The organism is Shouchella tritolerans (assembly GCF_025770735.1).
In the GTDB taxonomy this organism is placed as follows: Bacteria; Bacillota; Bacilli; order Bacillales; family Bacillaceae_D; genus Shouchella; species Shouchella tritolerans.
In genome coordinates, this window is the sequence record NZ_JAODPB010000002.1 from 402268 (window position 1) to 457282 (window position 55015).

The 55015-nt window shown below is 44.4% G+C and carries 66 protein-coding genes, 1 other RNA gene, 1 pseudogene and 1 riboswitch (2 of these 69 running past the window's edge); of the genes and pseudogenes, 46 read left to right on the forward strand and 22 right to left on the reverse strand.

Going from position 1 to position 55015, the window contains the following annotated elements; all coding sequences use genetic code 11:
* The 3 genes from N6H06_RS08325 to N6H06_RS08335 form a co-directional block, all read left to right on the forward strand.
* Positions 1-664, forward strand: the 3' portion of a protein-coding gene (locus N6H06_RS08325) for an MFS transporter (RefSeq protein ID WP_062747254.1). Its footprint begins 629 nt before the window's first position; the window shows 664 of its 1293 coding nt (coding positions 630-1293); its start codon lies beyond the left edge, outside the window; its stop codon occupies positions 662-664.
* Between the two features lie 50 nt (positions 665-714).
* Positions 715-896: non-coding RNA, 6S RNA (gene ssrS / locus N6H06_RS08330), on the forward strand.
* 90 nt (positions 897-986) lie between these two features.
* Complete coding sequence (locus N6H06_RS08335; RefSeq protein WP_212953390.1) at positions 987-3089, forward strand: peptidoglycan D,D-transpeptidase FtsI family protein; 2103 nt, start codon at positions 987-989, stop codon at positions 3087-3089.
* Between the two features lie 180 nt (positions 3090-3269).
* On the opposite strand, the gene N6H06_RS08340 is transcribed toward N6H06_RS08335, so the two are convergent.
* Positions 3270-3746, reverse strand: a complete 477-nt coding sequence (locus tag N6H06_RS08340; RefSeq protein ID WP_062747249.1) for a hypothetical protein — start codon at positions 3744-3746, stop codon at positions 3270-3272.
* Positions 3736-4119, reverse strand: a complete 384-nt coding sequence (locus tag N6H06_RS08345; protein WP_062747248.1) for a hypothetical protein — start codon at positions 4117-4119, stop codon at positions 3736-3738. Before N6H06_RS08345 ends, N6H06_RS08340 begins: the two co-directional genes overlap by 11 nt.
* Positions 4120-4732: 613 nt before the next feature.
* On the opposite strand from N6H06_RS08345, the gene N6H06_RS08350 reads away from it, so the two are divergent.
* From N6H06_RS08350 to N6H06_RS08390, 9 genes are all read left to right on the forward strand, one after another.
* The gene (locus N6H06_RS08350; RefSeq protein ID WP_062747246.1) at positions 4733-5425 is read left to right on the forward strand and encodes a hypothetical protein; all 693 of its coding nucleotides are present in this window, start codon (positions 4733-4735) and stop codon (positions 5423-5425) included.
* 74 nt (positions 5426-5499) lie between these two features.
* Positions 5500-5649: a 50S ribosomal protein L33 gene (gene rpmG / locus N6H06_RS08355; protein WP_003323811.1), complete on the forward strand. Its 150-nt coding sequence runs from the start codon at positions 5500-5502 to the stop codon at positions 5647-5649.
* A gap of 61 nt (positions 5650-5710) precedes the next feature.
* A complete protein-coding gene (locus tag N6H06_RS08360) occupies positions 5711-6274 on the forward strand; it encodes a 5-formyltetrahydrofolate cyclo-ligase (protein WP_263706036.1) in 564 nt (187 codons plus the stop codon).
* Positions 6271-7071, forward strand: coding sequence for a DUF92 domain-containing protein (locus N6H06_RS08365; RefSeq protein WP_062747242.1), 801 nt, complete (start codon positions 6271-6273; stop codon positions 7069-7071). The genes N6H06_RS08360 and N6H06_RS08365 overlap by 4 nt, the downstream gene beginning before the upstream one ends.
* A gap of 51 nt (positions 7072-7122) precedes the next feature.
* A complete protein-coding gene (locus N6H06_RS08370) occupies positions 7123-8136 on the forward strand; it encodes a ThiF family adenylyltransferase (RefSeq protein WP_062747240.1) in 1014 nt (337 codons plus the stop codon).
* Between the two features lie 314 nt (positions 8137-8450).
* Positions 8451-9836, forward strand: a complete 1386-nt coding sequence (nhaC, locus tag N6H06_RS08375; RefSeq protein WP_263706350.1) for a Na+/H+ antiporter NhaC — start codon at positions 8451-8453, stop codon at positions 9834-9836.
* 19 nt (positions 9837-9855) lie between these two features.
* A complete protein-coding gene (locus tag N6H06_RS08380; protein WP_062747238.1) occupies positions 9856-10071 on the forward strand; it encodes a hypothetical protein in 216 nt (71 codons plus the stop codon).
* 85 nt (positions 10072-10156) lie between these two features.
* Positions 10157-11728 carry a rhomboid family protein gene (locus tag N6H06_RS08385; RefSeq protein ID WP_062747236.1) on the forward strand — a complete coding sequence of 524 codons (1572 nt, stop codon included), beginning with the start codon at positions 10157-10159 and terminating at the stop codon, positions 11726-11728.
* A 153-nt stretch (positions 11729-11881) separates the two neighbouring features.
* On the forward strand, positions 11882-13336 hold the full coding sequence (locus tag N6H06_RS08390) for a spore germination protein (protein ID WP_153020519.1): 1455 nt from the start codon (positions 11882-11884) through the stop codon (positions 13334-13336).
* A 13-nt stretch (positions 13337-13349) separates the two neighbouring features.
* Here N6H06_RS08390 and N6H06_RS08395 read toward each other — a convergent pair whose 3' ends face one another.
* The gene (locus N6H06_RS08395) at positions 13350-13748 is read right to left on the reverse strand and encodes a YueI family protein (protein WP_062747232.1); all 399 of its coding nucleotides are present in this window, start codon (positions 13746-13748) and stop codon (positions 13350-13352) included.
* Between the two features lie 113 nt (positions 13749-13861).
* Between N6H06_RS08395 and N6H06_RS08400 the strand changes: the two genes are divergently transcribed.
* From N6H06_RS08400 to N6H06_RS08455, 12 genes and pseudogenes are all read left to right on the forward strand, one after another.
* On the forward strand, positions 13862-14371 hold the full coding sequence (locus N6H06_RS08400) for a hypothetical protein (RefSeq protein ID WP_062747230.1): 510 nt from the start codon (positions 13862-13864) through the stop codon (positions 14369-14371).
* A gap of 18 nt (positions 14372-14389) precedes the next feature.
* Positions 14390-14602 (forward strand): YqgQ family protein, encoded by a 213-nt coding sequence (locus tag N6H06_RS08405; protein WP_062747228.1) that lies wholly within the window; start codon positions 14390-14392, stop codon positions 14600-14602.
* On the forward strand, positions 14595-15572 hold the full coding sequence (locus N6H06_RS08410) for an ROK family glucokinase (protein ID WP_263706037.1): 978 nt from the start codon (positions 14595-14597) through the stop codon (positions 15570-15572). The genes N6H06_RS08405 and N6H06_RS08410 overlap by 8 nt, the downstream gene beginning before the upstream one ends.
* A gap of 23 nt (positions 15573-15595) precedes the next feature.
* Positions 15596-17008 carry an aspartate ammonia-lyase gene (gene aspA, locus N6H06_RS08415; protein ID WP_062747225.1) on the forward strand — a complete coding sequence of 471 codons (1413 nt, stop codon included), beginning with the start codon at positions 15596-15598 and terminating at the stop codon, positions 17006-17008.
* A gap of 55 nt (positions 17009-17063) precedes the next feature.
* Positions 17064-17175: riboswitch (TPP riboswitch) on the forward strand.
* A gap of 71 nt (positions 17176-17246) precedes the next feature.
* The gene (gene thiE, locus N6H06_RS08420; protein ID WP_263706038.1) at positions 17247-17876 is read left to right on the forward strand and encodes a thiamine phosphate synthase; all 630 of its coding nucleotides are present in this window, start codon (positions 17247-17249) and stop codon (positions 17874-17876) included.
* Positions 17873-18070, forward strand: a complete 198-nt coding sequence (gene thiS / locus N6H06_RS08425) for a sulfur carrier protein ThiS (protein WP_263706039.1) — start codon at positions 17873-17875, stop codon at positions 18068-18070. Before thiE ends, thiS begins: the two co-directional genes overlap by 4 nt.
* Before the next feature lie 2 nt (positions 18071-18072).
* Positions 18073-18864, forward strand: coding sequence for a thiazole synthase (locus tag N6H06_RS08430; protein ID WP_263706040.1), 792 nt, complete (start codon positions 18073-18075; stop codon positions 18862-18864).
* A gap of 5 nt (positions 18865-18869) precedes the next feature.
* Positions 18870-19976: a glycine oxidase ThiO gene (thiO, locus tag N6H06_RS08435; RefSeq protein ID WP_263706041.1), complete on the forward strand. Its 1107-nt coding sequence runs from the start codon at positions 18870-18872 to the stop codon at positions 19974-19976.
* A gap of 20 nt (positions 19977-19996) precedes the next feature.
* Positions 19997-20815, forward strand: a complete 819-nt coding sequence (gene thiD / locus N6H06_RS08440) for a bifunctional hydroxymethylpyrimidine kinase/phosphomethylpyrimidine kinase (RefSeq protein ID WP_062747216.1) — start codon at positions 19997-19999, stop codon at positions 20813-20815.
* Positions 20812-21369: a hypothetical protein gene (locus N6H06_RS08445; protein WP_062747214.1), complete on the forward strand. Its 558-nt coding sequence runs from the start codon at positions 20812-20814 to the stop codon at positions 21367-21369. Before thiD ends, N6H06_RS08445 begins: the two co-directional genes overlap by 4 nt.
* A gap of 148 nt (positions 21370-21517) precedes the next feature.
* A pseudogene (locus N6H06_RS08450) lies at positions 21518-22024 on the forward strand (DUF1385 domain-containing protein); the annotation flags it as partial.
* 78 nt (positions 22025-22102) lie between these two features.
* Positions 22103-22420: an MTH1187 family thiamine-binding protein gene (locus N6H06_RS08455; protein ID WP_062747915.1), complete on the forward strand. Its 318-nt coding sequence runs from the start codon at positions 22103-22105 to the stop codon at positions 22418-22420.
* 81 nt (positions 22421-22501) lie between these two features.
* Here N6H06_RS08455 and N6H06_RS08460 read toward each other — a convergent pair whose 3' ends face one another.
* The 3 genes from N6H06_RS08460 to N6H06_RS08470 all read right to left on the reverse strand — a co-directional run bounded on the left by N6H06_RS08460 (position 22502) and on the right by N6H06_RS08470 (position 24300).
* Positions 22502-22939 carry a GNAT family N-acetyltransferase gene (locus N6H06_RS08460; RefSeq protein ID WP_263706042.1) on the reverse strand — a complete coding sequence of 146 codons (438 nt, stop codon included), beginning with the start codon at positions 22937-22939 and terminating at the stop codon, positions 22502-22504.
* 6 nt (positions 22940-22945) lie between these two features.
* Entirely contained in the window at positions 22946-23461 is a 516-nt protein-coding gene (locus tag N6H06_RS08465; protein ID WP_212953400.1) for a YjcG family protein, read from the reverse strand.
* 107 nt (positions 23462-23568) lie between these two features.
* Entirely contained in the window at positions 23569-24300 is a 732-nt protein-coding gene (locus N6H06_RS08470; protein ID WP_212953402.1) for an alpha/beta hydrolase, read from the reverse strand.
* A gap of 153 nt (positions 24301-24453) precedes the next feature.
* Between N6H06_RS08470 and N6H06_RS08475 the strand changes: the two genes are divergently transcribed.
* A complete protein-coding gene (locus N6H06_RS08475) occupies positions 24454-24645 on the forward strand; it encodes a hypothetical protein (protein ID WP_011246586.1) in 192 nt (63 codons plus the stop codon).
* 6 nt (positions 24646-24651) lie between these two features.
* Here the strand turns inward: N6H06_RS08475 and N6H06_RS08480 are convergent, their stop codons facing one another.
* Positions 24652-24957 carry a helix-turn-helix domain-containing protein gene (locus N6H06_RS08480; RefSeq protein ID WP_062747207.1) on the reverse strand — a complete coding sequence of 102 codons (306 nt, stop codon included), beginning with the start codon at positions 24955-24957 and terminating at the stop codon, positions 24652-24654.
* Positions 24958-25109: 152 nt separating this feature from the next.
* Here N6H06_RS08480 and N6H06_RS08485 point away from each other — a divergent pair, with 152 nt between their 5' ends.
* Entirely contained in the window at positions 25110-25334 is a 225-nt protein-coding gene (locus N6H06_RS08485; protein WP_011246588.1) for a helix-turn-helix domain-containing protein, read from the forward strand.
* A gap of 99 nt (positions 25335-25433) precedes the next feature.
* On the opposite strand, the gene fumC is transcribed toward N6H06_RS08485, so the two are convergent.
* The 3 genes from fumC to msrA form a co-directional block, all read right to left on the reverse strand.
* On the reverse strand, positions 25434-26822 hold the full coding sequence (fumC, locus tag N6H06_RS08490; protein ID WP_062747206.1) for a class II fumarate hydratase: 1389 nt from the start codon (positions 26820-26822) through the stop codon (positions 25434-25436).
* Between the two features lie 113 nt (positions 26823-26935).
* Positions 26936-27370, reverse strand: coding sequence for a peptide-methionine (R)-S-oxide reductase MsrB (gene msrB, locus N6H06_RS08495; RefSeq protein ID WP_062747204.1), 435 nt, complete (start codon positions 27368-27370; stop codon positions 26936-26938).
* A complete protein-coding gene (gene msrA, locus N6H06_RS08500; RefSeq protein ID WP_238583315.1) occupies positions 27367-27903 on the reverse strand; it encodes a peptide-methionine (S)-S-oxide reductase MsrA in 537 nt (178 codons plus the stop codon). The genes msrB and msrA overlap by 4 nt, the downstream gene beginning before the upstream one ends.
* Before the next feature lie 164 nt (positions 27904-28067).
* Between msrA and N6H06_RS08505 the strand changes: the two genes are divergently transcribed.
* The 4 genes from N6H06_RS08505 to N6H06_RS08520 all read left to right on the forward strand — a co-directional run bounded on the left by N6H06_RS08505 (position 28068) and on the right by N6H06_RS08520 (position 32484).
* Positions 28068-29354 carry an NCS2 family permease gene (locus N6H06_RS08505; RefSeq protein WP_212953403.1) on the forward strand — a complete coding sequence of 429 codons (1287 nt, stop codon included), beginning with the start codon at positions 28068-28070 and terminating at the stop codon, positions 29352-29354.
* A 362-nt stretch (positions 29355-29716) separates the two neighbouring features.
* Complete coding sequence (locus tag N6H06_RS08510; protein WP_062747201.1) at positions 29717-30772, forward strand: sensor histidine kinase; 1056 nt, start codon at positions 29717-29719, stop codon at positions 30770-30772.
* A 171-nt stretch (positions 30773-30943) separates the two neighbouring features.
* Entirely contained in the window at positions 30944-31927 is a 984-nt protein-coding gene (locus N6H06_RS08515) for an aromatic acid exporter family protein (RefSeq protein WP_062747199.1), read from the forward strand.
* 32 nt (positions 31928-31959) lie between these two features.
* A complete protein-coding gene (locus N6H06_RS08520) occupies positions 31960-32484 on the forward strand; it encodes a L,D-transpeptidase (protein ID WP_062747197.1) in 525 nt (174 codons plus the stop codon).
* Positions 32485-32571: 87 nt separating this feature from the next.
* Here the strand turns inward: N6H06_RS08520 and prli42 are convergent, their stop codons facing one another.
* Complete coding sequence (gene prli42 / locus N6H06_RS08525) at positions 32572-32670, reverse strand: stressosome-associated protein Prli42 (protein ID WP_152024044.1); 99 nt, start codon at positions 32668-32670, stop codon at positions 32572-32574.
* A 71-nt stretch (positions 32671-32741) separates the two neighbouring features.
* On the opposite strand from prli42, the gene N6H06_RS08530 reads away from it, so the two are divergent.
* Positions 32742-33155 carry a VOC family protein gene (locus tag N6H06_RS08530; protein WP_062747195.1) on the forward strand — a complete coding sequence of 138 codons (414 nt, stop codon included), beginning with the start codon at positions 32742-32744 and terminating at the stop codon, positions 33153-33155.
* Positions 33156-33215: 60 nt separating this feature from the next.
* Entirely contained in the window at positions 33216-34328 is a 1113-nt protein-coding gene (locus N6H06_RS08535) for a M20/M25/M40 family metallo-hydrolase (RefSeq protein ID WP_062747193.1), read from the forward strand.
* A gap of 161 nt (positions 34329-34489) precedes the next feature.
* On the opposite strand, the gene N6H06_RS08540 is transcribed toward N6H06_RS08535, so the two are convergent.
* Entirely contained in the window at positions 34490-35272 is a 783-nt protein-coding gene (locus N6H06_RS08540; RefSeq protein ID WP_062747192.1) for an HAD-IIB family hydrolase, read from the reverse strand.
* An 86-nt stretch (positions 35273-35358) separates the two neighbouring features.
* On the opposite strand from N6H06_RS08540, the gene N6H06_RS08545 reads away from it, so the two are divergent.
* Together N6H06_RS08545 and N6H06_RS08550 are read left to right on the forward strand one after the other, a co-directional pair.
* A complete protein-coding gene (locus tag N6H06_RS08545; protein WP_062747190.1) occupies positions 35359-36057 on the forward strand; it encodes a Crp/Fnr family transcriptional regulator in 699 nt (232 codons plus the stop codon).
* A gap of 230 nt (positions 36058-36287) precedes the next feature.
* Complete coding sequence (locus N6H06_RS08550; RefSeq protein ID WP_062747188.1) at positions 36288-37064, forward strand: polysaccharide deacetylase family protein; 777 nt, start codon at positions 36288-36290, stop codon at positions 37062-37064.
* A 230-nt stretch (positions 37065-37294) separates the two neighbouring features.
* Here N6H06_RS08550 and N6H06_RS08555 read toward each other — a convergent pair whose 3' ends face one another.
* Positions 37295-37471 carry a hypothetical protein gene (locus tag N6H06_RS08555; protein WP_193754475.1) on the reverse strand — a complete coding sequence of 59 codons (177 nt, stop codon included), beginning with the start codon at positions 37469-37471 and terminating at the stop codon, positions 37295-37297.
* 149 nt (positions 37472-37620) lie between these two features.
* On the opposite strand from N6H06_RS08555, the gene N6H06_RS08560 reads away from it, so the two are divergent.
* Both N6H06_RS08560 and N6H06_RS08565 read left to right on the forward strand, forming a co-directional pair.
* Entirely contained in the window at positions 37621-38055 is a 435-nt protein-coding gene (locus N6H06_RS08560) for a YaaR family protein (protein ID WP_062747187.1), read from the forward strand.
* A gap of 11 nt (positions 38056-38066) precedes the next feature.
* Positions 38067-38525 (forward strand): SRPBCC family protein, encoded by a 459-nt coding sequence (locus N6H06_RS08565; RefSeq protein ID WP_263706043.1) that lies wholly within the window; start codon positions 38067-38069, stop codon positions 38523-38525.
* Between the two features lie 41 nt (positions 38526-38566).
* Here the strand turns inward: N6H06_RS08565 and cbpB are convergent, their stop codons facing one another.
* Positions 38567-39007, reverse strand: a complete 441-nt coding sequence (gene cbpB, locus N6H06_RS08570) for a cyclic-di-AMP-binding protein CbpB (RefSeq protein WP_011246599.1) — start codon at positions 39005-39007, stop codon at positions 38567-38569.
* A gap of 147 nt (positions 39008-39154) precedes the next feature.
* On the opposite strand from cbpB, the gene N6H06_RS08575 reads away from it, so the two are divergent.
* Positions 39155-39403, forward strand: a complete 249-nt coding sequence (locus N6H06_RS08575) for a hypothetical protein (RefSeq protein WP_062747184.1) — start codon at positions 39155-39157, stop codon at positions 39401-39403.
* A 49-nt stretch (positions 39404-39452) separates the two neighbouring features.
* On the opposite strand, the gene N6H06_RS08580 is transcribed toward N6H06_RS08575, so the two are convergent.
* Both N6H06_RS08580 and N6H06_RS08585 read right to left on the reverse strand, forming a co-directional pair.
* Positions 39453-41246 carry a S8 family peptidase gene (locus tag N6H06_RS08580; protein ID WP_062747182.1) on the reverse strand — a complete coding sequence of 598 codons (1794 nt, stop codon included), beginning with the start codon at positions 41244-41246 and terminating at the stop codon, positions 39453-39455.
* A gap of 203 nt (positions 41247-41449) precedes the next feature.
* Positions 41450-41752 (reverse strand): MerR family transcriptional regulator, encoded by a 303-nt coding sequence (locus N6H06_RS08585; protein ID WP_011246603.1) that lies wholly within the window; start codon positions 41750-41752, stop codon positions 41450-41452.
* Positions 41753-41955: 203 nt separating this feature from the next.
* Here N6H06_RS08585 and N6H06_RS08590 point away from each other — a divergent pair, with 203 nt between their 5' ends.
* From N6H06_RS08590 to N6H06_RS08600, 3 genes are all read left to right on the forward strand, one after another.
* Positions 41956-42249, forward strand: coding sequence for a hypothetical protein (locus N6H06_RS08590; protein WP_062747180.1), 294 nt, complete (start codon positions 41956-41958; stop codon positions 42247-42249).
* 53 nt (positions 42250-42302) lie between these two features.
* Positions 42303-42479 carry a hypothetical protein gene (locus N6H06_RS08595; RefSeq protein ID WP_193754474.1) on the forward strand — a complete coding sequence of 59 codons (177 nt, stop codon included), beginning with the start codon at positions 42303-42305 and terminating at the stop codon, positions 42477-42479.
* 374 nt (positions 42480-42853) lie between these two features.
* The gene (locus N6H06_RS08600) at positions 42854-44212 is read left to right on the forward strand and encodes an aspartate kinase (RefSeq protein ID WP_062747179.1); all 1359 of its coding nucleotides are present in this window, start codon (positions 42854-42856) and stop codon (positions 44210-44212) included.
* 56 nt (positions 44213-44268) lie between these two features.
* On the opposite strand, the gene N6H06_RS08605 is transcribed toward N6H06_RS08600, so the two are convergent.
* The 4 genes from N6H06_RS08605 to proB form a co-directional block, all read right to left on the reverse strand.
* Complete coding sequence (locus N6H06_RS08605; RefSeq protein WP_062747177.1) at positions 44269-45048, reverse strand: ion transporter; 780 nt, start codon at positions 45046-45048, stop codon at positions 44269-44271.
* A gap of 109 nt (positions 45049-45157) precedes the next feature.
* The gene (gene proC / locus N6H06_RS08610; RefSeq protein WP_263706044.1) at positions 45158-46009 is read right to left on the reverse strand and encodes a pyrroline-5-carboxylate reductase; all 852 of its coding nucleotides are present in this window, start codon (positions 46007-46009) and stop codon (positions 45158-45160) included.
* A gap of 12 nt (positions 46010-46021) precedes the next feature.
* Complete coding sequence (locus N6H06_RS08615; RefSeq protein ID WP_263706045.1) at positions 46022-47269, reverse strand: glutamate-5-semialdehyde dehydrogenase; 1248 nt, start codon at positions 47267-47269, stop codon at positions 46022-46024.
* Complete coding sequence (gene proB, locus N6H06_RS08620; protein ID WP_062747171.1) at positions 47269-48387, reverse strand: glutamate 5-kinase; 1119 nt, start codon at positions 48385-48387, stop codon at positions 47269-47271. Before proB ends, N6H06_RS08615 begins: the two co-directional genes overlap by 1 nt.
* Positions 48388-49053: 666 nt before the next feature.
* On the opposite strand from proB, the gene asnB reads away from it, so the two are divergent.
* From asnB to N6H06_RS08640, 4 genes are all read left to right on the forward strand, one after another.
* Positions 49054-50904, forward strand: coding sequence for an asparagine synthase (glutamine-hydrolyzing) (gene asnB / locus N6H06_RS08625; protein ID WP_263706355.1), 1851 nt, complete (start codon positions 49054-49056; stop codon positions 50902-50904).
* Positions 50905-51116: 212 nt separating this feature from the next.
* A complete protein-coding gene (locus N6H06_RS08630) occupies positions 51117-52070 on the forward strand; it encodes an alpha/beta fold hydrolase (RefSeq protein WP_062747169.1) in 954 nt (317 codons plus the stop codon).
* 75 nt (positions 52071-52145) lie between these two features.
* Complete coding sequence (locus N6H06_RS08635) at positions 52146-52625, forward strand: VanZ family protein (protein ID WP_263706046.1); 480 nt, start codon at positions 52146-52148, stop codon at positions 52623-52625.
* Positions 52622-52981, forward strand: coding sequence for an MGMT family protein (locus N6H06_RS08640; RefSeq protein ID WP_263706047.1), 360 nt, complete (start codon positions 52622-52624; stop codon positions 52979-52981). Before N6H06_RS08635 ends, N6H06_RS08640 begins: the two co-directional genes overlap by 4 nt.
* A gap of 28 nt (positions 52982-53009) precedes the next feature.
* Here N6H06_RS08640 and N6H06_RS08645 read toward each other — a convergent pair whose 3' ends face one another.
* Both N6H06_RS08645 and N6H06_RS23170 read right to left on the reverse strand, forming a co-directional pair.
* Entirely contained in the window at positions 53010-53555 is a 546-nt protein-coding gene (locus N6H06_RS08645) for a GbsR/MarR family transcriptional regulator (RefSeq protein WP_062747166.1), read from the reverse strand.
* A gap of 196 nt (positions 53556-53751) precedes the next feature.
* The gene (locus N6H06_RS23170) at positions 53752-53847 is read right to left on the reverse strand and encodes a YjcZ family sporulation protein (protein ID WP_193754473.1); all 96 of its coding nucleotides are present in this window, start codon (positions 53845-53847) and stop codon (positions 53752-53754) included.
* A 224-nt stretch (positions 53848-54071) separates the two neighbouring features.
* Here N6H06_RS23170 and N6H06_RS08650 point away from each other — a divergent pair, with 224 nt between their 5' ends.
* Positions 54072-54569, forward strand: coding sequence for a PTS sugar transporter subunit IIA (locus N6H06_RS08650; RefSeq protein ID WP_062747164.1), 498 nt, complete (start codon positions 54072-54074; stop codon positions 54567-54569).
* A gap of 150 nt (positions 54570-54719) precedes the next feature.
* A protein-coding gene (locus N6H06_RS08655; RefSeq protein WP_062747162.1) for a DUF2179 domain-containing protein crosses the window boundary here: on the forward strand, positions 54720-55015 show its 5' portion. Its footprint extends 265 nt past the window's final position; the window shows 296 of its 561 coding nt (coding positions 1-296); its start codon is at positions 54720-54722; its stop codon lies off the right edge, out of view.

Consider the following 55015-nt stretch of genomic DNA (forward strand, 5'->3'; position numbering starts at 1 on the left):
AGTATTGAAAGAACGACGCCGAAACAAAGATTGGGCGAGGATTCTTTGTGCCCATTTGTTCCAAGGTCTCCGAGAAGGGACGTTTGCGTTTGTCATCGTCGTATGGGTATATGTGACCACTGGCAACGAGCTTGCTCTTGGCACATATGGGCTGGTCACTTCCAGCGTGCAGTTGGTGGTTTATTATTTAGCAGCTCGGCTATTAAAGCGTGCTTTCCGAAAGCGAGCCATATTAGCGGGCGGTTGCATTTTATATGGAGCGATCTTCATCCTTCTGTTCAACTTAAGTTTTGCTAAACTCATCACGTATGGCGTGTTTATTTCCATCGCTTATCCATTGCTGTTGATCCCTTACATTTCGCTTACTTACGATGTGATTGGCCGTTCATACAATGCAGCGGAGTTGCGGGTTGAGTATATCATCGTCCGTGAATGTGTGTTAAATACAGGGAGGATGTTATCCATTCTTTTATTTATTGCTGCAATTAGCTTGTTTCCAGAGAAACAAGCGATTCCAGCAGTATTGCTTCTTGTCGGTTCAGGGCATTTATGGATCTATTTTTTTGTGCGTAACATTCAGTTAAGCCCGCAAGATCCTAAACCTAGCCATGTTCAGTATGCAGGGGACCCAGACGGGGAAAATAGCGCTGGAGGCTCAGTGTAACTTTTTCTCGGCCTTTGACAGATTGTGTCGTCCATATTATAATAGACAAGAATTGCCTGCTATGTTCGTGTGCTTTTTTATGTTTCGAACCTTGAATGTAAAAAAGGGAGTTCTATATGATTGACTCTACGTCATGCCGACTGGTTCGGACTTCGGAACGTGAACTGCGAACACCCACCTGCGAGAGTAGGTTCATGAAACATTTACTGCTAACGGCACCCGCGGGTAAAGAGAAGAATAGACATCCGCTTGCCGGGTGTCTTTTTATGTTGAGAATTTATAAGCTGTTAGGCGATACATAAATGATGATGGAGGGGAAATAATGGCTGAGAAAAAAAACAAAGCGCGCAGCCAAGTATCTGCCAGGCTAAATATTTTGTTTCTTGGCGTGTTTTTGTTGTTTTCTGCATTGATTTTGCGTCTCGGCATGGTGCAAATTGTCCAAGGTGAATCTTACGAAGAAGAGTTAACACATGTATCGAACCAAACGGCCCGTATCGACGCGCCCCGTGGACTGATGTATGATAGCTACGGCAATGTGGTTGTCGACAACTCCATGGAGTTGTCTGTCACTTACACCAATCCAGGAAACCAAAAAGCGGAAGAGATTCTCGAACTGGCGAAAAAGCTGTCTGATTACATCGAAGTCGACACGGAAAATCTCCGTTTTCGTGACAAACAAGAATATTGGTATGTCACTCATAGCGAAAAAGAACGGAAAGCGTTAATCGAAGGAAAAGAAGTCGAAGATAAAGACGAGTACAAAGTGATCATAGACGAAATTACTGAAGAGATGGTCGATGGCTATTCGGAAGAGGAAGAACAAGTCATTGCGATTTTTACGCATATGCTCCGAGGTACTAGCGGCACGCCGCAACGAATCAAACAATCGATTACGGAAGAGGAAGCCCACGTGTTAAGTGAGCACTTGGATAAGCTGCCTAACATCGACTTGCAGCGGGATGCGACGAGGGAGTACGTATATGGGGACACGTTGCGGCAATTGTATGGCAGCGTCGGGTCAATCCAATCGGAAAAAGTCGATGATTATTTGGCAAACGGCTATGCCCGCTCTGATCTTGTTGGTAACAGCTACTTGGAGCTTCAATATGAAAATGTGCTCCGTGGCACAAAAGCGGAAATTTCGCGGACATCGACACGGACTGGCGGCGATGAAGCGGAAAGCGTCGTCGAAGAAACACTTGGCAGCCGTGGCAATGACTTAGTATTAAGCATTGATATGGAATACCAACAACTGCTTGATGAAGCGGTAGAAAAACATGTCATGAAAAACCGCGGCTACTACTTGCAGCAGCAAGAAGGCAGCGCCTACGCGATTGTGATGAATCCAAAAACAGGCGAAATATTAGCGATTAGCGGTTTTGTCGACCCTGCCGGAGAAGATGAAAGCTATTTGCACCCAACAGGAGCTGTGAACAATGCGTTTGAGTTTGGCTCTGTCGTCAAAGGGGCATCCGTGTTAACCGGCATGCAAGAGGGAGTTGTCTCTCCCGATACGGTTGTCAATGACCGACCGTTGCATTTTAATGGCACACCTGAGAAAAAATCGGTGTCCACTATGGGGCCTGTTAATATGGGTACTGCGCTGGAACGGTCATCGAACGTCTATATGTTTGAAATAGCGATGCGAATGGGTAACTATACGTACAACAGCAACATTCCCCAAAGCCAACGTAGCTTGTTTGGCTTGTCCGTCGCCAATGATGTGTTAGAGCGTTCACGTTATTATTTCAGCCAATTTGGCTTAGGGACTCAAACGGGAATTGACCTTCCTCATGAAGTAACAGGCATTACCGGTGTTCCACAAGAGCCGGGGGCTTCGCTTGACTTTATGATCGGCCAATTTGACACTTATACGACGTTGCAGGTTGGCCAATATGCGAGCACGATTGCGAATGATGGCGTGCGTATGCGCCCTCGTCTTGTCAAAGAAATATTGGAGCCTTCTATTAACGGAGAAGAAGCGACCGTTGTGAAAGAATTTGCCCCTGAAGTGCTTAATGAAATTGACATGTCTAAAGACAAACTTGACGTGGTGCAAAACGGCTTCCGCCGTGTTGTTACAGGTAGCCGTGGCACAGGGAGAACGATAAAAACGGATGTGCCGATTGCTGCCAAAACTGGAACAGCAGAGATTTCCGTGGCGATTGGCGAAGGCGATAACCGCCAAGTTTTAAACGGAAACAACCAAAGCTTTATTGGCTATGCTCCTTATGATGATCCAGAAATTGCCTTTGCTGTCATCGCTCCGAAAGTGCAAATTCCAAGGGGGACATCGTATAAAATTGCCCAAGACATTGCCCAAGACTTAGTCAATGACTACTTTGATTTACAGGAGAACCGAGATGGCCCTAAATCAGTCGATTCAGTCATGGACGAAGTTGATTTATTTGAAAATGAATAAATGCTAAAGCCAGCGAGCAGATAGAGCTCGCTGGCTTTTTTACGTTTTCATATACAAGAAAAACAAAACCTATTGGTTTCCCTTCACGTTTGATAAGTGTTTTCGATCAGACTAGAAGAGGTTGTATAAGAAATTTGCTAAATAAAAAGGAATGAATGTAGTATGCGTCGAATGCTGTATTTAGAACAATTCATCTAAGATTTCGTCCATGCTCATTTCACTCGTTAATTCCCCGGTGACTTGCGGTTTTAGCTCACCTGATAAGCCACGTTCGTCTACGGCATCAAAAAAGTCATGGGCGTTGTCTACAATGCCTGCCTCTTCAAGCATTTGGCCGACGTCAATGCTTGTCATTCCCGATTGAACATGAAGAATGGTTCTGTAAACGATTCGCTCTTCGCCATCCCCATCTCCGTTTTGAGTTGCTTCTTCTACGGCAGCTTGTGCTTCTTGTAAATCGCTTTCCATCTGATTCCATGTGTCTTGTTGTTCGACGACATAGCCTGCCTCTGCGAGTGATTGCTTCATCTCATCTTCACTGAGTTCTGGTGCAGCAGCGGAAGAGGCCCCATCTCCCTGGATAAAGTATACTGCGCCAAGAGCCACAGCAGCTACAAGCAAGCCACAAGCAAAACTGCGTAATGATTTAGGACTCATTGGCAGCCTTCTTTCTTTCTTTTGTGCCATTGTAAACGTATGGGGCCAACAGGCGCTCTACTTCATGGATTTCGAGCTCTGTTTCGATTGCAATGCCTTCAACTGAATAGCCGCGTTTATGCAGGTCAAGAATTTCTCTAAGCAATTTTTGATGCGATGATGATCGCGCTTGTGCTCCTGGCTCATGTGCAGCGATTTCAGCATCGAGTTCCATATCGCGAATTTGGTTCTTTAGCTGATGCAGCTCTTGCATAAAGGAAATGGAAAGCTGCTCGATTTGCTCGTCCACTTTCGATGTTTTTTCGGTTTTAAAAAACGAAAGCACAAGCAAGACAATCGCAACTACGAGTAAAATGGCCAATGTCCATTCCATTGAAAACGTACCCTCCTACTTTATCAACTGTGTTACATCCTATTATTATACATGAAATCGCTGATTTTTCATTTCAAAATCTTAAATTTATGGCACAATGCGGTGATTTTTGACAAAACCAGACATGATTCCAGGTAATGGCTATGACAACAGGCTAAAGGGAAGGGGAAATACTTGGGGCATCTAGGGAATTGGTTCTACAAAATTATACAATTTGCACTTCTTGTAGGATGCTAAAAGAAGGGGTATGCTGTTAGTAGAGTTTTTATTAGGCGAAACGATTACTGCTAGTGCCGTCGGGGATTTTCCCCCTTTTTAAAGCGTGTGGGGTGCAAGCTTTACATAAGCCAAAAGGCTGGATATAAGACGAAAGCAGCAGCAGGCTAGAGGCTGAAGCGCGATCGGGAAAAAATATGGGCAAATAACAATCGGAAATAGCCTATTATCCAAGGACCTATGCAATGGAGAGCTTGCAACAAACAAGTTTTATGGACGTTCATCGAAATTGATTTTTGCAAATTTGAAATGTTGTTTCTGTTTAAGTAGTTTTTGAACTGGAATTTACCATTCATGCATGTTCACAAAAAATGAGCTGAATAAAAGGAGAGATTAGATGTACGTTTTGCCAGACTTTTCGCGAGAATTAAATACGGACTCCGCTACAAAAGCATCTTTTTATGTAGACATTCATGCTAGGTTGAAGCTATGTGAAGGCCAACAGGCACTCTCGCGTATTGGGCTTTGGCAGGAAGGGAAGACCTCGTGGGTGGGGGATGGCGATTGGAGTGTTCAAGCTGCGTTTTCAAAAACGGCATTGTCGATTATGAGCCAAGCATTTCATAAAGTATGGAATGTACTTGTGACGATCATTGATCGTGAATCCCCAGATCGCCTTGGCTGCTTGAGAGAAGTAAGAATCCAAAATCAGGGCACTGACACAAAACAGGTGAAGTTGTTGTTTCATCATTTGCCTTTAGTGCAGTCACAAGGAATTGCTTTTTATTCCCCTCAAGATAAAGCGCTCATCCATCACGCAGACAATCAATTTTCGCTGTTTTCCTTGACGATGCGTGACGCGGCTTTTATTCAGCCAGGAGCCGGAAGCTTAAAGAAAAATTGGAATTCACAAGAAGGAAAATTATTTTTTTCGCCATTTTCAGCTACGAGCTTAGAAAGCGTGTTGGCCGCGAGTTGCCTCCTCTCTTCTCAAGCGGTCGTAAAAGGCCATGCTTGGATGCTTTCTTCCCAAAGTTTGGAAGCGTTAAAACAATCCCATAAAAGGCTGCAGGCCGCTTGTGAGCAATGAAATCGAAGCTTGCAAATTATGATGGAATTTGCTATCATAGCTGAGTATGTAGGACGAGTTTGGAGGGATAACAGATGCGTGTTCAAGTTACACTTGCTTGTACGGAGACGGGTGATCGCAATTATATCACTACAAAAAACAAGCGCACAAATCCAGAGCGTATTGAACTTAAGAAATATAGCCCGCGTTTAAAACGCCACACACTTCATCGCGAAACAAAGTAAGCAGCCGGTCATCCGCTGCTTATTTTTTTGCCGTGACCATGATACTTGGAGTGATGCCGATATGCGTAGTAAACAGAACATTCGAAATGACGTCTCTAAACATTTGAACATGTTGCCAGCGCATGTGTATAAGCAACGTTCAACCAAGCTTGCTAATCTGTTCATGCAACAAGATGGTTGGAAACAGGCAAAAACCATTGCGCTAACGGTCTCCCGCTTTCCAGAAGTAGAGACAGCGCCATTGATTGCTGCCGCATTAGCTGAGAATAAAAAAGTTGCCTTGCCGCGTATTAACATGAAAGAGCGGACAATGTCGTTCTTTTACATAACCTCTACGGCAGAATTGGTAAAAAATAAGTATGGCCTGTTTGAGCCAGAACCTGAGAAGTCGTGTCTCGCTCGTCCTGACGAGCTGGACCTCATTGTTGTCCCAGGTGTGGCGTTTACAAAGACAGGAAAACGACTTGGTTTAGGCGGTGGTTTTTATGATCGTTTTTTGCCAAACTGTACAGGTTTAACAGTTGCGTTATGTTTCCATGAACAACTGTTTTCTGATTTACCAACTGAGCCCCATGATTTTCTGATTGACCAGATCATCTCTGATGACAGGATCGATGCTTCATGATCTCTCTTTTGGCTTATATTGGTATTGCGATAGCGGCACTTCTTTTATACAAGCTGGACAAGCTGACTGCTTCTGGCATGTGGGCCGCGTGCGTTGTTGGATGGCTGACAATAGCGGGCGTCGGTGTAGGAGGGTTGGTTGTGATTGCCGTTTTCTTTGGCAGCTCGATTGTATGGGGGCGTCTAGACTCTTCAAAAGTGGATGTCGATGTGGTTGCCAAACACGGAGCCCGTGATGCATGGCAAGTATTGGCAAATGGCGGTATTGCTGGGCTTTGCTCGCTGTTGGCTTGGTTGTTTCCTAGCTACGCTGCCTTTGCTTTTGCTGGATTTATTGGCAGTTTGGCTGGCGCCACTGCCGATACCTGGGCATCAGAGCTTGGAAAATATAGCAGAGAGAAACCGGTCCATGTGTTGACTTTGAAGCGCGTTTCTCCTGGCGTATCAGGGGCTGTATCGGCGCTTGGCATGGCAGCCGCTTTTGCAGGCAGTTTTCTTGTCGCGGCAACGGCGGTTTTATTATGGTGGACTTATACGCCAGTGAGTCATATTTGGTTACTTGTCTATTCAGCAATCGGTTTTCTCGCTAATTTAGCGGATTCTCTTTTTGGCGCTGCCATTCAAGTGTTGTACCGTTGCCCTGTTTGCGGGTTAGAGACAGAAAGACTAAACCATTGTGGAGAGAAAACGGAAAAGATAAAAGGGTACCCTTTGGCAACGAACGACACCATCAATTTTATTTGTACGTTTACGGGGGCGGCGCTTGGCGTTTTAGCAGTCGTATTGATCGGGCCATAACGGGGCGGTTGCTGTTATTTTTAATAATTGGTGAACAAGGAGGAAACGCTCATGGCTGATTTAGAACGTTATTCAAGACAGCTTTTGTTTTCCGGAATTAGTGAGGAAGGGCAACAACGGCTATTAAACAGCCGTGTGTTAATTGTAGGCGTTGGCGCCTTAGGAACGGTCCTTGCTAACCACATGGTTCGTTCTGGCGTTGGTCATATTCGCATTGTCGATCGTGACTACGTAGAAATGAGCAATTTGCAAAGGCAAATGCTGTTTACTGAAAGCGATGTGGAACAAGCACTACCAAAGGCGGTCGCTGCAAAACAAATGTTAGAAAAAGTTAATGGGTCGGTACACATTGAAGCATTTGTAGAAGATGTAACCGTACAAAATGTGGACATGCTAATGGAGGGAATGGATCTCGTCTTAGATGGGACGGATAATTTTAAAACACGCTTTTTACTTAATGATGCCTGTTTTAAAAAAGGCATTCCTTTTGGATATGGCGGGGCTGTAAGCGCTAGAGGCATGAGTGCTTTCCTAGTTCCTGAAAAAACGCCATGTTTGCGCTGTTTTATCGCAAGCGGTGCATCCCAGGGGGAGACGTGTGACACAGTCGGCGTCATTTCCCCTGTCGTTGATATTGTTGCCTCCTACCAGGTAGTCGAGGCACTTAAATACTTAGTCGGAGCAACAGATAAATTACGGCGTTCTGTACAGACATTTGATCTGTGGGGCAATTATGACCACAAGCTGCAGTTTCAAGCGCCGAAACCAAACTGCCCGACTTGCCAATTGCATGAGTATCCGGCATTACAAGTCGAGCAAGAATCGGAAACAACATTATGCGGTAGAGATACTGTACAAATTGCGACTGGCTCGCGGTTTCAGTTAAAAGAGTGGGCAGCGAAGCTTCAACCAATCGCCACTGTGAAAGAAACGCCTTTTCTTCTCCGTGTCTCTCTCTCAGAGGGTGAACAATTGGTCCTGTTTCCTGATGGGAGAGTCCTGGTACAAGGAACGGAAGACATTAGCCGTGCAAGAACGCTTTTTAGCAAATATATAGGCGACTAAAAAGTCGGTAAGATAAAGAACAGGCAGCTAAAACCGAAGGGCGTGCGTTTCGTACCATTTAAGTTCAAGACACTCAGCCCATCCAAAGACAGTGGCTGGAGCATTTTAAATTGGCAGGCTGTTCTCCATCAATACGAGTCTTCCCGGCTCTAAAAACATTAGAGGTAGCTACTCCATATACTTTGTATATTCGTAAAATGGTTGTTGGGGCTTGACGAAAAAAAGGAAGGCATTTAAGCTAGCAGAAGTTGCTGCTAATTCGCACCGACGCGGTAAAGTGTCATAGAATGAAGAAAAGGACTTCGGTGTTTATTATGGAAAAGAAACCTAGCTTATCAATGGCTTTAATCTTTTTGCTGTTTTTTATCGCTATATTAGGCGGCTGTATGTTCTTCCTTAAAATTGATCCCCATCTCCCGATTTTGTTAGCGCTCATCGTTACAACCATTTGGGGGCGCCTATTGGGCTTCTCCTATAAATCATTAGAAGGGGCGCTCATCAAAGGCATACATGGAGGAATTGCCCCGTTATTGATCTTAATGCTTATCGGAGCCGTCATAGCCGTATGGATGATGAGCGGCACAGTGCCAACGTTGTTGTATTTTGGAGTACAGTTGCTGACACCTGAATGGTTTGCCATTAGCGCTTTAACTGTCTGCATTCTCGTTTCCACTTTTACAGGGAGCGCATTTACGACTGTTGGCTCAGTTGGCGTTGCTATAATGGGCGTCGGCATTGCTTTAGGCGTGCCGGCCCCACTCGCTGCTGGAGCAGTTGTTTGTGGGGCTTGTTTTGGCGATAAAATGTCGCCTCTATCCGATACAACGAACTTTGCACCTGCAGTGGCTGGCGAACAGCTTTTTGCCCATATGAAGCACTTAATGTGGACGACGGTACCAGCGCTTTTGATCACGTATTTGCTGTTTTTTATAATGGGTAGTCAACAAAGCGGGCAGCCGTCTGATCTTGCCGGACTAATGGAAGCATTAAATGCGTCGTTTACGATTAGCTGGCTCACGTTGCTATCGCCTTTGCTCGTTGTTCTGTTGGCGATACTGCGCTTGCCAGTGCTGCCTGTTTTAGTCGCCGGGATTGTCTCAGGCCTGCTGCTGACTGTCATGGTTCAGCAAGAGTCGTCACTGGCTTATATGTTAACCGTATTGCAATCGGGTTTCGAGGGAACGACTGGCAATGAACTACTTGATGGCATTCTCAATGCTGGCGGAATCCAATCGATGATGTGGTCCGTATCATTAGTGTTATTGGCGCTTGCTTTAGGCGGCCTGATTCAACACATCGGTTTTATTGAAGCGTTGTTTGCAAACATGAAAAAGCTATTGGCGAAAAGGGGGCATTTAATTGCTTCAACAGCGTTAGCCTCGATTGGCACTAATGCCGTAACGGGGGAACAATATTTATCGATCTTGCTGCCAGGCAGTTTTTTTAAACCATATTATGAACAGGCAAAGCTTGCTCCGAAAAATTTGTCGCGGACGCTTGAAGACGCGGGTACACTTGTCAATCCCCTTATTCCATGGGGGGTGAGCGGCGCTTTTTTTGCGCAAACACTTGGTGTACCTGTGCTTGAATACGCCCCATTTGCTTTTTTCCTCCTTTTATCTCCACTGCTTACGATTGCCTTTGGCTATTTAGGAATCGGCATAGCTCCTTTGGATAAAAACAAGCAAAAGTCGGTATAGTAAGAGTGGAGGTGACGTTATGCGTCAGGTGTTAGTCGCTGTTTCAACGTTTATTGCCATTCTTGCTATTTGTAAATACAGATATCGGCTGTTAAATGCATTTTTGCGCCAACCACTACTCAGGCGGCTGGCCGTTGGGGCAGTGTTACGAATGCCATTTGTTCGCAACCGTTTTATGCCCACACTCTTTAATCGACCAGCTGAGCCGATGGAATTATACAAAGAAAAGTTCTGACTTCGTTGTCAGGACTTTTCTTTCGTTTCTTTTTAGGCAAACTTGTTATAATAAAAGAACTGGCAGAAATAAGGAGGAATTAGGCTTGGATACGGTTGTACACCGCTATTTTTTCTGGAAAATCGTTGAGCACTATGCACTTCAGAAACAGTTCCGCGTGCTTGCACTCTACAATACACAAGTATGGCTAGAAGACGATACTGTGAAACCGCGGCGTGTTATTCGCATTGTGCTCTCTGAAGTGGATTGGGCGAATCGCTTAAAACGCGATATCGACCATGCCAAGCAGCAATTTAACACGATTTATAAACAGCTTGGCGTTTGGGAACTTCAAGGAGAAAACGTCTATGTGATGAGCTTGCCTCCTGTTGATTCATGGGAAGAAACGATGGAGCCTTTTACGATTGGCAACCGAAAAGGAAAAATCCGTAATATTGCCCTCCATACAGATGCGGATACATACAATGAGATCACTGAACAAACATTGGGGAATGACGCGTTGCCGCATTTCGAGCCTTTGGGTTCTTACGAGGCGATGGAACAGGAGATTTTGCGGATTCACGAGAACGTAAAGCGTACGAGTGTAGGCCGCCAGACAAAAGAACGGCAAACGTTGTTTTTTGGAAAGCCTCGCGTAATTTACGCCCTGTTAATTTCAATATTGATCATGTACAGCGTCCTGGAAGCAAACGGAGGAAGCACCAACATTGAAACGTTAATTGACTTTGGCGCAAAATACAATCCACTCATTGTCGAGGGGGAGTGGTGGCGTCTAGTTTCAGCGATGTTTTTGCACATTGGCTTTTTCCATTTGTTTATGAACGGTATGGCTCTTTACTTTTTAGGCAGTGCAGTGGAACAACTTTTTGGCTCTATACGGTTTTTAATCATTTATTTCATGGCTGGCGTATTTGGGTCTGCCGTTAGTTTCACCTTCACAGACTCTTTGTCAGCAGGAGCGTCAGGTGCTTTATTTGGTTGTTTTGGCGCTTTGCTCTATTTCGGTATTAAACAGCCTTCTTTGTTTTTTCGCACACTGGGTCGCAGTGTGATCGTGCTTTTGATCATTAACTTTTTCCTTGGTTTTATCGTTCCTGGAATTGATATTGCCGCCCATGGCGGTGGCTTAGTCGGTGGTTTTTTGGCAGCTGCAGCTGTCCGTATGCCAAAAGAAACGAGAAAAACAAATGGGCTATGGTCTTTATCTGCATTGGTAGGTTATATCGTACTGGCAGCTAGTTTGCTGTTTTTTGGCTATCAGTCGGCCGCAGGGACAGTTAATCCGGATATGGCTGCTCTAGAAGCAAATCGCCTGTTTCAGCAAGGTAATTGGGAGGAGGCACGGCCCCTTGTGGCAGAAGGGCTTGAGCAAGACAGTGAGCATGTAGAACTGCTGTTTTTGCAAGCCTACTTGGATATGCAAGACGGCGAAGATGAGGCAGCACAGGAGAAGCTGGAGTTTGTCACTTCTGAAAATCGCCACTTTCATCAAGCGTGGTTTAATCTTGCCCTTATTTATTGGCAGCAAGGGGAGATTGAACTGGCTCTGGATGCGGTCGAAGAGGCGATCGAACAAGGAGAGCAAGACGAACATCCGGATGTAGAGATGGATCGTTATCGGGAAGTGAAGGAAGAAATTGAACAGCAACAGCGCTAGCACTTATGAGGAAGTCAGTGTGCTGTCAAGCAGCCAGTTGAGTAGTTGAACTGGCTTTTTTTGTTGTTGGCGTCACCGACGATAATTCACATATTTTTGTAAAGGAATGCCAAGCTATGTAAAAGGACTCCGACGATTGAAAGGGTGACAAGAATGCCTGGCCAAAAACAGCAAAAGTTGACCTCTTATGAAGAAGGGCTTGCCTTTTTGAAAAAAGAATTGGCGGTTGAAGACAATTTTGATTTGATTTGCTTGGAAATGCGTCATGCAAACAAACGGATGGCGCTTTTTTTAGTTGATGGTTTTGCCAAAGACATTGCGCTGACGCAAATCCAACGGGAACTTTCTCATACCACTGAAGATGAGTTGCAAGAACGATACGATGCCTTACTGCAAAGCCGGATTCCTTATGCAGAAGTTGAAACCGAAAGAGACTTGAACCAAGTCGTAGAGCAAGTGTTGGCCGGCCCTGCAGCTTTGCTCGTTGAGGGCCTTGACTATTGCCTGTTGATTGACACGAGGGAGTATCCTGTTCGGAGCCCGGAGGAGCCAGATACAGAGCAAGTTGTCCGCGGTTCTAGAGACGGGCTTGTTGAAACGCTCGTTATGAACACAGCTCTCATCCGCAGAAGAGTTCGCGACCGAACGCTGCGCGTTGTTTTCAAGCAAGTTGGGCGTCGCTCTAAAACGGATATAGCCTTAATGTACATTGGCGATATTGCTGATAGGCGTTACGTCGAGCAAATGACCGCTGCCCTTGATGCAATTGACACCGATGGCGTACCAATGGCAGATAAATCGATTGAAGAATTTATCTTTAAGGAAAGCAGCAATCCTTATCCGCTTGTGCGCTATTCAGAACGGCCAGACGTGTGTGCCACCCATTTATTTGAGGGCCATGTTCTCATTCTTGTCGATGGGTCGCCAAGTGTCATGATTACACCGACTACTTTTTGGCACTTGCTTCAACATGCAGAGGAGTACCGTCAAAAACCAATCATTGGCGCAATGCTGCGGCTAGTTAGATTTGCTGCTGTTTTCTCGTCGATCTTCTTGCTGCCTTTATGGTATTTATTCGCGACAAATGCGTTTTTACTGCCAGACAGTTTGGCGTTTATCGGCACAGAAGAAAAGGGGAGCTTGCCACTGTTTACGCAATTTGTCATCGCAGAAGCAGGGATTGAAATGTTGCGGATGGCGTCGATTCATACACCGAATGCAGTCGCAGAAGCGCTTGGACTTGTGGCAGCCTTATTGATTGGTGATATTGCCATCCAAGTCGGTGTCTTTTCCCCAGAAGTGATTCTCTACTTAGCGATTGCTGCTGTTGGTACGTTTGCAACACCTAGTTATGAACTTTCCCTTGCCAACCGCTTTATGCGTGTACTTTTGTTGGTAGCCACTGCCGCCTTTAAGTTGCCAGGGCTTTTGATTGCCTCGACCATTTGGTTAATCATGCTTGTCCGTTTAAAGGGGATGGATGTTCCGTATATGTGGCCTTTTATTCCTTTTAATGCAAAAGCATTACGAGACGTTGTTTTTCGAGTGCCAATGCCTGTAAAAAACCGCAGGCCAGTCATTATTCATCCCCAAGATCCGGACCGTTAGCAAGTGGGTGTTTTCAATCAGCAGCAGCCATGTCTATTTCATACAAGTCATCTTTTATAAAACGGTCTGCTCTTTGCACCGGCTGGTTTTTGTCAGCTAAAACAAGGGCAAAAGGTGTCGGCGTTGGCGGGTTCACAATCGTGTAGGGAACGTTCTGGCTGACGGCCATTTTAATATAAGCTGCATAATCGCCGTAAGCCAGGTTGCCATTTAAAAACAGATGGAGGTTGTTAGCCTTAGCCATTGTTTTTTCGACTTCACTGTATACCGGGGCAGCCTGGACTTGCTTTTTCGTTAAAGCAATATAGACCCTTTCAAAGATTGTTGTCAAAAACAAACGGCGTTCCGCTGGTTTTGTTTCTGGATTTCCATAAATCGCTTTTTCTAATAGATCGTTTACATCTCTTCCCATTTTCCCACTCCTTCTTTATATCTCCATCATGGCATTCATGTCCTTATTTTTCAACCAAGCACATAAGCTATAGTAGTACAATTGTTTAACAATTTTCATGAGGGGTTGATCACATGGGGTTTGCATTTATGGTGGCCGCTTTTGTGTTTGTGTTGGGTGCCGCGATTGGCGGGATCGTCGCCACAATGAAATTTGTCCCGCCTATTTTAGGCCTATCTGTGTCTAGCATTAGCTTTTTCTTTTTTGCTTATGTCGGCATGTTTCTCGCACTGATTGGCCCAAATTGGCTTGGCTTGCGGTTTTTGGACATTGTAATCGCCATGTGCTCGTTTTTGTTTATCATCGCTTTGTTTCGTTCGTATCATCCTACTTGCGGCTATCGTCCTGGTGTAAGTCCAGTCGGCTTCATTGCCGCTGTTCTGTTTTTCTTGATGGGCGTACAATGGGGAACGGCAGGATTCGGCACGTTCTTTACATTAGGAATGGCGATTTTGTTTACAGGAAGCGTTTTTTTAGGCGTATTGTTGTATAATACGATATTGGGTTGGCTACGAAATGTTTACATTGCGGCATTCTTGCCTCTCATCTCATTTCTTTTTATTGCAGTACTGAAACTGATATAATAAGCTAGAGGTGAGCCAATGAAAACGCTTTTCGAAGTCAAGCAGTTGTTAAAGCAATACGGCGCTTTCATTTATACAAGGGATTTGGATGCAGACATTCAGTTGATGCAAATGGAAATGGAGGAGCTTCATCGACTTGGCCTAATTGAACGCGTCGAATTCCAACAAGCGATGCTTGTATTAAAACGTGAACAGCGTGCTGCAAAAATGGGGGAGAGAGCAAATGACTGAGGACTACTATGCAGGAATTGACATTGGTGGTACCACCGTAAAGTTGGCGTTTCTTACGGAAACAGGCGAGTTAAAAGATAAATGGGAGATTCCCACAGACGTGAGCGAAAACGGCAAACACATTGTCGATCACATCGTTGCAAGCATTCAAAGCCGGCTGCCGCAACATGCAACCTTGTTAGGGGCTGGAGTAGGTGCGCCAGGATTCATTGAAATGGAAACTGGTTTTATTCACCATGCCGTTAATATTGGCTGGCGCAACTATCCACTAAGGGAAGAGCTTGAACGCGCTCTTGGAGTGGTTGTCCGCGTCGACAATGATGCCAATTTGGCTGCACTTGGAGAAAAATGGCGCGGCGCTGGGGATGGTGCTGAAGAAGAGTTGTTCATCACGCTTGGTACAGGCGTCGGCGGTGGAATTATTACAAGAGGGCAAATTCTCCACGGCGCAAATGGAATGGGCGGCGAAATTGGCCACATAACGGTCATCCCGAAAGGAGGGGCACCGTGCAATTGTGGCAAGACGGGCTGCCTGGAGACCGTATCTTCGGCAACAGGCATTTTACGGATTGCCAAGGAAAAGTTAACAACAAATTTAGATAGCTCTTTGCATAGCATTGGAGAAGGGAAATTAACGACAAAGGACATTTTCGATGCCGCTAAAGCTGGCGATGCTCTTGCTAAGGATGTGGTAAGTGAAGCAACCTTCCACCTTGGTTTTGCGATAGCGAATCTGGCTAATGCGCTCAATCCGACCAAAATCATTATCGGCGGTGGTGTTTCTAAAGCAAAAGAAAGCTTGCTTGCCCCGCTTCGCACCGTATTTAAGCAATTTGCGTTGCCCCGTGTTTCCGAGAGTGCTGAAATCAAATTGGCCCATTTAGGGAATGACGCTGGGATTTACGGTGCTGTTTGGCTTGCTATTCAAGCAAAAGCAACACAAGAAGATGAGACATTAGGAAAAAAGTGAATGAGAAAAAGGAGTCGCATGAAATGGAGTACCGGGTTGAACGAGACTTACTAGGAGAAAAACAAGTACCGAAACATGCTTATTATGGCATCCAATCGCTGCGGGCAAAAGATAATTTTCCGATTACCGGCTATCCGCCCCACCCTGAGCTTATTCGCGCTTTTGGCTATGTGAAAAAAGCGGCTGCCCTTGCAAACCGCGATGTCGGTGTCCTGCGTCCTCACATTGCTGAAGCCATTATCAAGGCAAGCGATGAAGTGATTGAAGGGCGTTTGAATGATCATTTTATTGTCGATTCAATCCAAGGAGGCGCCGGCACGTCGTTTAATATGAATGCCAACGAAGTCATTGCTAACCGGGCGATTGAAATTCTTGGCGGCGAAAAAGGCGATTATTTAAAAGTCAGCCCTAATACACACGTCAACATGGCCCAGTCTACCAATGATTCATTCCCGACAGCGATTCATATTGCCGCTTTAAATATGACACGGGGCTTGACGGAAGAATTGCACAAATTGATCAACGAAATGGACGCGAAAGCCGAAGAATTTGACAGCGTCCTAAAAATGGGACGGACCCATTTACAAGACGCAGTTCCTATCCGATTAGGGCAGGAATTTGGCTCGTACCGCAGAGTGCTAGCCCGTGATTTAAAACGGGTAAGCCGTTCGGCAGACCACCTCCACGAAGTCAATATGGGTGCAACGGCTGTAGGAACTGGCTTGAACGCAAAACCGGAATACATTGAAAGAGTGGCAAAACATTTGGCTGACTTGACTCAATTACCGTTGAAAACGGCGGAGGACCTTGTTGATGCCACACAAAATACAGATGCATATACGGAGCTTTCTAGTTCGTTAAAAATTTTAGCCATTAATTTATCAAAAATCGCGAATGACTTACGTTTAATGAGCTCGGGCCCGCGGACCGGATTGAATGAAATCAATTTACCACCACGACAGCCGGGTTCATCGATCATGCCCGGAAAAGTTAATCCGGTCATGTGTGAAGTCATTAACCAGCTCTCTTTTCAAGTTATCGGCAATGACCATACGATCAGCCTTGCTTCAGAAGCGGGCCAACTTGAACTAAACGTGATGGAACCAGTACTCGTTTTTAATTTACTGCAATCATTAACGGTGCTACAAAACGGCATGCGCGTCTTTAAGGATTACGCCATTTCCGGCATTACGGCTAATGTGGAACGGTGTCGCGAACTCGTTGAGCATAGTGTCGGTATTGTGACGGCAATCAATCCCCATGTCGGCTATGAAGTTGCGACTCGTGTTGCTAAAGAGGCAATCGAAACAGGGCGACCAGTCAGGGAAATTTGCCTTGAAAGGGGCATCCTTTCAGAGGAAGAGTTGAACGAAATTCTTGATCCAAAAGAAATGACGAAACCGGGTATCGCGGGTTCCCGTTTTTTATCATTGTAACCACTAAAGAGCGACTTTTGCTTTTGCAAATGGATCATTGTATGCGATAATGAAATAGAAAGACTAGGGGTGCCTAATGAAGTTAGGCTGAGAATTAGAACGTATTTCTTTTACCCTAATAACCTGATCTGGGTGATGCCAGCGGAGGGAAGTCGGTTTGCCGTGATTGAATGACATGCTTGCATGTGGCCGAAGCTTCTCGCTTTGGCCTTTTTATTTTGCAAAAGGAGTGAACAACATGAAGCCTTTTCGACTTTACGCGATTACAGGAGAAGAATTCCATCCTGGACGCGATGTCGTAGAAGTGATGGAAGAAGCCATCCAAGGTGGGGTTGACATTATTCAGCTTCGTGATAAAACGAGCAGCAAAAAGGCTGTCTTGGAAAAAGCCCGTAGGCTAAAAAAGCTTGCGGCGGATTATGGAATTCCGTTTATTGTCAATGACCATATTGATGTCGCCCTTGCCGTCGACGCAAGCGGCGTCCATGTTGGACAAGATGATTTGCCCCTTCCAGAAGTGAGAAAATTGCTGGGGCCAGACAAAATCATTGGCGTTTCTACCCACAAGCTGGAAGAGGCGCTTGAAGCTGAAAAGAACGGAGCCAATTATATTGGCGTCGGCCCGATTTTTCCAACAAACAGTAAAGCGGATGTAGTAGACCCGGTTACAACTGCTTATATTCGCGAAGTAAAGGAACATGTGACGATTCCGTTTGTGGCAATTGGCGGGATCAAGCGTCATAATGTCCGTGAAGTAATCGAGGCTGGTGCTGAAGCGATTTGCGTCATCACCGAAATTGTTGCTGCCAGTGACGTCAAAGCAGCTAGTCAAGCGTTGCTCGCTGCGATGGAGGAGGCAAGTCAATGAAATTAGTCGTGAATGGTGAAGAACGAATTACAGAAAGCACAACGCTTAGCGAACTTGTTTCTGAGTTTGGCTTAGCGAGCCAACTAGTGGTGGCGGAAGTCAATGGGACGATTATTGACCGGGTTGACTGGGAGGCCACTTCTTTGAGCGAAGGAATGAAAATCGAGCTAGTCCATTTCGTAGGGGGAGGGTAAACATGAAAAAAGCACCACTTGCTATTGGTGGAAAAACGCTGTCATCGCGGTTTTTCATTGGGACAGGCCGTTATCCAAACCCGGTTGTTCAAAATGAAGCCATTAAAGCCTCTGGCGCGGATGTTTTAACGTTTGCCATTCGCCGCATTAACTTAGAACACCCTGATGAGGATGCGATTTTGCAGCATTTAGAAGGGCGCACTTTTCAATACTTGCCAAACACATCAGGAGCGAATAACGCTGAAGAGGCAATCCGTATTGCTCGTTTGGCCCGAGCTGCTGGGCTGAGTGATTGGATCAAAGTCGAAATCAGCGTATCTGAAAAAACGCTTTTGCCTGATCCAATCGAGACATTAAAAGCGACTGAAGCTTTAGCAAAAGAAGGGTTTACTGTATTGCCGTATACATCAGATGACCCAATTCTTTGCAAAAAACTTGAGGAAGCTGGTGCAGCGGCAGTTATGCCTGGAGCTTCTCCAATTGGCACAGGCCTCGGCATATTAAACCCGTATAACCTTGGCGTAATTGTCGAGGAGGCTTCTGTACCGATCATCGTGGATGCTGGCCTCGGTTCAGCAAGCGATGTCGCCAAGGCAATGGAATTAGGAGCAGATGGAGTATTAATGAACACGGCAGTAGCGAAAGCGAAGGATCCAGTAAAAATGGCGCTGGCAATGAAACAAGCCATTGAAGCCGGTTTGTTGTCCTACGAAGCAGGGCGCATACCGATGAAGCGTTATGCGACAGCAAGCAGCCAGCTTGACCATTTACTGTCCGTTCACAGTAAGGGGTAGTCTAAATGGAGCATACAATTGTTTTAGGGGGCGGCGTTATTGGGTTGTCTGTTGCTTTTCAGTTAGCGATGGACGGCAAGGCTGTTTCTGTCCTAGAAATAAACACATGTGGCGGGCAGGCATCTGGCGCAGCTGCAGGCATGCTTGCCCCGTATTCAGAAATTGGCGAGGATCCAGATGATTTTTTTCGCCTCTGTTTAGCGAGTTTGCGTGCTTTTAAAGAATGGCAAGCGTTAGTGAAACAGGAGTCAGGCATGACGTTTGAATTTACAGAATCAGGGAGCCTTCATTGCGTTTATCATGAAGCTGATTTGTTGTCACTTGCCACCAGAAAAGCATGGCAAGAGGAATTTGGGGCGAAAGTCGAGGTATTGACACGCGAAGAGTTGAAGAAGAAAGAGCCTGAGCTTGCTGAAGACATGATTGGTGCGATCCACTATCCAGAAGAAGCTCATGTCTACGCGCCTGATTATGTAAAGGCGTTGCAACAGGCTTGTAGAAATCGCGGCGTCCACATTTATGAGCAGCTCAAACACGTTTCACTCGTAAAAACAGAGCCCTACATCGAGCTACAAAGCGCTTCAGGGCAACGTTTTACAGCAGACCAGCTCGTTGTGGCGACAGGTGCATGGGCGAAAGAGCTAGAAAGCCAGCTTGGCCTTAACTTGCCCATTTATCCAATAAGAGGGCAGATTTGTGCTTACAATATTGAACCAGGCCGTGTTCGCCACATTTTATACACAAGCCAAGGGTATCTTGTCCCAAAAGCAAATGGCACACTTGTCAATGGTGCATCTGAAGATATCGCTGGCTTTCAAACAGAAATTACCGACAAGGGCATTCGCCGCCTAACAAATTGGAACCATAAGATGGTCCCCTTTTTAGCTGAACTTACGCCGTTTCATAAATGGGCTGGCCTTAGGCCGGCGACACAAGACGGTTATCCGCTTATCGGTTTTCTCCGCAACCATCCCCGCGTTTTTATGGCTTGTGGCCATTACCGGAACGGCATTTTATTAAGCGCTATTACCGCAAAAATAGCGAGTGCGCAGTTGGCTGGGCAAAAGCCACCTGTACCAATCGCCCTTTTTGAGCCAGAACGTTTTTCGTAGTCATAAAAGGAGGCGTACTGATGCCAATTCCAACAGTCCTCTCCGTTGCTGGTTCAGATTCCAGCGGCGGCGCTGGCATTCAAGCTGATATAAAAACATGCCAAGAGCTTGGCGTTTATGCTGCTACTGCCATTACTGCAATTACAGCCCAAAATACAACTGGCGTACAATCGTGGCAAGGACTTGATGCCACGATTGTACGGGACCAAATTGAAGCGGTATTAAGTGATATCGGTGTTCATGTCATCAAGACAGGCATGTTGGTCAATGCAGACATTGTCACGACGGTGGCTGAATTGGCGAAAACCTATGGAGTGGCTAACATCGTCGTTGATCCTGTCATGGCTTCGACAAGTGGAACAGCGCTTCTTTCGGCGAAAGGCCAACAGGTGCTTGTACAAAAGCTTTTGCCACTTGCGACTGTATTTACGCCTAATTTGCCTGAAACGGCCATGCTCCTTAATAAACCAGAATGTAAAACCATTGCTGAAATGAAAGCAGCCGCGGTACAATTGCATAAAATGGGGCCTAAGCTGGTCATTTTGAAAGGTGGCCATTTGCAACAAGGGGAAGCGATTGATTTATGCTATGATGGCCAAGCTTTCTTTGAGTTAAAGGCAAAACGGCTAGACAGAAAGCATACACATGGGACTGGTTGTACGTTTGCTTCAGCGATAGCAGCAGAACTCGCAAAAGGGAGAAAGCCAATCGAAGCAGCTAAAACAGCAAAAGCGTATGTGACTGCCGCGATTTCGGAAGGAATCCCATTAGGAGCCGGAATCGGCCCGACCGATCATGCTGCTTATCGCCGCCTTGGCCAAGAAGGGGGTTGCAATTGAGAAAGCATATAGTCGTATTGATATTGCCGGTCATTTTAATGATCGCGATCGCTTTAAGCGGTATTTATTACTTGAACCAAGAAGAAACGATGACGAACGAACAGCTTAAAGCTGAAATTGAATTGGTTGCTGAACGGGCGGAAGACGGTACGTTGTCACTTGAATGGAGCTGGCCGCAAATGCCAGCAGAAGGCATGTATGGAACCGACTATATTGGCATTGCCTTTACTGGGGGAGATGAAGTGGAAGTTGGCGAGGCAGTGCTTGATATAGAAGAACAACATCGCTATAAAGGCGAGCGTGTTGAAAACGGGATTATTTTTGCATACCCGACAGAAATGGCAGAACATCAAAGTATTGGCACGAGGGGCACGATTGTCCAACCGTTGCCTGCTTCTGCTGAAGACATCACCATTTCTGTTCTACATACGTGGACGAACCATGAACCGTTGACAATGGAGGACGCTACTTTTGAAGCACCTTCTTTTGGTAGTGCCAAAAACGTTCAGCATTGGGTAAAAACGGTGGAATTAGGTGAGTTGCTTGCGGATTAGCGGCATGTCGTTTAATGTGGGGATTTTTTACAGCGGGGCAGGCTTTTTGTCTTGTGCCTACTATGATAAACAGGGCAAGCTACATTCGTGGGGAAAGCCTGCCGGAATGCCAGCTTATTTACAAGCTGGCAAACTGATTGTGAAAACCATGCCATTTCGGTTCGTCGTGCTCTTTGTCGCACTGCTGTGTTTGATCATTGGGCCCAAAATCGTTCCAAGCGGCTGGAATGGGTTGCCTGTTTATACGTTCTTTTATTTATTGTTTGCTGGGCATTTTCTATTTCCTGAGCCGTTAAAAAAGTACCATGGAGCAGAGCATAAAGTGTTTAGTGCAAGAGGGCGTATTTGTACGGAACGATTAAAGGCGATAAAAAGAGCGGATATTCGCAATCGTGGTTGTTCCACCGGGCTCGTTGTCGTCTATTTTTTAAGCGTCTTCCTTCTAAGCGGGGGGCTTTCCTTGTTCACGCCAATAGAACAAGCGCTAATGGTTTCCTCCTATGCGGCTCTGGCTATTGTTGTCTTTTATCAACTTTTTCACCGCAAGCCGTGGCTAAAATGGTTCGAGAAGGTCGTTTTAATTCTTTCCTACTGGTTGCAACTTCATGTGACAACGAAAGAGCCTGGCGAGAAGCATCTTCAATGCGCGATCGCCGCCTATCAACAGTTAGGCTATTTGGCTTTTCCGGAAAACATAAAAAAGCGGAGGCTTCCGCAAAAGGAGAACAAGAGAATGGCAATTGCAGACGTATCGATCATTCCAATTGGTACTTCTTCTACAAGCGTTAGCGCTTATGTAGCATATATCCAACAAGTGCTTGACTCCTATCGGAAAGAAAAGCAAATCCGTTACGAGCTTACCCCTATGAGCACGTTGATTGAGGCAGAGCTGCCTGTGTTATTTGAAGTGATCCAAAAAATCCATGAAGCACCGTTTGAACAAGGAGCCTTGAGGACGGCAACATCGATTCGTATTGACGACCGCCGCGATCAGCCTTTAACGATGGAAGGAAAACGTAAATCTGTGCAAGAGAAGCGAATAGAACAATAGCTGGAGACAGAGTCTCCAGCTATTGTTCTATTCGCTTCTTCCCTCGCCTGCACTCCTCGTATGACAAGCGTTTTCTATCAGTCAGCTATTAAGAGGTTTGCTCATCGTCACATGGGGGATGCCAGCATCAATAAATTCAGGGGAAGTTACTGTGTAACCAAGCTTTTCATAAAAATAGCTCGCGTGGGTTTGAGCATGGAGCTTTGCTGCTTTTGCCCCCATTCTCGCGCTTGCTTCCTCAAGCGCCGTCATTAATTGTTTCCCTGCACCTGACTGACGCTTTTCTTTGATCACACAAACCCGTTCAATTTTCGCCTCCTCATTAGCCAATAAGCGGACACGCCCTGTACCGATCGGTGTTTTTCCGTCGTACATGATGATGTGTGTAGCAGACTCGTCATACTGATCCCGTTCAATGGAAGGGGAGACGCCTTGTTCTACAATGAATACATAGTGCCGCACACTGGCGCAGTCCGAGTGTTCTTGCGCGCTAGCGGCAACTTTCGTACAATAAGTCATTCCCTCTTAATCTCCTTCTAAAAAAAATGTTTCATAAACAGCCCATGAACCGTTGTCAAGTTGTTTGAGCAATTGAAAGCGATCAATTGTTTCTTGGTGGGAAACATCGATCATTTTCAATTGACCAACAATATCAGCATGCTCTGATTGGGGCAATCCTTGGGCAATCGTGATGTGGGGAATAAATACAGGATGCGCCCGCTTGCGCGGAAACGGATGGCGGTGTAAAGCTTCATAAAGAGCAAGCAAGCCATCGTTTTCTTTGATTTTATAATAAATGGTTGTTGACTGAGGATAAAACGTGTCGACTTTATAAACGTCAATGGCAATTGGTTTATGGCTTTTCCCAATGGTCCGTAACGCCTCAATGATTTTAGGTCGTTCCTCCTCGGCAATTGAAAAACGTTCTTTTAGGGTAAGATGTGGCGGTATGTTTGCGTAATGGGCGTCATAACGCCGCCTATAGCCGTTTGCCGTGTCTTGGAACGGTTTAGATGGGAACATGACAATGCTGTAATTCAAGTAAAAAACCCCCCTCGATTTTTAGATGATATCAGAACGGTTTCGCTTGTTTACACACTTTTATTAGCAAAAAACAAAAGGCAGCTGCACGCACTCTCTCTTGTAAGCTAGGAGAGCGGCAACACCGTTTGCAGCGCCCGAGGCAAATCCTTCTGCCAATATGTCCACGTATGATTGCCTTGGAACTCATAGTACGTATACGAAAAGGGACCTTGTTCAAGCAGTTTATTTAATCTGCGGTTAGGCGTCAAAAAATCAGCTACATCCCCGTTTGTTAAAGTCACTTCTGTCTCCTCTAGCCCAATTACATGGTAGATGGTTAACGAGTCGCTGTTAGAAAACTGATTTACTTGTTCAAGTACTTGCTCAGAAACAAAGGGGGAATGGAGCACAACTTTTCCGAAAATGTTTGGGTATTCAAGCGCCGTTTGCAACGACACGGTTGCAGCAAGGGAATCCCCCGCAAGTATGCGTGCTTCTGGGAGTGGTTCTGTTGAAATTTCTTGTTCGAGAAAAGGGAGTAGCTCACATGCGAGAAAGCGTCGATAGTTTTCGGCGTCTTCACCTTCTGGATGGTACCATTTTCTTCTAGTCGGCACAGAAGGGTAAGGGACACCGACAATAACAACTTCCTCAATATCTCCTTCTTCCATTAATGCCTCCGCTTGGCGCGGAATGCGCCCTAAGCGGAAATAGTCTTGGCCATCTTGGCAAATCAAGAGTCTGTACGATTTTAACGGTGTATAATGGGGCGGTTTATAGATCGATAAAGGAATCATTTCCGCCAAGTATGTACTTTCAATTTTCAGCTCAGATAACTGTCCATTTAAACCTGCCATGATGCAACGTCCTTTCTTAACGGGCTTTAGCTTAGTTTAACATACTTTTGTCAAAGCCAGGTAATTTCGTCTATTCAAGCGTCTGTCTATGATAAAATAGAAAAAAATGGACAACCTAAAAAGGATGACGCATGTGACGAATGGAGGAGTAAAATGATCAAACGTCGAAAACCCCACTGGGTTTATTATAAAGAAATTTTCCGTTCCAAATTTCAAGCTGGTTGCGTAAAAGCGAAATTGGAGGATAATTGGCAGAATGGATATGAAATTGGCCCTTTAGTTGAAGTTAAAAAGCTACGATCAAATAAGTATGTAGTTCGTTACACGTATGATGAAGTCATGTAAATTCGTTTATACCTTGTTTGTTGCACAATGTTTTCTGTATAGCTGCAAGCAATCTGCTAGAAACAATTTTTCATCGCTAGTGAGCTGATCAGAATGGAGTATAAAGGAATCGTTTGAGTCCAGTCGGCCTATCAAATAATCAGTGCTAACATTAAAGTAGTCGGCAAGACGGGCCAAATTGTCTAAGTCAGGTTTTCTTGTGCCATTCTCATAACCTGAAATTGTAGATTGTGCCATATTTAACGCTTGGCCCAGTTCTTTCATTGTCAACTGCTTTTTAATGCGGCATTCTTTTAATCGTGATGCAAACATGCCGTCCATTCTCCTTTCATTGAAGCTTGTTCCATTATACTTTGCAATCTGTAAAATAAAGAAGCAATACGCGAAATGAATTGAAGGAATTGCTGATTGCGTAGTAAAATAAGTAATGATGTGTTTATTGAAGAACTCAAGGAGGAAGAACGATGAGTGAAAGTAGCATTCGAATTTTGCGAACCAAAAAAGGCTACAGCCTTGAGGAAGTAGCAAAAGAGGTAGGGATTTCAGCGGGATATTTGTCGCAAATTGAATCGGGCAAGCGCCAAGTCAGCGCTGAAATCGCGAAGCTAATTGCAAAATTATTTAGCGTTGACCGGGAAGAACTTTTTGAAGCAACGCGTTTTAAAGCGATTCGCCAAGAAAAGAAATAAGTATTTTCTTGTTTAAAGAAGAGCCAGCACAGTTTGATTCAGCCTCCTTGAGTCCGCTCTTCCAATAAAAAAAGCAGGCATGTCAGCCTGCTTTTTTGTTTATTTTGGGGCAATCATTTCCTTTGGAACTACATATTCGTCAAATTGCTCTTCAGTCAGCAACCCTGACTCAATAGCAGCTTCTTTAAGCGTTGTGTTTTCAGCATGTGCTTTTTTCGCAATTTTTGCGGCATTTTCGTAGCCGATGTGTGGGTTAAGGGCAGTCACAAGCATAAGGGATTCATTTAACAATTGCGCCATTTTTTCTTCGTCTGCTTTTAGGCCAACTAAACATTTGTTGCGGAAGTTGTTGAGCCCGTCTGCAAGAAGACGCATCGATTGAAGGACATTGTAAATAATGACTGGTTTAAACACATTTAGCTGAAAATGGCCTTGGCTTGCGGCAAAGCCGACTGCCGCATCGTTCCCCATCACTTGGGCTGCTACCATCGTTAACGCTTCACTTTGCGTCGGATTGACTTTCCCAGGCATAATTGAGCTACCTGGTTCATTGGCAGGAATCAACACTTCACCAATGCCACAGCGCGGCCCGCTTGCAAGCAAGCGAATGTCATTTGCAATTTTAAACGCATCGGCAGCCAGTGCTTTCAGCGCGCCATGAAAATGGACGAGCTCGTCATGGCTTGTCAAGCCATGGAAAAAGTTTTCCGATGCTTTAAAGGCGACGCCTGTTTGCTTTGTAAGTTGAGCAGAAACTTCTTTGCTAAAACCGACTGGCGCGTTTAGGCCAGTGCCAACAGCCGTTCCGCCGATCGTGAGAGAACGTACATGTTCAAGTGCTTCGCTAATCAGTGTTTCGCATGTTTGGAGCATATGTTTCCAACCGCTAATTTCTTGCCCAAATGTGAGCGGAGTCGCATCTTGCAAGTGTGTACGGCCAATTTTAACAACATCCGAAAAGGCCTCTTCTTTTTCAGCAAGTGTTTCTTTAAAGGCGCGAATCGCTGGAAGGAGGTTTTCTTCCGCAAAAACAACAGTAGCGACATGCATTGCTGTTGGAAATGTATCGTTTGAACTTTGTGAGTGGTTGACATCGTCGTTCGGATGGACACGAACATCATGATGTCCATTTTCATCTAAGTATTGGTTTGCTAAGTAAGCCAGCACTTCATTCATATTCATGTTAGACTGCGTGCCGCTACCTGTTTGCCAGACAACTAAAGGGAAATGATCTTCTAGTCCGCCCTCAATGATTTTATCGGCTGCATATGTAATCGCTTCAACTTTGCGAGAGTCGAGTCCTTTTAAGCGCCCGTTGACAATGGCTGCAGCTTTCTTCAAGTGGGCGAAGGCGAGAACAACTTCAAAAGGAATTTTTTCGGTGCCAATTTTAAAGTTTTCCAGGCTACGTTGTGTTTGTGCGCCCCAAAAACGGTCTGCTGGAACTTCGATTTCGCCGATTGTATCTCTTTCTGTACGCGTTTCCATTTTCATCACCCTTTTTTATAATCGAAATGAATTACAAACTCCAAATCTATCATACCAGAATTGCAGGTAAAACTTAATGAAAACAGCAGAGGAATTTTTCCTCTGCTTCGACTTTAGTCAAATAGCTTTTCATAGGCGCTGTAGCCCGCTTCTTTGAGTTTTGTTTTAGGGATAAATCGCAATGCTGCAGAGTTGATGCAGTAACGAAGTCCATTTGGCCCTGGGCCATCTGGAAAGACATGGCCCAAATGAGAATCAGCATTTTTACTGCGTACTTCTGTACGGACCATGAAATGGCTCCTATCTTCTTTTTCGATGATTTCTGCTTCATCAATGGGTTTGGTGAAGCTTGGCCAACCGCAGCCTGCGTCGTATTTATCTTTTGAAGAAAAAAGCGGTTTACCTGAAACAATGTCTACATAGATACCTTCCTCTTCTGTTTCATAATATTCATTTTGAAAAGGCGGTTCCGTGCCATTTTCTTGAGTTACGAAATATTGCATCGGCGTTAATTTCTTTTTTAACTCGTCTTTTTGTGGCTTGGTCATGTCGTTTCTCCTCCCCAATGCTTTTGAATAAACGCTTCACGCCCTGAGCCGCGGCGATACATTTGATAATGGAACGGATTTTTTTTGTAATAATCTTGATGGTAGCCTTCGGCAGGATAAAAAGGTTTTGCAGGCAATATGAGCGTAGCGATGGGCTTGCTAAATTTGCCGCTCTGTTCTAGTTGTTCTTTAGAATGTTCCGCTTCTTTCTTTTGTGTTTCATTATGGTAGAAAATAGCTGTCCGATAGGAATCCCCACGGTCATGGAACTGGCCTCCAGGATCGGTTGGATCGATTTGTTGCCAGAAAATTTCTAGAAGCTTGCTGTATGGAAAAACAGCAGCGTCATAAACGATTTGTACCGCTTCAAAATGGCCGGTTGTTTCACTGCATACTTCTTTGTATGTCGGGTTTTTTGTATGCCCGCCAGTGTAGCCTGATGTGACCGTTTCAATCCCGTCATAGGAGTCAAATGGTTTCACCATACACCAAAAACAACCGCCTGCAAATGTTGCTTTTTCAAGTTTTGCCAACCTTTACTCCCCCTTAAAGCGTGTGTCTTTAGTATACCATACCCACAAGCTGGGCATCTTATCATGAGCTTTCCATTTCCATAAAAGCTGTGCTAGTATAAATACTTAGTGCAGTGCACTGCACTGGGCGGGTGAGGGTTTATTCATAAAGAGAGCGCATTTAAATGAATGTGTTATTTTCATTTTTTCAGTTGCCTAAACACGACACGACGATCAAACAAGAACTTGGAGCTGGAACGGTTGCGTTTTTGACATCCGTTTATATTGTGGCTATTAATAGTTCCATTTTAGCCGATGCAGGCATGCCTGTTGCAGGAGCGGCTTTTGCGACCATTCTAACCTGTTTTTTTGGCTGTTTGCTAATGGGATTGTGGAGCAATACACCGATTGTATTAATTCCAGGTATGGGCATTAATGCCATGTTTGCTTATACATTTGTTCATGGCGTAGGTATGAGCTGGCAAGAAGCGTTAGCAGTTGTGTTTGTCGCCGGGGTGCTTTTTGCCGTTGTTAGCTTTACTAGTTTTGCGACAATCCTTGACAAGGGAATCCCAGTTGATTTAAAACATGGGATTACAGCTGGAATCGGTTGTTTTCTTGTGTTTATTGGGTTGCAAAAAGGGGGCATCGTGGAATACAGTCGAGAAACAATGGTTCAGCTGGCAGATTTGTCTGAACCATTGCCGCTCGCAACGCTATTGACCCTTGTAGTCGCTTTGTTTTTGTTTGTCCGTGGCGTTTCCGGTCATTTCTTGTGGGCAATTTTAAGCGGAATCGGGATTGGGCTCGTACTGAACGTCCCTAATGGTAAGGACACGATCACGTTTTCGACGGAGGGCATGATGGCCGTCTTTGGGCAATTGTCATTTTCAGCAATTGCGACTGTGCCATTTTGGACGTCTGTTTTTGCTATGACAATGGTGCTTACGTTTGAAAACATCGGTCTGATTTCTGGCTATACGAAACAATTAGGACGGCCAGATAAAGGAAAACGGGCCCTCCAAGCCAACGCTATATCAGCGCTTGCCAGCGGTGTATTTGGCTCAAGTCCTACCGTTTCGACAGCCGAGACGGCTGCAGGGTTGGCAGCAGGGGGGAAAACAGGGATTTCAGCGATTACAACAGGTATGTTGTTTTTGTTTACATTTTTGCTGTTTCCACTCCTCGTGCATATCCCTGATAGTGCAATTGCGCCTATTCTTGTCATTGTCGGCACTTTAATGATGAAAGAAGTACGGGAAATTTCATTTGCTGACATCTCCAATTGGTTGCCTGCTGTGTTTATCGTTATTGGAATCCCGTTTATGTATTCAATTGCCGACGGCATTGCTTTTGGGTTTGTTGCTTATCCGTTGTTAAAAACGATGGCTCGTCAACATCGTCAAGTGAGCACCACGATGTATGTCGTCGGTGTGCTGTTTTTTCTACACTTGCTTTTATCCAATTTGTGATGATTACTTAACCTCCTATAATGACTCGAAGATAAAATAGCCAAAAAGCAAAAAGCTGACAACTAGTCGACATGGGGATGTCGGCTTTTTGTTGTTCTTGTCAAAATTTCTTGATCGAAAAAGGTAGAATGAAGAAGGATTCATTTTAGCAATTCACGAATGTTTTTGTAGATTGCTGTCTCTTGATTTCAATATAAGGGAGGTTCCAAGTGGAAGTTCTGTAAAAGGAGAAAAAATGAAAATGATAAATCCAGAAAGTGGGTTTTAAAAATGAAATCAATGATTGAAAATGGTTCAGTGTCTATTTTAGCAGGAGTCGTTGCCCCTTTGCGCCTACAACAAGGAAATCAAGGAAGATTGCAATGGATGTAGAAGCGCTTATCGGTCTGTTGGATTTGTCAGAAGATTGTTATTTTATTCACGATGGTGTAACGATTTTATATGCAAATCGTGCCGCCCATGAGTGTTTAGGAAAACCGATCGACCATTTAAATGGGAAACGGCTAAAACAGCTTATTTCCGAAGAAGACATCGTATTCTTTAAGGCAAACGACTGGCAAGGTAACCATGTGCTTTACCGGTCCATTCATACTGACAACGGGCAAGACTATCTGCGAAGCGTCGTTTGTGCTGGGAAACCGTTTCAGTGGGGCAAAAAGCGTCTTTATGCGTCCGTACTAAAGCAACCTTTCAAACAAGCGCACAAACGGAAAGAAGCAATGGAAGTCGCCTCTCGTTTGTCGGCGGGGGTGGCTCACGAACTCCGTAATCCACTGACAACAATAAAAGGATTTATTCAACTCTATTCGGAAATTGGGGAGTTGAGTGCAAGCCAGATCAACATCATGAATATAGAGTTGGAGCGAATTGAAAACATTATTAATGACTATGTGCTGTTAGCTGAAGAACCTCCTGCCCGTGAAAACGAATCGATTCAAATGGCAGCCTTTTTGCAGTCGCTCTTAAAAAAGAACAACGTGAAACAGCTTACCGACGGGCACCCTATTCGGCTAAACATTAGCGAGGAAGCAACCGTGTCGGGGTCAAGAAAAGAGCTTTTTTTGTTGTTTTACAATTTGCTTGAAAATGCGATTGATGCTAGTTTGAAACATTCACCTGTGCATATTACTATGTATGCGGAAGGCTCGAATGTTTGTGTTGAAATAACAGACTTTGGTTCTGGGATTCCAGCTGAGAGACTTCATTATATTGGCCAGCCCTTTTATTCGACAAAAGAAAAAGGAACAGGCCTCGGCTTGATGATTTGTTATCGTGTGGTCGAAACGCATGGTGGCTTGATCGATATCGAGTCGAAAAATAAAAGTGGAACAAAGGTGAAAGTAGTCTTGCCATTGAAAACGAAAAACAGAGCTGCCTCGATGGTGCGCGAAAAAACGGCAATGTTAACTTATGGATAAAGCATGACTGAATCGCTAACCATTATTGCAAGGATAAGAAAATGGTTTTCTAGCGAACGCAAATCAAAAGAAAAGAAAGAATAGGCCCCGCAAGTTGGCATTCTCCAGTCGATTTTCGGCTGCTTCCGTGGTACACTACAACCATAAACGACTGGAGAAAAAAGGGATCAAATGCCATTTAAAATTGGTTATCGCACGTTAAAGACTGCCGTTGGTGTCGTGATTGCTTTAAGCATGGCTGAAGCATTGAAATTAAACTATGCCAGTTCTGCAGCAATCATTACGATTTTATGTATTTCGGTTACAAGGAAAAACTCACTATTGGTTTCTTGGGCTCGTTTTGTTGCCTGTATGATTGGCATTGTAATCAGTGCGATCATGTTTGAAACATTGGGCTACAAACCGATCATTGTCGGCCTGTTTGTTTTATTGTTCATCCCGATTGTCCTCGTTGCAAAATCGGCGCAAGGGATAGTCACCAGCTCTGTTATTGTCATGCATCTTTACACGCAAAAGCAGGCGACATTCGCGTTTTTCTTGAATGAACTTCAGCTGATAGTGATTGGTATTGGCACAGCGCTGCTTATGAACTTATACATGCCGTCTAAAGATAATTTGCTTCGCCGCTATCGGACAGAATTTGAGCAAAAACTGGCTGTTATTTTGCAGGAATTGGCTGCTTTTATTCGCGAAGGGGCGAGCGATTGGGATGGAAAAGAAATTTCCGAAGCAGACCATTTGTTAAAAGAAAGCAAGACGATGGCGCTTCAGGCAATGGAGAACCATTTGCTGCGGGAAGAAGACCATTATTATCACTACTTTGCTATGCGAGAAAAGCAATTGGAAATCATAGAACGGATCATGCCGCACTTAGCTAGCCTTGAAGGAGCGGTAACGCAAAGCAAGCCAATTGCCGATTTTTTAAGCGAGTTGAGCGCTGCCGTCAGTCCGACTAATTCTGTCCCCTATTTTATGCTGCGGCTTGAGGAACTAAAAGCAGCCTTTCGCGCTATGCCCTTGCCGGCTACACGGGAAGAGTTTGAAACAAGGTCATCACTACTCTATGTGATGAATGAATTTGAACAATATTTACAAGTGAAAGATGCGCTTTGGAACAACAAGCAGGATAAAAAAAGACCATTTCGCAAAGCCTAATGGAAAGATCCGTAAAAGGAGAGGCGTATTCGGTGAAATGGTCTTTTTTGTGCATATTTTTGGTTATGTCGTTACAGCCCCTGCAAATGCCTGGTGACAAGGAATGGGAGGTGGAAAAAGCGAGCGTCATCGTCAATGTCCGTACAAATACGCTCGCTTTAATTGAAGCCAACCATATTGCAGAAATTCATCCTGTCGCCACCGGGAAAAAAGGGGATGAAACACCCCTTGGACAGTTTACTGTTTTGGTTAAAGTAGAACAGCCTTATTACCGCAAAAAAAATATTCCCGGCGGGGATGCCCGTAATCCATTAGGAAGCAGATGGATCGGTTTCGATGCATTAGGAACGGCAGGCCGGACATATGGGCTACATGGCACCAATCGACCAGGCTCTATCGGGTATAGCGCATCTGCAGGCTGTATTCGCCTAGCAAATCCGACGATTGAACGGCTTTACCGAAAAATTGACATCGGCAGCAAAATCTTCGTTGTCAACGAACATCGCTCCTTCCAGGCGATTGCCAAGGAAGCGGGCCTAATAAAGGAGCAAAATTAAAACAGTGCGCTTCTTGCGCACTGTACAGACTGTAGGCAAACGCTCGCATACGTCGTGTTTGCCTCACTCATATGCTCATGAACCCCCTTAGAAAAAGCCGAGTCCTGCTGCTCCTGTTAAAATCGTGCCAATTACTAAGGTTGCAATCATGATATACACAATCAAACGCTGGAATTTACGTGGCATCTCCATTCCTCCCCAAATCAACTACTTTTTAGTTTACCCGAAGAAAACACAAGCAATCAAGGGGTGTTTTTATGGACCGTTTTCAAATTGACCATATTGCTATCGCCGTTCCTTCCCTAAGCACCAGCCTCCCTTTATTTGAACAAGCGCTTCAAGCGACTGCCAGCCATAAAGAAAGGCTGACACACCATCATATTAATGCTGTTTTTATTAATGGGATTGGAGTGGGGTATGAACTGATTGAACCGCATCCTAGCAACGTATCGTTGCAACGCTTTCTAGCAAAACAAAACAATCGACCTGCTTTTCACCATATTGCTTTTTCGGTTGCTGATATAGAGACGGCAATAGGAATGTTGAAAGAGAAGCACGTCCGTTTAACGAGTGAGTTGCCGCTTATCGGAAGCTTCGGGCGCAAGGTTGCTTTTATTCATCCGAGCAGTACAGGCGGTTTGCTCGTTGAACTTTGCGAGGGAAAAACGTGAAATCAATCAGCAAATCAGCTATAGTAAAAAGGAAATGTAAAGTAGCGATGGAGTGATGACGTGTATTCAAGAGTGGTCGAAGAGTTTTTGGAACTTGTACAAATCGATTCCGAAACAAAACATGAAGGAAAAATTTCAGGTGTTTTAAAAGAAAAATTTACATCACTAGGCTTAGACGTAGTCGAAGATGATGCAAAAGAAAGAACGGGCCATGGGGCAGGGAATTTAATTTGTACGTTGCCTGAAACAGGCAGCGGATTTGATCCACTTTATTTCATTGCCCATATGGATACAGTTGGCCCAGGTAAAGGGATTCAACCAATTGTAGAAAATGGCTATATTCAAACGGACGGGACAACCATTTTAGGAGCAGACGATAAAGCGGGAATTGCGGCCATGCTAGAAGCGGCTCGTGTCCTCCAAGCATCCAAAGAACCACATGGCCAAATTCAGTTTGTCATTACTGTAGGCGAAGAGGCTGGCTTAGTTGGTGCGAAAGCGTTGGCCAAAGACGCGATTTCCGCTGCTTATGGCTATGCTCTTGATAGCGACGGAGAAGTTGGGGGCATGATTACGGCGGCGCCTTCGCAAGCAAAAATCTTTGCAAAAGTATATGGCAAAACGGCTCATGCTGGCGTTGAACCTGAAAAAGGAATATCGGCTATTGCAGTCGCCTCCAAAGCCGTTTCAAAAATGCCGTTAGGAAGGATTGACGCAGACACGACAGCCAATATAGGCCGATTTGAAGGCGGCACGCAAACCAATATTGTTTGCGACTTTGTCACCATCACGGCGGAAGCCCGTTCCCTTGTAGAAGAGAAGCTAAAAAAGCAAGTGGAAGCGATGAAACAAGCCTTTGAACAAGCAGCACTAGAAATGAGCACAACCTGCGATGTGCAAGTGACGTATAGTTATCCTGGCTATCAGGAATCAGAAGACACAAAAGTGGTTCAGACCGCTCTACGTGCGATAAAAGCATGTGGATTAACGCCTATGACTACTTCAAGTGGGGGAGGGAGCGATGCCAACATCATTTCCGGATACGGAATCCCGACCATTAACTTATCAGTAGGTTATGAAGGCATTCATACAACAAGCGAACGAATTTCGATCGAAGCACTTGAAAATACAGCAAAGCTTGTGGTAGAAATTGCCCGCTCAGCCAGGGAATAAAATAAGAAAGAACGGAAGTAGAGAACGGACTTGATCTCTACTTCTATTTTTTTCAGAGTGAAGACTCTTCCAAATCTCGAAGGTGTAATTGCTGGAAGCCGAGGGTTTGTTTAGCATGATCACACTACGAAAATTGGTTTTATAAAGCATAAGTTACCTACTTATGAGCTTACCAGTTTATTTATTGGATCCATATCTCCCAATTCACTAAGCCTTTGAACGATAAGGTTTTCTATATTCTCACTTAAAAATAATTGTTCAGATGAAAATGGGGACAGTTGTAAGCTTTCGCCAATCATGACTGAATAAAATGCATGTTGAAACATTGCAATATCATTTGCATCATTACCGAATGCAATGTATTCCCCTTCTTTTACTCCCAGTTGTTGTAATCCACTCCATTTATCGATTCCTTTGGGGCTTATATCTAACACTCCCTCACTTTCGTGAGAGTGAACAACAACATTCATTTTTCTAAGCTGTTCTTCGACTTCTTTCATATTATTTGAAGTTAACATCAAAATTTTTACGATTGACTGGAGTTCATCCAACCTAACATTTTTAGCACGTCTTTGTGGATCTAGGTTATTTAAAATTGGATGTGTAAGAGGGCCTGTGTAGGCATAGTCCCAATCACTATCTATCAAATAGGAAACTTTATAAGTTCTTAGTAATTGAATAATATTTACGAGCGTTTCTTCATCAAAGTTGACTGTTGATATGATTTTCCCTTTTACTGCTACCATTGATCCATTGCCACCAATCATTGGGTATTGATGAAAACGGTCATGTAAGACGGGAAGTAAATCGCGTACTGGTCTAGCTGATGCAAAAATGACTTCATGCCCTTTTTTTACTAATTTTTCTAATGCTATTAATAACTTTTCAGAAACAGGCTGGCCTTTAAAGCAAATTGTTCCATCTAAATCAAATACGAACTTCATTCTATGTCACTCCTACGAATTATTGTTCTTATCATATCAGTTTATATTATAATAAAAAGGACATATGTCCTAAAAGGAGTTTTACTATGAAATATATTCAAGACTTAAAGCTGCTTCATTCAAAATTACGAGAATATCATGTTGAAGAAATGTTTGACCGAGAAAAGCAACTTCCATTTACATTGCAGCAATATGAACAAGATGAAATGATTTTACTCGAAGGAATGGATCTGAAAACACTGTTGTTTTTAGTGGAAGGGAAAGTGAAAATAACATCAAGTGTTGAAACTGGAAAATCCCTTTTACTACGGTTTGTCCAACCTTTTTCCATTATTGGTGATATTGAACTGATTCGAAAAGTTCCCGTTCAATCACAAGTTAAAGCAGTTAATGAATGCTTATTAATTGGACTGCATGTTGATTATATAAAACAACATGAAATGAATAATCCGAAGTTTTTGCATACACTTTTAGAACATGTAAGCTATAAGCTTCAAACCTGCACAACAGCTTCCCGTGTCAATTTATTAGCCTCTGTTGAAAACAAATTTGCAAGTTACCTTATATCCACGATCTCACCTGCACCTGAAAACGTCTTTGGAATAGAGCTAAAGACTTCCAATATAAAAGAGATTGCAGATTTACTTGGTACGACATATCGACATCTAAATCGAGTTATTCATTCGTTATCCCAAAGAAAAATTATTGAAAGGGATAAAAACTCTATTCGTATATTAAATTGGGTTAAATTAGAAGAAGTGTCTAATGGAATCCGATATAAGTAAAAAAGATAATCCTGTTCTCGTCGGTTATCCATAAAATTCAAATAATTTCTGTATAGTGAAGGCTAGAACATTTGTAAATTCACCAATACAGTCTATGATACGACGATATTCAGATAAAATAACCGTTATTCATTTTTTAATCTAGTTCGAAAGAAAAGTGGAAAACTTACATAGAACAAACTGTCACCGCTCACACTAAAGGCTAAGAAGGTTAGAAAGGGTAGAGGCTTGTGAGGAAAAAAGGGATATTGGCTATTTTGGTGTTTATCATTTGTATAAGTGCAGGTTTAAGGTGTGTACAGGCGATTGATTCTGGAAATGAGGAGACGAGTGTACGCCAAGCAGTGCCGCTGCCGGTTTTGCAAAATCAATTTCCAGGAGTGGTGTTTGTCAAAGGGGATCCAGCAAGCAACCAGATAGCGTTAACGTTTGATGATGGACCTGATCCTCGGTTCACTGAACAAGTATTGACGAAGCTGGAGCAACATCATGTACCTGCTACGTTCTTCGTTTTAGGACAACGGGTTGAAGCGAATCCTGAATTGTTGGTGAGATTAAGTCAAGCAGGCCATGAAGTAGGAAACCATACGTTTTCGCATCCGAATTTATCTGAAGGAAGCCTTGAGCGGCTCGAATCAGAAGTGACGAAAACCGATGCGATTATAGAAGCCACGATTGGCTACCGTCCTCGTTTGTTTCGTCCACCTTATGGTTTTTTGACGGCAGAACAAGTCGAACGTCTTCAAGCGTTGAATGACATTGTGATTGGTTGGGATGTCGACACACTAGATTGGCAAGGGATTCCAGCTCAAGAAGTAACGGATACAGTCCTGCAAGAAGTAGAAGCAGGCAGCATTATTCTCATGCATGATGGAGGGGATGTGGATACGCCGAACCCTGAAATCTACTCAGCAGATGCGCTGGATGACATTATCCCTGAATTACAATCCCGAGGCTATACATTTGTAACGGTGTCAGAGTTGCTTGGAGTCTCAAGGGAAAAATAACGAATAAGACGAGAGAAGACTAGTAAGGTTAGAAGGTGAGCTGGAGAACTGGAGAACGTCTTTTTGTGGCGGCCACTTGAATGACAAAGGAATGGCCAATTGTAATGCTTCCGGTCTTTTGTTTGGCAGCACCAACAGGGGGACTGGGTTATAGGTTGAAAGTGATCTATTGTTTTTTACAGAAAAAAGGCTGATACCCTTACGGATCAGCCCTTCTTGTACGTGTCGATTTAACTAAATTCCATCGTTTCTAGAATTGTTTCTTCTGTTATGCCACTCATTAAAGAAAGGGTGCGCAAATCAGGAGAGGCATTGTGCTGGCTCCAGTAAGCAAACAAACATTCAATAATACGCTGACTATTTTGCTGGTACACAGTCCGTTGTGTCTGTAATAATGGGTTTACCATTTTTGCGCCACCTCCGATATAAGTAGAGGGTATACATGTAATCTACTATATTATCATGATAACTTATTTTTAAACAAGTTTCAAACCGATTTCAGGCAGTTTCCATCCGGTGTCCATCGTGCTAAACTTAAAGAAAGGTGGCGATCAACATGCTAGATATTGAGAGACTTCGTGAGCAGCAAAGACCTTTATCAATAAGTAAAATCCGGGCCCGGCAATCGCGCGCTTCCTTCCAAGGCGTGTTTGAAGAGATTGCCGGGCATAAAAGCGAGAAGACGGTTTATGCCATGCTTGAAACGCTAGAAAAAGATGGCGAGCGCTTGGCAAAGCATCGGACTGCGGCAGAACTGCACGCATTTAAGCGAAGCGTTCGGCAGTGTGTAAGCCATTTGCTCGAATCATTAAAAGTGGAAACGGCTTCAAGTGCGGCGAGTGGACAAGTGAGGCAATACAAATTGGTGAAAGAAATCGATAAAGGGCTTGTCGAACTGACGAGCACGGTCTTTGACCAAAGCAAAAGCGAACTGGATTTGCTAAATAAAATTGGAGAACTGCAGGGGCTAATTATCCAGTTGTATTTATGAGGTGAGCAAAAATGGATACATTTGTATTTACGTACAAAACTCGTATCAATGCCACGATGAAACAAGTTTGGTCCTTTTTTTCAGATGCGACGAACATTGAAAAAGTGCACAAGCGACCGAAAGTAAGGGTTTGTAAAAAAGGGGAGAAGGATCTAGAATCAGTGATTCTGTTAGCCGCTTTCCAAATCAAATGGAAATCAGTGATCACTGATGAGCGCAAAGGCCATTATTTTATCGATGAAGCGAATAATCCTCCGTTCCCTTTTTCGTATTGGCGCCATAAGCATTCGTTTGAAAGGGACGGAGACGCTATTTTAATGGTTGATGAAGTTTCTTTCCGCGCTAAACTGCCGGCAAGTATAATCGCTAAAGGTTTAACCGTTATGTTTAAGGCTCGTGAAAAACAAATACACGCATATTTTCAAATGAACAAAGCGATAACAGAAACCGAAGTCGAATCACAACAATAGCATTCGACTTCGGTTTTTGTCACTTGATAAAATTACCTCCATTAATGTTGGTGGAGGTATTTGCTGATTAGAGCGAGTGTTGAGCGCCTTGTCAAAATGCCAGAAAAAGCTTGTTCTTCATCAACGACACATAAAAACGAATGGTTAATCAATAAAGAAAGCGCTTTTGAAAATGGGGCATCAGGGCGGATGCACGGCACATCTTTTGCCATCACATTGTTCACTGTTAATGTAGACAACCTCTCGAGTTCAAAATCTTCATCGCCAAGCATCGCATCTAGGATGAGCGATTTGCTGATTAAACCACGGAGGCGGTAGGAGGCATCGAGAACTGGAATGGCTGTATAACCTGATTTTATTAACACAAGTAGTGCATGCTGCAAGGGGTTGTTCATTTGTACATGGGCCACTTTATCGGCAGAAATGATCAGTGGCGCAATATCTTTATCCGAAAGAGGAAGGTCTTTTAATGTATGTAACAATGGAATCACTTCTTTTAATAGATTTGTTCGACTGCTGTCGCTCCCCTTTAATGGTAAACGCTGTAGCACAACCAGTCAAGGCAGGAACAGCAATCGTTATAAGAGTGAAGAATTTGGCCAAAACTATGGTAAAAAAGGGGTTTGGCCATGCATTCAAAACAAACAGTTAAATACATTTGCGAGCAATTTTCTTCAGGACATGAGTATTACTTTAAGCAAGAATATATAACTCATGACAAATGGAGCAATTTAGACTCAGTCGCTTGGTCTGCTCCAAGGCCGATTCGGAAGGAAACGTTTCTTAAACGAAAAAAGCAAGGGTATTTGTGTGAATATGTGCAAAAGCAGACGGCTGTTATCTTGCCGTTTCATAAGAAAGCCAACGCTTTTAAATAACAGCGTTGGCTCATCCTAAAGACTCACTCCATTCCATTTTTTAAAACCGTTAACGACCAGTCTGAGCGGGGATGCGTTCATTTTGCTTAAGCGAAGCTTGTACGTTCATTTCCCCATAGCCATAATAGACGTTATAACTCCCGTCTCCAAGTTGGTCGCATGCGCCAAGAATGATGTCGCCAATTTGATCGTTGTTTAAGTCTGGATTCGCTGAACGCAATAAGGCAGCAAGTCCAGCGACATGTGGAGAAGCCATCGATGTTCCTGACAATACGGCATATTGGTTGTCTTTGTATGTGCTCGGAATATTTTCTCCAGGTGCAGCGAGATCGACATGGTCTCCAAAATTAGAGAAGAACGAACGGTTGCGGTCTTGGTCTACTGCTGCGACGGTAATCACTTCTGGGTATACAGCAGGGTACATTGGTTCTTCTGAGTTGTCGTTACCTGAGGCGCTAACAATGACAACATCATGTTCATCTGCATATTGGATTGCTTCATATAATAGATCGGAGTGGTAATAATCGCCGAGGCTCATATTAATGACGTCCGCTCCATGGTCGACCGCCCAATAAATCCCCCTTGCGACAGAATAAGAAGAACCTTCGCCATTTTCATCGAGCACTTTTATAGGCATGATTTTGCTTTGCCAAGATACGCCAGCAATGCCGTCAATATTGTTCGTAACAGCTGCGGCAATGCCAGCAACGTGGCTGCCGTGCCCGTTTGTGTCTTTATAATCAGAACTGTCGTCAATGGCGTTGTACCCTTCTGTGAGCTTCCCTTTTAAATCTGGATGATTAGGATCAACACCAGTGTCGATGATTGCAATCGTCGTATCCGTGCCATTGGCGAAATTCCAACCTTCGTCTGCATGGATTTGTTTAAGGTTCCATTGGTATGGCTTGAAATATTCGTCGTTTGGCTCCACCTTTTTTTCTACTGTGCGGACTTGATTCGAAAAGGCATAGTTCGGCTCGGCGAACAATACGGTTTCGTCTTGCTGCAAATCTTCGATCAGTGGTTGAAGCGCCTTGTTTTCGTCTTTCACAATATAATAAGGGTGGTTGTCGGCTAGCAGTTCGTATCCCTTTTCCTTCGCCCATTCGCTTCCATTTATTTGTGGCGGTAGTTTCACGACCGCTTGGTTTTCATGAAACGTCTGTATGGTTACATTGTCATCAGATTTGACGTAAATATTCCATCCTAGTCCAGGAACTGCCTGGGCTTCCAGTTCGTCGGGAAGCTCATCAATGGATGAAAATTGGACATTGGGATCGCTACCATTAACAAAAAACGTTCCAGAACTGTCAGCGATTGCTGCTGTTTTAGCCAAATAAGATCGGATAAAGCTGAGGTCGATTTCCCCAATGATACGCTGGCCATCCTCTTTGTCCTTACCCATAAGCATAAAGGTGTTGCCGTTTTTATTATAAGGATTGGAATAATGCATGCCATTATCTTGATGGATCAACAAGCTTGTATCGATAGTGGAGAGCGTACCGGCGGCTAAAAGCGGCGAGCCTCCTTCATCTAAAACGGAAAAGCCAGAAATATAAGGGTGTTCATTTAGTTCTTGTTGAAATTCATCCGTAAGGCTCTCCCCCTGGGTATTGCCCCATTTTTCTAATTGGCCGGATAGAGAGGAGATGAAAAGTGTGGTCGTTTTTGCTAAGTCTTCTGCCATTAACCGGTCTTTGGAAGTAGAGTGGACTCGACTTTTAGGCTGTGGTGCATCATAAATAGCTGTATGTGGCTGGCTTTGTTCAACTTGGCCTGTGAAAACCATGCCAGCAATAGCAAGGGCAGCCAATGCGATTCCCCATATTGCAGGTTTTTTCATTTGTTACCATTCCTTTTTCGTAAAGTGCGTTCTGTTTGTGGAGCTGTCCAAACAGTTGGGAAAACAAGCTTGTAAGGTGCAGTTTGCAACTTGGACTGTCATGAATGGGACTCCTTTGTTTTTTTTAGTTTCTATTGGCAACGTCCTGTTCATGCGTGGAATGTATAGGAAATAAAAAAACCAGCACATTGGAGCTGGGCTGGTCATTTACGGATATTAAAGGCGGCGTTCAGTTGGCCTCTTAGCATGCGCTCACGGACTTCCTGTTTGCGCAATGCTTTTTGTTCCATTTTGCGGATTTCGAATGTTTGCATACCATCTTCCATCTTATTAGCAATGTCAACTAATCGCTCGACATCAAGAAAAGAATATTTTCGTGTGCCACCTTTCGATCGTTCAGGAAACAGCAATTTCCGTTCCTCGTAATAGCGGATTTTTCGTTCTGAAAGACCGGTAAGTTCACTTACAACGCCGATTGTAATTACTTTCTTATCTTTATAAGACACTCCACTCCACCTCGCTGTAACGGATAATAGCCATGTTGTTTGTAACAATATATCACACAAAAACGATTAATGTGCATTTCAATGTAAGAAAATCTGACAAAATACGTTTGGGGAATTCTGAATAATAGCGCCTGTCAAATTTCCTTGCTTCCGATAAACAAAATAGGTAGACTAAAAATGGATTGAAGAGAAGGAGGAAAACAATGCGTCGATATCGTTGGCTATTCGGAGTCGCGGCAAGCATTCTTATTATTGCATTAGGGTTTATTATTCAAGTCGAATACGGACCCTCGGATAGTGAGCGCGTGATCGTTGATTACAGTAAAAATGCCTACTCGTCACCTGCTTGCTTTGACCAAGCAGGATTTACAAACAATATAGGCGAGTCTACATACGGAGAAGTTGCAAATGACTCCACCTACGTCCCTGAGTCATCCTGTACAGCTGTCGAATTTGCTACAAAGCGAGGGCCTCTCTGGTTCGCTTGGTTTATGTAGGTTTTTGCTGGCGTGAAAACGGGTACTCGATGGACAAAGGAGGCGTTTTGTCTATGGGGAAACAAAAGAAAGAAACGAGTAAAAATTGGAAAGAGCAGCGAAACCGTGATCAAGTAGAACAACCCTTTGATGAATTGCCGCTTGAAGATATTGAAAAAGAGGAAGAGGAGCGTAGGGAGAAAGAACGGACGAAAGACGATTCTGAATCAGAGGATGCGTACAAGCCATAAAGAGAGCTAAACAACGGAAAATGTGACCGTTATCGTTTATGGAGCCATAATAGAAAAAATGGCTCCTTTTTTATATGCTAAGTTGTAGGGATATTTTGAATATGGTATTATGAATAATTAACGAACGTTTTTCAACGTTTGAGGATGTCGATAAAGTCGATAAAATCACTCAGACTGATAGAAAGCGCTTGTCAGACGAGGAGTGCAAGCGAGGAAGATGCGAATAGAACAGGGGTTCATGAGCAATGGTTTTCTTGCGCATGAAACGACCAGTTTCAAAGCATATGACCGAGACAAACGACGAAGTATGCGAGCGTTTGTCTACAGTCTGAAACGTTTTTTTAGTTTAGAAAGAGAGTGGGGCTGGAGAGAACGTGAAAGTAGCAAAATTTGGCGGTTCATCCGTCGCAAATGCAGAGCAAATTAAAAAAGTGGCTGCCATCATCAAAGCGGATAAAAAACGGAAAATCGTGGTCGTCTCAGCACCAGGAAAACGTTACTCTGATGATGCAAAAATGACGGACTTGCTGATTACCTTGGCCGAAGCAAGAGTGGCAGATCAGCCAGTAGAAGCAGCATTCCATGCTGTGATGAGCAGGTATGAATCGATAGCGAACGATTTAGGGCTTAATCGCGATGTGATCGCTGAAATTGAAGCTGATTTGAAAAATCGCCTTGAGGAAACAGAGGCGGAAAAAGGGCGCTTTCTTGATATAATGAAAGCGAGCGGGGAAGACAACAATGCAAAACTCATTGCCGCTTATCTAAGCAAAATCGGTCTAAAAGCTACGTACATAAATCCGAAAGATGCTGGACTTCTTGTTAGTGATGAACCAGGGAATGCCCAAGTGCTACCAGAAGCATACGAGGCGCTTGCCAAGTTGGCTGACATGGAAGGGATCGTTGTGTTTCCCGGTTTTTTCGGATTCTCAAAATTAGGAAATCTTGTTACTTTCCCAAGAGGCGGCTCCGACATTACAGGGGCTATATTGGCGGCTGCTGTTCAAGCCGAGCTTTATGAAAATTTTACTGATGTTGACTCTGTTTATGCTGCAAACCCATTTATCGTTGAGGACCCAGTTGAAATCAAACGAATGACTTATCGGGAAATGCGCGAACTTTCTTACGCGGGCTTTTCCGTCTTCCATGATGAGGCCTTGATTCCGGCGTTCCGCAACGGCATCCCTGTATGCGTCAAAAACACAAACAATCCTAAATGCAGCGGCACGTTGATTTTAGCGGAACGTGAACGGTCGCTTAACCCTGTTATTGGCATTGCTTCCGATGAAGGGTTTGCCACCATTTATGTACGAAAATATTTAATGAACCGCGAAGTCGGATTTGGTCGCCATCTATTGCAAATATTGGAAGATGCAGGAATTTCCTATGAGCATATTCCTTCAGGAATTGATGATACATCTGTTATTATCCGCCAAACGCAACTTTCTGATCAGTTGGAAAGCGCCATTATTGAGCGAATTAAAGATGAACTGAATGTAGATGATGTCCATATTGAGCATGATTTTGCGATGGTCATGCTTGTTGGAGAAGGAATGCATAATACGGTAGGCGTAACAGCTAGAGCTTCATCTGCTTTAGCCAAAGCGGGGGTTAACATCGAAATGATTAACCAAGGCTCATCTGAAGTCAGTCTTGTGTTCGGAATTCATTCAAAAGATACAAAACAAGCAGTCCGCGTGCTCTACGAGGAGTTTTTCGGACAAAAGCAATAGGCTATTATACGGAAAGAAGACCAGTTGGAGCCAACTGGTCTTCTGTTGTGTAATTTTTACGATGAACGTTCTTTTTTAAGCATCTCTTTCAACTCATCTAATTGGCGTTGGATCGTTTCAAGTTCTCGGGAATTTGCGTTTTTAGTTTCCTCCTCGTTGGCTTTTTCCACATTATTGACGATGACGCCGATAAATAAATTGAAAATGATAAACGTACCCACCAGCACAAACGAAACAAAATAAATCCAAGCCCATTCATTAAATTCCATTAGGGGTCTCATCACACCGCTCGCCCATGACTCAAGTGTGACAACTTGGAACAACGTTAATAACGTGAGCTGCAAATTACCGAAGTACTCAGGCGATACTTCGCTAAATAGCATTGTGCCGATGACAGCAAAAATGTAGAAAAAAATCCCCATTAAAATCAAAATATTAGCAAGGGAGGGAATGGTCATAATGAGGGCGTCGACGAGGCGCCGCAAAGAAGGTACAACTTTTACAGCACGGAGTACCCGTAAGACGCGCAAAATACGGAGCACCGTCACAAAATGTCCACCAACAAACACATGGCCGGTTAGTACAATGATAACATCAAACCAATTCCAGCCTTTTCGGAAAAAAGATCGCCCTTCTGCCGCAAAGCGCATCGCTATTTCAATCGTAAACAGCCAAAGCAAAGTTTGGTCTATAAAATGAAAAAAATGGCGGTTTGTTTCATAAATGCTAGGGTACGTTTCTAATCCAACTAATACTGCGTTGAATAAAATAAGCATGATAATCGTTGACTGGAACGTCCTATGGTTGACAACTATAGCAAATTTGTCTCTCAGCAATTTGTGGTTCTCCCCTTAAATAATTGGTACAGCAATTAGAGCGCGTTTTGAGAACGGCGCTCTTCTTATCCTACCAGCAAACGCTTGAAAAAGGGAAGCGGGAATTCCTTTAATGGTGTTTATGAATAATATCGCGTTCAAAAGAGGCACCGATTGCAGCGGAGCGTTTGACAGCTTGATGAATCGCCTGTTGAAACAATTCTTGGGTTGAAGAACGATCTAAATGGGCAATCGCCGCTTCAGTCGTCCCATTTGGGCTCATGATTTCTTTGTAAAGGTCTTTAGGCGATTTGCTGCTATCAGAAAGCTGTTTTGCGGCGCCGCCAATCGTTTGGTTAATCAATGCCCTTGCCTCAGTTGGAGAAAGCCCTTCCGCAATGGCGGCATTCAGCATGGCCTCGGCTACGTAATAAATATAAGCAGGGCCGCTCCCAGCTACGCCAGTCGCTGCATCCATTTGCTTTTCATCAACAACCGTCACTTTGCCAATTGACGAAAATAGCGTCTGGGCGAAAGCGAGTTGCCCCTCTGTCGCGTAAGTGCCGATCGATAGTGTTGTGGCCGAGGCAAGTACACGGGCCGACGTATTTGGCATCGCTCGGATTACCGCTGTTTTGGCAGGCAGCCAGCTTTCCAGCGTTTCAAGCTTTAGACCTGCAGCAACGGAAATGACAAGCTGTTTCTGTGGATCGAGGAGCGAAACAAGCGAAGCGGCCACTTCTTGGACGTGGTGCGGTTTGATTGCCAGCACGATAGCGTCTTTGCCTTTAACCGCCTCTTCGAAGGATTGCGCCGTGCAAACGTCATAGGCAGCGTGGAGCTGCTCAAGACGTTTGCGGTTGCTCGCGTTTAATACGGTGATGTAGGGCGCTTTGCCGCCGTTATTTTTGGCTATACCGCCTATAAGCGCTTCAGCCATTGAACCGGCGCCTAAAATGGCGAAGGTTGTCTGATATGTCATGAAATAAGCCTCCTATTCTTTCACTTGTCCTTCCCCATAAATGCCATATTTGCTTGTCGTTAAAGCTTTTAAGCCCATGGGTCCTCTCGCATGGAGTTTTTGGGTACTAATGCCAATTTCAGCTCCGAATCCAAATTCAAATCCATCTGTAAAACGAGTTGAGGCATTGTGGTATACACAAGCTGCATCGACATTGGCGAAAAAGGCGTCTCGTTCTTCCAAGGATTCCGTAATAATCGCTTCAGAATGTTTTGTCCCATATTGATTAATATGAGCAATCGCTTCATTAGTTTCAGCAACAACACGGATTGCTAAGCGCAAATCCAAATATTCAGTGGACCAGTCCTCCTCGCTCGCTTGTGCGATGCGTGGATCAAGGGCGCAAGCCGCTTCATTGCCAACAAGTGAGACCCCTTTTGCAGACAAGCGTTCAACTAGCGTTGGCAAATGGGCTTTCGCAAACGATTGTTCAACAAGAAGTGTCTCGCATGCATTGCATACAGAAGGGCGTTGTGTTTTGGCGTTGACGACAATGTTAAATGCCATATCAGGGTCGGCAGAGCTAGCGACATACACATGGCAGTTGCCAACACCAGTCTCAATAACGGGAATGGTCGCTTCCTGTAACACAGTTTGAATTAAATTGGCCCCCCCACGAGGGATAAGGACGTCAATCGTTGATTTTAACTGCATCATGTTGGCTGCTTCCTCTTTCGACGTATCTTCAAGCAATTGAATGACATCAGGATGAATAGGCGAGTTTTTAAATGCTTTCTTTAATGTGTTGACAATCGCTTTGTTGGAGTGGATAGCGCTCGCGCTTCCACGTAAGACGACAGCATTGCCGGTTTTGATTGCTAATGTGCAAGCGTCGACGGTCACATTTGGCCTTGCTTCATAAATCATGCCGACTACACCGAACGGTACGACCATTTCCTTGATAACAAGACCATTCGGCCGTTTGATCTGCTCTTTTACTGCGCCAATCGGGTCAGGCAATTTTATCAAGTGGTCAATGGCTGTGGCCATCGCTTCAATTCGCGCTTTTGTTAACAACAATCGGTCAATTAAGTGGTCGCTGAGCCCGTTTTTCTTGGAATTGGCGATATCCAATTGATTGGCTTCGAGCAATACGTCTGTGTCATCCTTGAGTTGTTGGGCCATCGCTTTAAGCAAGTCGTTTTTTTCTACTGTGGTTGCTTGTGAAAGGGATGGAGCATTAGCTTTTGCTTTTTGTGAAATCCATTTTGCAGTTGTCATTAATAAGTACACTCCTTTTTTGTCGCCACCCAAAAGTCACGGTGAATGACGGCTTTTTTTGAACGTTTTGTTAGAGACAAGGCTTCCTCGCTACTGAGCCCTTTAATAAGCTCTAGCTCATTTTTGCTAAAGTTGGTTTTTCCTTTGCCGATGGGACGGTTGTTGAAAAACACTTCAATGATGTCACCGGCTGAAAAATCGCCTTTAGCTGAGAGAACGCCTGCAGGCAGCAAGCTTTTGCCCCTTTTTAACAACGCTGTGGAGGCGCCGCTGTCAATTTCAATGCTTCCAGCCGGTTCGCTATGGAAGACAATCCATTGTTTTGTCGTCGACATCGTCTTGTTCGTAAAGGGACCGAGATAAGTACCATCTCCTTTACCAAGTAAAACATCCGTAAACGTTTCCCGTCCTTTTCCATTACCGATAAATACATTTGTGCCAAGCTCAATCGACGTTTTCGCAGCAAGTAGCTTCGACTTCATGCCTCCTGTTCCAACAGCAGAAGTATCAGCGCTGACACGATCAAGTAATGCTTCAGGTACGTTTGCTAAGTAATGGTACTTTTTGGCGTTAGGCGAGCCGTTTGGGTTTTGGTCATACACACCGTTGACATCGGTATACAAGCAGAGCATATCTGCGTGAATGATGCCGCTAACGAGGGCGGACAAGCGGTCATTGTCGCCAAACGTCAATTCATCGACTGAGGTCGAGTCATTTTCGTTAATAACCGGAATAGCACCTCGTTTCAAGAGCTCACGCAATGTTTGTGAAATGTTTGAAAAACGTGCTGGATCAGCAAAGTCGGCTCGTGTTAACAGCAGCTGCGCTGCTGTGTAGCCATGCGAGCGGAATGCATCCATATACGCTTGCATGAGCAAGCTTTGGCCAACGGCTGCCGCCGCTTGTTTTTGCGAGATCGATTTCGGCCTCTGGTGATAGCCAATGAGCGTAAAACCAGCGGCGACTGCACCTGATGTCACGACAATCACATTTATGCCTTGGTGGCGCAGTTCGCATATGGCTTCAACATGGCCTCTTAACCGGTCCGTGCTTAAGGCGCCGCTGCTATCTGTTAAACTGCTGCTGCCAATTTTAATGACAATTGTTCCTGTAGCCATTGGCCGACCTCCTATTAGAGTCATTTTTTCTGCTGGTGCTTGCAAATTCATGGGTTTAGAAAAGGTTTTTTACAAATAAAAAAAGCTTTTCCTGTCCTTAAAAGGACGGAAAAAGCTCCGCGGTACCACCTTCATTGGCAATAATCATGCCCACTTTCCCATTCTTTAACGCAGAATGCTACGCTGGTTTTTGCCAGCAGCATCGTGGGGTAGGTTTCAAACGCAGAAGGGATGGTCGGTTTTTTCAGCCGGTGAAACCAACTCTCTTTACATATTCTGCCTTTTACTGGTCCCAGTCATCACTGCACCGTACATATCGAATTGAAGTGATTATATCGAGCCTTGCGCAGAAAGTCAATTCCTTTTTTCGTCTGCGGCTGCAATAACCATAAAGAGGATGCGAATTAGTGACAGCCAACGGGAAACGGTTATTTTTAGCAGGGCGTTTTCCTTTCTAAAAGGCAAAAAGGCTTGCCTCGCTAGTAAGAAGGCAACCACTTTTTCGTAGCCAAGCGCCTTTTTTACCAATCTTTGTGACGTTCGTCCAAAAGATCACGCCATAAAAGAAGCACTTTTGTGATTTGGGCTGAATACGATAGGTTAGGAGTGAAGGAATAGGTAAGGCATGAGGTTTTACTTACTTCCTAGAAAGGGCTGATGGAATCGATGTGTGGCATTACTGGGTGGGTTGACTGGCAAAGAAACCTACGCACGGAAACGAAACAGATGAAAAACATGGCAAACACGCTGAATCGGCGCGGCCCTGATGCGCTCGAAACATGGACGTCCGACCACGCTGCATTCGGGCATGCACGGCTTGTCGTTGTTGATCCAGCGGGCGGCAAACAGCCGATGACTCGCACTGCCAAAGGCAATACATGTACAATCGTTTACAATGGCGAACTATACAACACAGAAGAGCTACGCAAAGAACTCCTTGCCCATGGGCACACATTTGCTGGCCATTCAGATACGGAAGTGTTACTTAAAGCGTATATGGAGTGGGGAGCCGCATGCCTTGAAAAACTGAATGGCATTTTTGCGTTTGCTGTTTGGAATGAACAAGAACAAACATTATTTATGGCGAGGGATCGTCTTGGTGTTAAGCCGCTATTTTATACAGAAAAAGATGGTATGCTTCTCTTTGGATCAGAACTTAAAGCGTTGCTGGCACACTCGCAAATCGAAGCGGTTGTTGACCGGAGCGGCTTAGCTGACGTGATGGGGCTTTCACCTTCACGGACGCCAGGCCACGGTATTTTTAAAGGAATTGTCGAGTTGCGTCCGGCTCATTACTTGCAATTTAGTAAAAATGGTTCCGTAGTCAGGCGTTATTGGCAATTGCAAAGCAATGTCCATACAGAGACGGCGCATGAAACCGCTTTTTACATTCGCGAACTTTTGGAAGACATTGTTGAACGCCAGCTTTTTGCTGACGTTCCCGTTGGCATGTTTTTGTCAGGGGGTGTCGATTCAAGCGCACTAACGGCAATCGCTGCGCGCATTTATAAAAAGCAAGGAAACGCTCCGATTTTTAGTTATTCTATCGACTATGAGGAAAACGAAAAATATTTTAAGGCAAGCACTTTTCAGCCTAATGCCGATGCCGGTTGGGTAAAGAAAGTCGCGGCCCATTGTGCCACAAACCATAAAAATTGCATCATTGGCAACGATGTCCTTGCCAACTTGCTAAAAGAATCTGTCCTTGTAAGGGATACACCGGGAATGGCGGATGTCGATTCATCCTTATTGTGGTTTTGTAAACAAATTAAAAACGATGTGACCGTTGGCTTGTCCGGGGAGTGCGCTGATGAAATATTTGGTGGCTATCCATGGTTCCATAAAACAGAAGTGATGGCAATTGACGGGTTTCCATGGATGCGCTCACTTGATGAACGGATTCAATTGTTGCAGCCTGATTGGCAGAAACGCCTTAATCTCAAGGAGTACGTTTATGATCGTTATAAAGAGACGATTCAAGAAACACCGCGGTTTGACGGTGATTCTCCTGAGGAAGCAAGGCGGAGGGAAATTTCTTACTTAAATATGATTTGGTTTATGACAAACTTGCTAGACCGCAAAGACCGGATGAGTATGGGCGCTTCCCTCGAAGTCAGGGTTCCTTTTTCGGACCATCGCTTAGTCGAGTATGTGTGGAACATTCCTTGGGAGATGAAAACGTATGGAGGCAGAGAAAAGGGGATACTCCGCAAAGCATTGCAAGGATTGCTCCCAGATGATGTGCTTTTCCGGAAAAAAAGCCCTTACCCGAAAACCCATCATCCTTTATATACGGCGGCCGTAACAAAGGCGATTCAGGAAGTCGTTCGCCAAAAGGATGCGCCGTTGTTCACCTTTATCAACCGCGATCGCCTCAAAGAAATAGCGGATAAAGGCGGTTTCGATACAGGGAAACCTTATTTTGGCCAGTTAATGGCAGGACCACAACTCCTTGCCCATTTTGTGCAAATCGATTACTGGATGAAGGCATACAACATTCAAATTGATGAATCTTGAGTACTTCGCTCTGAAAAGCGCTCATTGGGAGGGCTTGTGCCAGCGAAATGGAAGCAAAGCAAGTGCATGCAGGTTAAGGTTACAGTCTAGCCTCCTGCCCTTGGTTTGCTTTTTGTGTACGAATACGAGTATGGTTCCATAAAAAAGAGCGCTTTTTGATCCCTTTGGAAATTGGTATACTATACATAAAACAAAAAAGGGAAGGGACGCTTATGCCATTAGTCGATATGCCGTTGCGCGAGTTGTTAGCTTATGAAGGAGTAAACCCTAAACCAGCAGACTTTGACCAATACTGGAACCGGGCCAAAACGGAAATTGTAGCCATTGACCCCGAAGTCACTCTTGTCGAAGCTCCTTTCCAGTGCTCGTTTGCAAACTGTTACCATTTCTATTATCGAAGCGCTGGAAATGCGAAAATCCATGCGAAATACTTACAGCCAAAAACAGCGGAGAAAACGCCGGCAGTTTTTATGTTCCATGGGTATGGGGGGCGTTCAGCTGAATGGAGCAGCTTGTTAAATTATGTAGCGGCGGGCTTTTCTGTTTTCTATATGGATGTCCGTGGACAAGGAGGAGCTTCAGAGGATCCTGGGGGCGTCAGGGGGAATACATATAGGGGCCATATTATTCGCGGCCTCGACGCCGGGCCAGACGCGCTTTTTTACCGCAGTGTTTTTTTGGACACAGTCCAACTGGTTCGTGCTGCTAAAACATTGCCTCACATCGATAAAACACGGCTTATGGCCACAGGCTGGTCGCAAGGGGGCGCCTTAACGCTTGCTTGTGCTGCCCTTGTCCCTGAAATAAAGCGTCTCGCTCCGGTATACCCGTTTTTAAGCGATTACAAGCGAGTGTGGCAAATGGATTTAGCGATTCGGTCGTATAAGGAATTGGCTGATTATTTCCGTTCATACGATCCGCAACATAAACGTCATGGGGAAATTTTTGAACGCCTCGGCTACATCGATGTCCAGCATCTTGCTGACCGAATTCAAGGAGATGTCCTAATGGGAGTTGGCTTAATGGATACAGAATGCCCGCCATCTACCCAGTTTGCTGCTTATAATAAAATAAAGGCCAAAAAATCGTATGAGCTCTACCCTGACTTTGGTCATGAGCACCTTCCAGGAATGAACGATCATATTTTTCGTTTTTTCACTAGTTGAGCGAAGTCGTTTTCCCACTCCATTCATTCGCTGGCCAAGCTTCGCATATAAGTGGATGGAGGGGAGGCTTTGATCGTGAATGTCCGAATGTTAGGGCGGTTGCTGTTCGCTAGTTATATGGCAATACTGTTTTACATTACACTGGTTGCATGGAATTATGGATCTTCTTTTGAACCAAGTGAGTTGGCCGGGCGGAATTACAACTACATCCCATTCCGCAGTATATATCGAATTAGCTTCTTTAGCCCTACAGTTCGTGATCCGCTTTTTATACTAGGCGGGAACATTTTACTGTTTGTCCCATTTGGGTATTTGTTGCCTTTGTCAGTTCGTTGCTGCCGGCAAATAGGAAAGACAGTGATTGCCAGCTTTTTGGTTTCCAGTTCGATTGAGCTAAGCCAGTTAGCCTTTACCCACCGTGTAGCTGACATTGATGACATCCTCTTAAATACTGCAGGCGGGGCCGTAGGCTATTGTTTATTTCGATTGGCATTGTTTATAAAAAAACGGGTAGTGTTTATGCCGGTAATAAAAAGTGAGAGGAGGGGAAAATGATGGATGCCTTTTTTGAACATGTCTATACGGCCGTTCGCCGTATTCCCCGTGGGGAAGTCGCTTCTTATGGGCAAATTGCCCGCTATTTGCACGCCCCTCGGCATGCGCGAGTTGTTGGCTGGGCGATGCGACAATCGCCTCCCGATGTCCCAGCGCACCGTGTGGTGAAGCAAAACGGCGAGTTGGCCTCAGGCCTTTTGTTTAATGGGAAAACCCAAAAGGAACGGCTATTGGAAGAAGGGGTTACGTTTTCACAAGATGGGCGCGTAGCAATGGAATTGCATAGTTGGGCGGCGTGCCCCCCTATAAGCGAAGGCACGCAAGAAAAAACGTTTACCGAAGGTTCATGCCGATGATGGAAGGCTGGCCGAACGCACAGAGTGTTTAGTCTGGCTTTGGCACATGGTGAAATACATCGCCGCTCTCAAAAAAATCAACAAGATCGTCTAACCATTTGTAATAATGGAGCCATTGCTCCGTTTCTTTTAACAAGTGGTTCAATTGCTCCATTTCGTCAGCGGACAAGTTGTCTGCTTCGTCCTCCATAAACCGTTTAACCTCATTTTGAATTCTTTTTCCGACTGCGCGGTTTTTAGCGATCACAGCTTGCCAATTCGCAACGAAAATGGAAATGAACGTTTGATAGTAATCTTTTTCGACATCATATAAATCTTTGCGGACACCTTTTTCAAACACTTTATGGGCAACATTTAAAGACAACATTTCCCGTACAACTTGGCTCATCCGCGTTTTACTCATACCTGTTTCATCGGAAAGAGCTTCAAGCGTCATTGGCTTTCGGTTCATATAAATGATGCCAAGCACACGCCCTACCGTAGTAGAAACGCCATACGTCCGCATGTTTTCAGCAATGCGGTCGACAAACTGTTCTTCCATTTTTTTAATTGTATCAAGTGTATGTTGTGCCAATTCTTCATCCCGCCTGCTCAATATATTTATGTACTATATACACGTATCGTCTTAAAAACAAACATACTTTACCATATCTACGCGCAAAAGAAAACTGCTTGTTTTTGCATTGTTAAGCGCTCTATTTTGTTGTTGCCAATAAAGCTTGCGGGCAAACAAAAAACAGGCGAACGTATGCCTGTTTTTTGTATTTTTCTTAATAGACGTAAGCAGAGCCTACAATCACTAGAAGGATGAATAACACCACAATAAAAGCAAAACCGCCATCATACTTAAAACCCAATCGGATCACCCCTCCTATTTTTTGTTCACGACAGCTTATGCAAATAAGCGGAAAAATGCGTGGGCGGCTCCCTATTTTTAAAAAACGTCAGCGTTATCGTAGCCTAGCGACTGCTATTTTTAACTGTTGATAGGGAAATGAAAAGTGAGCCGAAATTTGACAGGGTGCAAACAGGATTATTACAATAAGAAACGAGATGAGTGTAACGCTTATCGACAGTAAGGAGTGGTCGTATGTTTAAAAAACTATTTGGAAAGAAAGAGACAGCGCCTGCGGAGGAAACAGTTACCTCGCCGGTGAATGGAAGAATTGTCCCAATAGAAGAAGTGCCTGATCCGACATTCGGGCAAAAAATGATTGGCGATGGGTTGGCTGTTGAGCCAACGGATGGGCATATTGTCGCGCCTATTAGCGGAAAAATTGTCCAAGTGTTTCCGACAAAGCATGCTTTTGGAATTGAAACAGCGTCTGGGGCAGAGTTGCTAGTTCATATTGGGCTTGAAACAGTGGCAATGAATGGAGAAGGATTTACTGCCCATGTAAAAGAAGGCGATAACATTTCAGTCGGTGACCCGATCATTGACTTTGACTTAGAGCTTGTCAAAGCAAAAGCGGCACACACGATTACGCCAGTTGTACTAACAAACCCAGATCGTTATTCGCTTGAAAAACAACAAAACAGCGAAGCGATTGCTGGAAAAACAGCGCTTTTTACGATAAAAGCCAAATAATAGGAAATAAACGCGCAGGCGCTAAGAGCTCTGCGCGTTTATTTTATACTGGCCTTTCCAGCTGTTTTAGGTATTTTTTAGCTAGCGTTCGACGAAGGAACCTGATAAACTACCCTTTGATTGATCTGGAACGGAGGAGAGGTGAAGGAGTTGGTTTTACAAGCGCTTATTATCTTTTTTGCCCAACTGATTTACGTACCCATTTTAACATTGCGGACGATCATGATGGTCAAAGGGCTAAAGCAAAAGGCTGCAGCAATGGGCATGCTTGAAGGCGTTATATATGTAGTCGCGCTAGGTATTGTGTTTAGCGACTTATCAAATTATTACAATATGGCTGCTTATGCGCTTGGCTTTGGTGTAGGGTTATATATTGGCGCAGTAATCGAAGAAAAGCTGGCAATCGGGTATGTTACCATTGAAGTAAATATCCCGCAAAAAAACCA

What these genes read in the sequence shown, in the direction of transcription:
- N6H06_RS08335 (WP_212953390.1), top strand. Translation starts at nt 987, where the DNA reads ATGGCTGAGAAAAAAAACAAAGCGCGCAGCCAAGTATCTGCCAGGCTA.
- N6H06_RS08340 (WP_062747249.1), bottom strand. Translation starts at nt 3,746, where the DNA reads ATGAGTCCTAAATCATTACGCAGTTTTGCTTGTGGCTTGCTTGTAGCT.
- N6H06_RS08345 (WP_062747248.1), bottom strand. Translation starts at nt 4,119, where the DNA reads ATGGAATGGACATTGGCCATTTTACTCGTAGTTGCGATTGTCTTGCTT.
- N6H06_RS08350 (WP_062747246.1), top strand. Translation starts at nt 4,733, where the DNA reads ATGTACGTTTTGCCAGACTTTTCGCGAGAATTAAATACGGACTCCGCT.
- rpmG (WP_003323811.1), top strand. Translation starts at nt 5,500, where the DNA reads ATGCGTGTTCAAGTTACACTTGCTTGTACGGAGACGGGTGATCGCAAT.
- N6H06_RS08360 (WP_263706036.1), top strand. Translation starts at nt 5,711, where the DNA reads ATGCGTAGTAAACAGAACATTCGAAATGACGTCTCTAAACATTTGAAC.
- N6H06_RS08365 (WP_062747242.1), top strand. Translation starts at nt 6,271, where the DNA reads ATGATCTCTCTTTTGGCTTATATTGGTATTGCGATAGCGGCACTTCTT.
- N6H06_RS08370 (WP_062747240.1), top strand. Translation starts at nt 7,123, where the DNA reads ATGGCTGATTTAGAACGTTATTCAAGACAGCTTTTGTTTTCCGGAATT.
- nhaC (WP_263706350.1), top strand. Translation starts at nt 8,451, where the DNA reads ATGGAAAAGAAACCTAGCTTATCAATGGCTTTAATCTTTTTGCTGTTT.
- N6H06_RS08380 (WP_062747238.1), top strand. Translation starts at nt 9,856, where the DNA reads ATGCGTCAGGTGTTAGTCGCTGTTTCAACGTTTATTGCCATTCTTGCT.
- N6H06_RS08390 (WP_153020519.1), top strand. Translation starts at nt 11,882, where the DNA reads ATGCCTGGCCAAAAACAGCAAAAGTTGACCTCTTATGAAGAAGGGCTT.
- N6H06_RS08395 (WP_062747232.1), bottom strand. Translation starts at nt 13,748, where the DNA reads ATGGGAAGAGATGTAAACGATCTATTAGAAAAAGCGATTTATGGAAAT.
- N6H06_RS08400 (WP_062747230.1), top strand. Translation starts at nt 13,862, where the DNA reads ATGGGGTTTGCATTTATGGTGGCCGCTTTTGTGTTTGTGTTGGGTGCC.
- N6H06_RS08405 (WP_062747228.1), top strand. Translation starts at nt 14,390, where the DNA reads ATGAAAACGCTTTTCGAAGTCAAGCAGTTGTTAAAGCAATACGGCGCT.
- N6H06_RS08410 (WP_263706037.1), top strand. Translation starts at nt 14,595, where the DNA reads ATGACTGAGGACTACTATGCAGGAATTGACATTGGTGGTACCACCGTA.
- aspA (WP_062747225.1), top strand. Translation starts at nt 15,596, where the DNA reads ATGGAGTACCGGGTTGAACGAGACTTACTAGGAGAAAAACAAGTACCG.
- thiE (WP_263706038.1), top strand. Translation starts at nt 17,247, where the DNA reads ATGAAGCCTTTTCGACTTTACGCGATTACAGGAGAAGAATTCCATCCT.
- thiS (WP_263706039.1), top strand. Translation starts at nt 17,873, where the DNA reads ATGAAATTAGTCGTGAATGGTGAAGAACGAATTACAGAAAGCACAACG.
- N6H06_RS08430 (WP_263706040.1), top strand. Translation starts at nt 18,073, where the DNA reads ATGAAAAAAGCACCACTTGCTATTGGTGGAAAAACGCTGTCATCGCGG.
- thiO (WP_263706041.1), top strand. Translation starts at nt 18,870, where the DNA reads ATGGAGCATACAATTGTTTTAGGGGGCGGCGTTATTGGGTTGTCTGTT.
- thiD (WP_062747216.1), top strand. Translation starts at nt 19,997, where the DNA reads ATGCCAATTCCAACAGTCCTCTCCGTTGCTGGTTCAGATTCCAGCGGC.
- N6H06_RS08455 (WP_062747915.1), top strand. Translation starts at nt 22,103, where the DNA reads ATGGCAATTGCAGACGTATCGATCATTCCAATTGGTACTTCTTCTACA.
- N6H06_RS08460 (WP_263706042.1), bottom strand. Translation starts at nt 22,939, where the DNA reads ATGACTTATTGTACGAAAGTTGCCGCTAGCGCGCAAGAACACTCGGAC.
- N6H06_RS08470 (WP_212953402.1), bottom strand. Translation starts at nt 24,300, where the DNA reads ATGGCAGGTTTAAATGGACAGTTATCTGAGCTGAAAATTGAAAGTACA.
- N6H06_RS08475 (WP_011246586.1), top strand. Translation starts at nt 24,454, where the DNA reads ATGATCAAACGTCGAAAACCCCACTGGGTTTATTATAAAGAAATTTTC.
- N6H06_RS08480 (WP_062747207.1), bottom strand. Translation starts at nt 24,957, where the DNA reads ATGTTTGCATCACGATTAAAAGAATGCCGCATTAAAAAGCAGTTGACA.
- N6H06_RS08485 (WP_011246588.1), top strand. Translation starts at nt 25,110, where the DNA reads ATGAGTGAAAGTAGCATTCGAATTTTGCGAACCAAAAAAGGCTACAGC.
- fumC (WP_062747206.1), bottom strand. Translation starts at nt 26,822, where the DNA reads ATGGAAACGCGTACAGAAAGAGATACAATCGGCGAAATCGAAGTTCCA.
- msrB (WP_062747204.1), bottom strand. Translation starts at nt 27,370, where the DNA reads ATGACCAAGCCACAAAAAGACGAGTTAAAAAAGAAATTAACGCCGATG.
- N6H06_RS08505 (WP_212953403.1), top strand. Translation starts at nt 28,068, where the DNA reads ATGAATGTGTTATTTTCATTTTTTCAGTTGCCTAAACACGACACGACG.
- N6H06_RS08510 (WP_062747201.1), top strand. Translation starts at nt 29,717, where the DNA reads ATGGATGTAGAAGCGCTTATCGGTCTGTTGGATTTGTCAGAAGATTGT.
- N6H06_RS08515 (WP_062747199.1), top strand. Translation starts at nt 30,944, where the DNA reads ATGCCATTTAAAATTGGTTATCGCACGTTAAAGACTGCCGTTGGTGTC.
- prli42 (WP_152024044.1), bottom strand. Translation starts at nt 32,670, where the DNA reads ATGCCACGTAAATTCCAGCGTTTGATTGTGTATATCATGATTGCAACC.
- N6H06_RS08530 (WP_062747195.1), top strand. Translation starts at nt 32,742, where the DNA reads ATGGACCGTTTTCAAATTGACCATATTGCTATCGCCGTTCCTTCCCTA.
- N6H06_RS08540 (WP_062747192.1), bottom strand. Translation starts at nt 35,272, where the DNA reads ATGAAGTTCGTATTTGATTTAGATGGAACAATTTGCTTTAAAGGCCAG.
- N6H06_RS08545 (WP_062747190.1), top strand. Translation starts at nt 35,359, where the DNA reads ATGAAATATATTCAAGACTTAAAGCTGCTTCATTCAAAATTACGAGAA.
- N6H06_RS08555 (WP_193754475.1), bottom strand. Translation starts at nt 37,471, where the DNA reads ATGGTAAACCCATTATTACAGACACAACGGACTGTGTACCAGCAAAAT.
- N6H06_RS08560 (WP_062747187.1), top strand. Translation starts at nt 37,621, where the DNA reads ATGCTAGATATTGAGAGACTTCGTGAGCAGCAAAGACCTTTATCAATA.
- N6H06_RS08565 (WP_263706043.1), top strand. Translation starts at nt 38,067, where the DNA reads ATGGATACATTTGTATTTACGTACAAAACTCGTATCAATGCCACGATG.
- N6H06_RS08575 (WP_062747184.1), top strand. Translation starts at nt 39,155, where the DNA reads ATGCATTCAAAACAAACAGTTAAATACATTTGCGAGCAATTTTCTTCA.
- N6H06_RS08580 (WP_062747182.1), bottom strand. Translation starts at nt 41,246, where the DNA reads ATGAAAAAACCTGCAATATGGGGAATCGCATTGGCTGCCCTTGCTATT.
- N6H06_RS08590 (WP_062747180.1), top strand. Translation starts at nt 41,956, where the DNA reads ATGCGTCGATATCGTTGGCTATTCGGAGTCGCGGCAAGCATTCTTATT.
- N6H06_RS08595 (WP_193754474.1), top strand. Translation starts at nt 42,303, where the DNA reads ATGGGGAAACAAAAGAAAGAAACGAGTAAAAATTGGAAAGAGCAGCGA.
- proC (WP_263706044.1), bottom strand. Translation starts at nt 46,009, where the DNA reads ATGACATATCAGACAACCTTCGCCATTTTAGGCGCCGGTTCAATGGCT.
- N6H06_RS08615 (WP_263706045.1), bottom strand. Translation starts at nt 47,269, where the DNA reads ATGACAACTGCAAAATGGATTTCACAAAAAGCAAAAGCTAATGCTCCA.
- proB (WP_062747171.1), bottom strand. Translation starts at nt 48,387, where the DNA reads ATGGCTACAGGAACAATTGTCATTAAAATTGGCAGCAGCAGTTTAACA.
- asnB (WP_263706355.1), top strand. Translation starts at nt 49,054, where the DNA reads ATGTGTGGCATTACTGGGTGGGTTGACTGGCAAAGAAACCTACGCACG.
- N6H06_RS08630 (WP_062747169.1), top strand. Translation starts at nt 51,117, where the DNA reads ATGCCATTAGTCGATATGCCGTTGCGCGAGTTGTTAGCTTATGAAGGA.
- N6H06_RS08640 (WP_263706047.1), top strand. Translation starts at nt 52,622, where the DNA reads ATGATGGATGCCTTTTTTGAACATGTCTATACGGCCGTTCGCCGTATT.
- N6H06_RS08650 (WP_062747164.1), top strand. Translation starts at nt 54,072, where the DNA reads ATGTTTAAAAAACTATTTGGAAAGAAAGAGACAGCGCCTGCGGAGGAA.